The sequence below is a fragment of the Roseixanthobacter psychrophilus genome, assembly GCF_043195195.1.
Classification (GTDB): Bacteria; Pseudomonadota; Alphaproteobacteria; order Rhizobiales; family Xanthobacteraceae; genus NCEH01.
Window position 1 is genome coordinate 1 of the sequence record NZ_JBAFWT010000011.1, and the last position, 54,560, is coordinate 54,560.

The window sequence follows — 54,560 nt, forward strand, 5'->3', positions numbered from 1 at the left end:
CTGTTCCGAGGGCGAAGGTGAATGCGCACACCAACGTCACGGGAATGCCCAGCGCCGTGGCGGTTTCCCGATCGTGACGGACCGCCCGGATCCACGTGCCGAGGGTGGTGCGGGACAGGAAGAGGAAGAACACCGCGATGGCCCCTGCCGCGAACAGCGCGGCGAACAGGCGATAGACATCATAATCGATGCCGAACATGTGCACCGTGCCGGGGATCGGCGGCGGCATGCGCCGGGCCTGCGGGCCGAACGTGGCGCGCACCACTTCCTGGAGGATCATCGACAGTCCGAAGGTGGTGACGATGGTCAGCGATGCCGAACTTATGGCCGGCCGGATCACGAGCCGCTCCACCACGAGCCCGAGCAGGAAGCCCAGGAGCGGCACCAGGATCAGGGCGACCCAAAACCCCGTAATGCCGGTGACGACGAGGCCGAGCACGGTCCCGACCATAAAAAAATCGCCGTGCGCGACATTGATGATGTCCAGCAACCCAAAGATGATCGAGAGGCCAAGGGCGATCAGGGCGACGATGAGCCCCCAGACTAGACCGTTGATTGTCAGGGCGATGATAAGATTCGACATAGCTCTCTGGTCGGGTTGGTTTTGAGGATGGTCATCGCTACACGCGTCCAGCGGTACCATGAAAAGATGCAATGGGCTTTGCGCAAAAGATATGCCTTAATGTGCGGCAATTGCTTAGGGAGAAGGCATTCAACCTCGGCGGAGGCCACGTGGCAGCGTGCGACAGTGGGTCTGCCGGCTCCGGTCTTATGCGCAATACGTGCCATCTCCACTTTTCTGGAAACATCTCGGGGCATGGCGGCGGTCGTTGCAAGGGTGCGTGCGGAAATTCACGGTTTGCGGCGCTGGCGCGTGCGCTCACAAATGCCCTTGAAACCGCCCCGCAGGGCGCAATGTCACTTCCGAAAAGTGTTCGTCATGACCATCCACTACCCCCGCTTCAAGGCCGCCGCCTGCCACGCCTCGTCGGTCTTCCTCGATTCGCAGAAAACGGCGGAGAAAGCCTGCGACCTCATCGCTGAAGCGGCGCGGGCCGGAGCGGCCCTGGTGGCGTTTCCCGAATCCTTCCTGCCCGGTTTTCCCGTATGGGCGGCCCTTCAGGCGCCGATCTATAACCATGGCTTCTTCCGAGCCCTGGTGGCGGAGGCGCAGAAGCTCTCCGATGGGGCGATCCGCATCGTCCGCACGGCCGCGCGGCGGCACGGTGTGTTCGTGTCCCTGGGCTTCACCGAGGGCACGGACGCCAGCGTCGGGTGCATCTGGAATTCCAACATTCTCATCGGCCCGGATGGGGCGATCCTCAACCACCATCGCAAGCTGGTGCCGACCTTCTATGAGAAGCTGGTCTGGGCCAGCGGCGATGCACGCGGCCTGCGCGTCACCAACACCGACATCGGCCGTATCGGCATGCTGATCTGCGGGGAGAACACCAATCCGCTCGCCCGCTATGCCCTGATGGCGGAAGGCGAGCAGGTGCATATCTCATCCTATCCGCCGATCTGGCCGACCCGTCCGCCGCAGGAAGACGGGGCCTATGACCTGCGCCGCGCCATCGAGATCCGCGCCGGGGCGCATGCCTTCGAGGCCAAGGTGTTCAACATCGTCGCTTCCGGCTTCGTCGATGCCGCGATGCGCGAGGCGATCGGCAGCATGAACAAGGCCAGCCTGGAGATCGTCGACAATTCGCCGCGCGGCGTTTCCATGATCCTCGATCCCGCCTCCGACGTGATCGGTGACGTGCTCAGCGAGCACGAGGGCATTCTCTATGCCGATATCGATGTCGCCAAATGCGTGGAGCCCAAGCAGTTTCATGACGTGGTGGGCTATTACAACCGCTTCGACATTTTCCAGCTGAACGTGGATCGCACGCCCCGCGAGCCAGCGCATTTTTCTGCCCATGTCGCTGCCGAGACGACGGAGCCTTTCCTGGGGCCGAAGGCCGATTTGAACCAGAGCGAAGAGTCGATGTTCATGCGGGTCACCGGAGCCATATGAGCGTATAAGCGCGACCTGAGCCACCCCGGCGGAGGAACGGTATCGTTTCTCGCAGCCGGCGGGGCCCTGTTGCCCTGGCGATTATTGGCCAAGACCCCATTCTGGTGCGTGGCGCCCTTGGATAGGCCGGCAATGCCCGATCTAATGCGCAGGGTACGGGCAATCAGGATGACAAAATCATGCGCTTTCATGTCGTGACACTCGCACTTGTGTCGACCATCGTGTTTGCCAGCGCGGCATCGGCCCAGCAAAGCGACCTCGCCACCTATTGCAAGGCCGATATCCAGCGCCTCTGCAAGGGCGTGCCGCCCGGTGAAGGTCGCCTCATGACCTGCCTGAAGGCACATTCAAAGGAGATGAGCGTGGGCTGCGCCCAGGCGCTTCAGAAGATGAAGAAGAGCATGTAGTCGGCCTTCATTTCCGCAAACTCCCGCAGCCATGTCCCACCAGATCGCGTCGCAATCTGGTGGGACATGGCGCTCGGCGCAGCAGTTGACATTTGGCTGCGGCAGGCGAGGCTCAAAGGCGGGCATGTGCGGAGTGCGCGATGGTCGATAATGAGGCGGGCGCGGAAGCCGCGTCCACGGCAAACCGACTGATGATGTGGGACGAAGTCGAGCGCGCCGCGAAGGAACTGGGCGCGGACAAGTTCCGGGTTTTTGGCGCCCATGAAGGAGAGGCGGAGCCCACCATCTGGTTCGGCGCCACCTATCTCGACGAAAACGGAAAGTCGGCCGAAGTCATTTCTCCTCCGTTCGAGAATATCTCGACGCTCGCCTTCATAGAGGGCTTCGATGCCATGATCGCACGGGCATTCCTGGCGGAACTTGGCGAACGGGTGCGGCGCAGCGCTGCTGTTCGGGCGTTTCGCGTCCAGGACAGCGCTGAGCGTCCGCCCGAAGGCGCGCATTAGGAGGAAAAGATCGCCGCCTCGCCGCGGGCCGCCGCTCTTTCGTGCGGTCGCTTATTCATATCGATTTGCGTCGAATGGACAGCACCGGAGGGGGGCGCGAGTGATCAGCTCAACCGGAACCATTCCCCACGAACCGCGTTACGCTAACCGAACGGCGCCTTAGGGGGACCCGGGCATTGACGGCCATGATGGAGCACCTGCCGCAACCGGATGAGGCTCCCCGCACAATTCTTGTCGTCGAGGACGAGCCGCTGGTTCGCTTGGTGATCGCTGAGGCTCTGCGGGACCAAAGCTTTTGCGTCGTCGAGGCCGCATCCGCCGAGGAAGCCTTGATGGTACTCGCCGCTGGGCTGGTGGTTGATCTTGTCTTTACCGATGTCCGCATGCCCGGCCGCCTCGATGGGCTTGCTTTCGCACGCCGACTGAAGCGCGAGCGCCCGGACCTTCCGGTCTTGATCACGTCGGGCCATCTGGATCGGCTGGAAGGCGGGGACGCGCCTCCCTTCATCGCGAAGCCCTACATCTTGAGTGACGCTGTCGCTCGTATATCTGCAATATTAGAGCGTGCGGAGGACGAATGAACGAGGCTGGGCAAGTATTCGAAGAACGCCCCCGTGTCCTGGTTCTGGATGCGGATATCCTGGTCCGCCACGTGCTTGCGGAATATCTTCGGACTTGCGGATATCAGGTGGCGGAGGCGGCGAGCGCGGACGAGGCGCTGGATCTGCTGGCCAATGCGGAACAGCCTTTCGATATCCTGCTCGCTGACGTGGTGGCACCCGGGCGGCTCGCGGGCTTCGCGCTCGCCGCGTTCGTGAGGGAACATCACGCCGCCGTCGATGTGATCCTCGCGGGGACCCCGACGCGGGCGGCCAACGAAGCGGCGGAACTCTGCGAAGAAGGGCCGCATCTTGCGCGACCCTATCAGCCGGAATCGGTCGTGGACCGCATCAAGCGGCTGATGGCGGCCCGTGCCCGCAGCCGCTGAGGCTACGGCGCGTCAGTTCAGGGCGTAGCGCACGCCGATACGGAACTGGTGGGTGTTCAGATCCTGAAGCGCAATTATGCCCGCCGAAGCGGACGTACTCGGCATATCGATGGCAATATAGCGATAGCCGAAATCCAGGTTGAGGCTCGGGGCCAGCGCCCAGCTTACGCCGGCTGCCAGTTCCCACGCGAATTGCCAGCTCTGGGTGCTGATTCCGCCCACAGAGAGGAAGGGATCGCGCTCCAGCGCCACGATGCCGAATCCCAGTCCGCCACCGACATAAGGGGTGAGGCCGTTCCAGGTGGCGATGTCCCAATAGGCGCTTGCAAGGGCCGTTGTGACGGTGACGCGCGCATCGCCGCCGGTGGCTGCGGCATTGAACGGGGCCAGATAATCCATCGCCACGTCCGTCCGCAGCCAGGGCGTGAAGCGATAGCCGAGGCCGCCGCCGATCGTCCACGTGCCGTCTTGGGAACTGACCGGAAACGACAGGGCGCCGGTCTGCGCCGCGATATTGGTCGCGGCATACCCCGCGTCGGCGCGGAAGTACCAGCCGGAGGGGGAATCCTCTTCCACCTCCGGCGCATTCAGCGTGAAATCTCCCGCCTTTCCAAGGAAACCCGGGGGCAGGTCCGCGGCAAGACTCGCGGCCGCCAACAACGGGCTTGCCAGCAGCGCGATGGCGATCTGTGTGGCGAGGCGGGGGAGGAGCAAGGGCATCATGCGGGATCCGAGGGGGTGCGAGGCGTTTCCGCTTCGCGCTCACCCACACTCTCAGCAGATGCTTAAATGGCCGTTAACCCTAACAAATCTCTTCCAAACCTTGGGCCTGGCATTGGTGTGGGTCAGGCGAGCCCGGCGGAGCGCCGCCCTTTCAGGCGGCGACGCGCTTCAGGGCGTCGATCACATCGTCGACCACGGTCTCCAGCAGCTCCCGGTCGTCGCCTTCTCCCATGACGCGGATCACCGGCTCGGTGCCGGAGGGGCGAATCAGCAACCGCCCGCGATTGGCGAGCCGCCGCTCGGCATTGGCGATGGCCACTTGCACCTTCTCGTTCTCCAGCGGCGCGCCGGATTGATAGCGCACGTTCTTGAGAATCTGGGGGAGGGCCTCGAATCGATGGCAGATCTCCGATGCCGGCCGGTCCTTGCCGGCGACGACGGCAAGCACCTGCAAGGCCGCCACGAGGCCGTCGCCGGTGGTGGAATAATCCGACAGGATGATGTGGCCGGACTGCTCTCCGCCGACATTATAGCCGTCCGACAGCATGCGCTCGAGCACGTACCGATCGCCCACCGAGGTGCGGGCGAGCGTGAGGCCGATATCGGCGAGATGGCGCTCGAGCCCGAGGTTGGACATCACCGTGGCCACGATGCCGTTGCGCGAGAGCCGGCCGTCCGCCTTGAAGCTCTCCGCCACGACGGCCATGATCTGGTCGCCGTCGATGATATGGCCCTTCTCATCAACCATCAGAACGCGGTCCGCGTCGCCGTCGAGGGCGATTCCGATGTCCGCCCGCACTTCGCGCACCTTGGCCGAGAGGGCTGCGGGCGAAGTGGACCCGACGTCGCGGTTGATGTTCATGCCATCGGGTTCAGCGCCAATGGCGATCACGTCGGCGCCCAGTTCCCACAGCGCCTCGGGCGCGACGCGATAGGCCGCGCCATGGGCACAATCCACCACCACGCGCAGCCCCTCGAACGATTGTCCGCGCGGCAAGGTGCGCTTGGCATATTCGATGTAGCGCGCGTGCACGCCTTCCAGCCGTTTGGCGCGGCCGATTTCCGTGGGCTTGGCGAGCTTGCGGCTGAGGTCCTGATCGACCAGTTCCTCGATATCCATCTCGATGGCGTCGGACAGCTTGAATCCATCGGGGCCGAACAGCTTGATGCCGTTGTCGTCGAACAGATTGTGCGACGCCGAGATCATCACGCCGAGATCGGCGCGCATGGAACGGGTCAGCATGCCGACCGCGGGCGTCGGCATGGGACCAAGGAGCAGGACATCGAGGCCGACGGAGGTGAACCCCGCCACCAGAGCATTCTCGATCATGTATCCCGACAGGCGCGTATCTTTGCCGATCACCACCCGGTGACGATGCTCGCCGCGCCGGAAGATGATTCCGGCGGCCATGCCGACACGCAGGGCGAGATCCGCCGTGAGCGTCGCGTTGGCGCGGCCGCGGACGCCATCAGTGCCGAAATATTTGCGTGTCATCTGATGGGTCCCCGCACCCCTGGTTGTCGAGGCCTGGTCTCCTGGTGCCGAGACGAGCTGCAGAGGATCCGCGCTCCGCCCGTTCCTGAAAGGTGCCAAACCCAATTCGCACAGCGTTCACCGCCATGTAGCATGGCGAAACGTCAAGGCGGGTCAATTTTTATGAGCGTAGGTGACAATTCCTACCTGAAACGCCCAAAACGTGACCGATGGCGCGAAACACATGACTTGAGATTGCCCGATCCGGCGGCTGGGTGCTACCGCTGGGCGCAACAGGCTTTTCCAGGAGTGTCTTTCCCGTGCCATCCCCGACCCTCGATGTGCTCACCATCGGCAACGCGATTGTCGATGTCATCGCCCGCGCAGAGGAGGACTTCCTCCTGTCCCAGGCCATGCCCAAGGGCTCCATGACGTTGATCGATGAAGGGAGGGCAGAATCCCTTTATGGCGCGATGGGTCCGGGCGTTGAAATCTCCGGCGGCTCGGCGGCCAATACGGCGGCGGGCATCGCTTCCTTTGGTGCGCGTGCCGGCTTCGTGGGTCTGGTGCGGCAGGATGGCCTCGGCACGGTGTTCGCCCATGACATCCGCGCCGCCGGCGTCGCCTATGCGACCCCCGCAGCCCCCGAGGGGCCGGCCACGGCCCGATGCCTGATTCTGGTGACGCCGGACGGTGAGCGTACCATGAATACTTATCTGGGCGCCGCGCAGAACCTCACCCCGGCACAGATTGATGCAGCCGTTGTGGAGAGTGCCGGCATCACCTATCTCGAAGGCTATCTGTGGGATCCGCCGCCGGCCAAGCAGGCGTTCCTCAAGGCCGCGGAGATCGCCCATGCGGCCGGTCGTCAGGTGGCGCTGAGCCTGTCCGATGCCTTTTGTGTGGATCGCTATCGCGCCGAATTCCTCGACCTGCTGCGCACCGGCGTCGTCGATCTCGTGTTCTGCAACGAAGCCGAGGTGAAGTCGCTCTACCAGACGGCCGACATCGACACCGCCCTGGTGCAGGTGCGCCGCGACGCCCGCCAGGCGGTGGTCACCCGCAGCGAGAAGGGTGCGGTTTTTCTCACCGCCGATGCAACGGTCTCGGTGCCGGCGCATCCGGTCTTGGAGGTGGTGGACACCACCGGCGCCGGCGACCTGTTCGCGGCCGGCTTCCTGTTCGGCCACGCGACCGGGCGCGATCCCGCGACAGCGCTGCGCCTCGGGGCGTTGGCGGCGAGCGAGGTCATCTCCCATCTCGGCGCACGGCCCCAGAAGGACCTGATCGTCCTGGCGCAAGAGGGCGGCCTTCTGAAGTGAACGAGCTTGTCGCGCAGGAAGACGGCGCCACGCGCGCGCTCCGCCAGATCGACGGCGGGGCGCGCACCTTGCTGGTGCTCGGCGGCGCCGGCACCGGCAAGACCACCTTCCTGCACGAATTGCGCAAGATGCCGCGCGGACGTCAGGTGTTCCTGGCGCCCACCGGCGTTGCCGCCCTCCAATTGGGCGGGCAGACCATCCATTCCTTCTTCGGCATTCCCCCGCGCATCCTCAATCCCGACGAGGTGAAGCCGCGGGTGCAGGTGCGGCGCCTGCTGAAGAAGCTGGACCGCGTCATCATCGACGAAATCTCGATGGTGCGTGCCGATCTGCTCGACACGGTGGACCGCGCGCTGCGCATTTCGCGCGACAATTCCGAGCCCTTCGGCGGCGTGCAGATGGTGCTCGTGGGCGATTTCCTGCAATTGCCGCCGGTGGTGCCGCTGGCCGAGCAGGACATGCTCTCCCGCATGGGCTACGAGGGGCCCTTCGCCTTTCACGCGAAGGCGCTGGCGGAACAGGAACTGGCCCGCGCCCCGTTCCTTACCGTGCATCGCCAGAGCGACCGCGCCTTTATTGCCCATCTCGCCAATCTGCGCCGGGGCGAGCGCATGCGCGAGACGCTGGAAGCGATCAATGCCGCCTGCGTGCGGCCGCACCGGCCGGGCGTGCAGCCGGTGCTTCTCACCCCCACCAATGCGCGGGCGGATGCCTATAACCAGCGCGGCCTCGCCAATCTGGCGGGGGAGGCGCGCGAATTCGGCGGCGTGCTGAAGGGCGAGTTCGGCCTGGAGGGCGACCGCCTGCCGGTGCCGGAACGCCTCGTGCTCAAGCCTGGGGCACGCGTTATGACGTTGCGCAATGATCCGGCCCGGCGCTGGGTCAATGGATCGGTGGGCACGGTGGTGGGCATCGGCGCCCATAGCGCCGTGGTCCGGCTCGACAGCGGCGCGACGGTGGAGATCGAGAGTTTTACCTGGGAGCGCATCCGCTACGGCTGGGACGAGCCGTCCGGGCGCATCGACGTGCAGGTGGTGGGTGCCTATACCCAGCTTCCGCTTGTGCCCGCCTGGGCCATGACCATGCACAAGGCCCAGGGCCTGACCTTGGAAGACGTGCGAATCGATTTCGACAATGGCGCCTTCGCCGCCGGGCAAGCCTATGTGGCGTTGTCGCGCGCCCGGTCGCTGGAGGGCATGTCGCTGGTGCGCGAGATCCGTCCTTCCGACATTCGCGTGGACCGGCGCGTTGCCGCCTTCATGGCCGCTTTTGAATCGGGCGAAATGTAGCCGCGCGGCCGCGCGTGCTGGGGGGATGCAGGTCCGGCGCGGGCTTCACACGTCCGGCGCAGGCTTCAAGGGCAAGACAAGGCGACCCCGGTCGCCTTGTCTCAAGTCCGGTCGGGTCGCGTTCAGGACAGGCGCTCGACCGCCATGGCGGTGGCTTCGCCGCCGCCGATGCACAGCGAGGCGATGCCGCGCTTGAGGTCGTATTTTTCCAGCGCCGCCAGCAAAGTCACCAGCACCCGCGCGCCTGACGCGCCGATGGGATGGCCGAGCGCGCAGGCGCCGCCGTGCACGTTCACCTTCTCATGGGGCAGGCCAAGGTCGTGCATGGCCGCCATCGCCACCACCGCGAACGCCTCGTTCACCTCGAACAGGTCCACATCCTCCAGATCCCAGCCGGTGCGGGCGCTCAAGGCCCGGATCGCGCCGATGGGGGCGGTGGGGAACAGGTTCGGCGCCTGGGCATGGGTCGCGTGGCCGCGCACCGCCGCGAGCGGGGTAAGGCCACGCTTCTCCGCCTCCGACAGGCGCATCATCACGAGTGCGGCGGCACCATCCGAGATGGAGGAGGAGTTCGCCGCCGTCACCGTGCCGCCCTCGCGGAAGGCCGGCTTCAGGGTCGGGATCTTGTCCATCTTGGCTTTGGGCGGCTGCTCGTCCTCGCGCACCACCCGCTCGGCCTTGCCCGACTTGACGGTGACGGGAACGATTTCCTTCACGAAGCTGCCGTTTGAGATCGCCTTCTGGGCGCGCTCCAGGGAGGCGATGGCGAAATCGTCCTGCGCCTTGCGGGTGAATTGGAACGCCTCGGCGCAATCCTCCGCGAAGGTGCCCATGAGGCGGCCCTTGTCATAGGCATCCTCGAGCCCGTCGAAGAACATGTGGTCCAGCACCTTGCCGTGGCCCATGCGATAGCCGGAACGGGCGCGATCCAGCAGATAGGGCGCGTTGGTCATGCTCTCCATGCCGCCCGCTACGGCGACCTCGGCGCTGCCGGCGAACAGCAAATCATGCGCGAACATGGCGGCCTTCATGCCGGAGCCGCACATCTTGTTGACCGTGGTGGCTCCGGCCGAGAGCGGCAGGCCGGCGCCGATGGCGGCTTGCCGCGCCGGGGCCTGGCCCTGGCCGGCCGGCAGAACGCAGCCGAACACCACTTCCTGCACCGCCTCGGGCGGGAGCCCGGCGCGCTCCAGGGCGGCGGCGATAGCGGCGGCGCCGAGCTGCGGGGCGGTCATGTCCTTCAACTCGCCCTGGAAGCCGCCCATGGGGGTGCGGGCAGCGGAAACGATGACGATGGGGTCGGCTTGGGAGTCTTGCTGGCTCATGATGTGAAACTCCTTCAGCGCGGAGGCATCCGCAGGGCGCCGTCGAGGCGAATGACTTCGCCGTTCAGCATGGTGTTTTCGCAAATGTGCTGGACCAGGGCGGCGTATTCGCCGGGATGGCCGAGGCGGGACGGGAAGGGTACGCTCTTGCCGAGCGCGTCCTGGATCTCCCGCGACATGCCGGCCATCATCGGGGTTTCGAAGATGCCCGGAGCGATGGTGACAACCCTGATGCCGAGGCGCGCCAGCTCGCGGGCGATCGGCAAGGTCAGTCCGACCACGCCGGCCTTTGAGGCCGCATAGGCGGCTTGGCCGATCTGCCCATCATAGGCGGCGATGGAGGCGGTGTTGATGATCACGCCGCGCTCGCCGTCCGCTCCGGGCTGCTCCTTCGCGATGGCGTCGGCGGCAAGGCGGATCATGTTGAACGTGCCGATGAGATTGATGTTCACCGCGCGCGCGAAGCTCTCCAGCCGGTGCGGGCCCTCGCGGCCCACGACCTTCTCGCCGGGCGCGATGCCGGCGCAGTTCACCAGGCCATGGAGATGACCGAAGCTCTCCAGCGCCAGGCGGACCGCCGTTTGCCCGTCGGCTTCCTGAGTCACGTCGGTGGGGGAGAAGCGAGCGCTTGCACCCAACTCCTGCGCCACCGCCTCGCCTGCCGTCGCGTTGATGTCGGCAACGACGACCTTCGCTCCCCCGCTGACCAGATGGCGCGCCACCGCCGCGCCGAGCCCGGAGCCGGCGCCCGTCACGAGAAAGACTTTGTCCTTGATCTGCATGGATTTTCGTCCTCCCGACGCCGCGTCCTTGATGGTCCGCACGGCGTTTCGATGGTGCGACTTAACGCCGGGATGATATGGCAATCCATGCCCACCTGATCATAAAATGATGATCGCTTTTGCAATGAGGTGATCCGTGCCGGGGCAGGGTTTCGAGAATGATGCCGGCCGGCGCATGATCTCCCCCGGCTTCGTGGAGGATATGCTGACCTGCGTCCGGGCGCGGGGGCTCGATCCCGTGCCGCTGCTTCTGGCGGCGGGCTTGCCGCCCAAAGTGGGCGAGCAGGTTTCCGCTGAGCAATATGGCCTGCTGTGGCGGGAGATCGCGCGGGCGCTGGACGACGAGTTCCTTGCCCTCGGCCTGCGGCCCCTGCGGCCGGGCGGTTTTGCCTTGCTGTGCCAATGTGTTTTGCACACCGCCACGCTGGAGCAGGCACTACGGCGCACCTTGCGGTTCCTCAATGTGATGCTGGAGGAGCCGGCGGGCGAATTGGTGGTGGCCGACGGGCTGGCGCAGATCCTCCTCCGGGAGGCCGGGCCGGCGCGGTCCGCCTTCGCCTACCGCACCTATTGGATCATCCTGCACGGCATTGCTTGCTGGCTGGTGGGGCGGCGCATCTCCTTGCGATTGGTGGATTTTCGCTGCCCCGAGCCGGAGCGGGGCGCGGAATATCGCCAATTCTTCGGCGCGCCCGTCGGGTTCGGGCAGGGCCTCAGCCGGCTGGCCTTCGATGCCGAGTTCCTGCGCCTGCCAGTGATCCGCAACGAGAAGGCCCTGAAGGAGTTTCTCCAGCGCGCACCCGCCAATATCCTGGTGCGCTACCGCCATGATGCGGGCCTCACCGCCGGGGTGCGGCGGCGTCTGCGGGAGGCGTCTCCGGCCGCTTGGCCGCGGTTTGAGGAGCTGGCGCGCCAGATGCGGTTGCCGGCCTCCACCTTGCGGCGCCGGCTGCGGGAGGAGGGGCAGAGTTACCAGGCGATCAAGGATGAGATTCGCCGCGACCGGGCCATGGCCCTGCTGGCGGACGGGGCGCGGCCGGTGGCGGAAATCGCGGAAGTGCTTGGTTTTGCTGAGCCGAGCGCCTTTCACCGGGCGTTCCGCAAATGGGCCGCCATGAGCCCTGCCGCCTTCCGCAGGAGCCGGAACCACGGTCAAGCTGCCGGTTGAGACCGATTTGCGGCGATCGCTGCGGGATCGGCGCCGGGCGGGAAGAACGCCGCGGAAAAGAGCAGGTTCGGCGTTCTTTCGGGGAATTCTGCCGAGGAAATCGCAAGTTCCGCAGAATTCTTCGCGAGGCGTGCGTGGATCATAATGCGAACTAAATCTGTAAAATTTGAATCAATCCAGTCTTGTTGCGTGATAGGCGGTTCCAGCATATCTGTGTCGCGAGGCCGGCGCCAATTTCCTATGGTGAAGGCGCCGCCCGTGCCGCCCGTGCATGCGGCTTCGGGCACGATGGGTCGAACGCAGCGGGAAGACGTCCTTCATGTCTAAGGTGACAGGCGCAGGCGCCTTCTTCGAATGGCTGGATGGCGCGGCCGATGGCCTCGACACCGCAACCGCGCAGGCGGCGGACCTGCTGCCGGCGCTCGCCGGCTCCGGGCTTGTGGCGGCCGGCGTGCCGCAGGCGTTGGGGGGCAGTGGCGGGACGGTGGCGGACGGGGTGCGGGCGATCGCGCAGGCTTCGGCCCGCTCGCTTGCCGCCGGCTTTGTCCTGTGGGGCCATCGCACCTATATCGAATATCTGCTCCAGAGCCCGAATGAGGATCTGCGCGGCCGGCATCTTCCCCCGCTGCTTGAGGGCTCTCTGGCCGGCGCCACCGGCCTGTCCAATGCCATGAAGTTTCTGGCCGGCCTGGAAGGTCTTCAGGTCAGCGCGCGGCCGGGGGAGGGGGGCTATCGGCTCGACGGCAAGTTGCCGTGGGTTACGAACCTGCGGCCGCAGGGCTTTCATGTCGCCGCTGCCGTCGCAAATGGGGAGGGCACCGCCTTCGTCGCGTCCCTGGCCTCGGACGCGCCGGGCCTGGAGCGGTCGACGGACCTCGACCTGATCGCCATGCGCGGCACCCATACGGCGGCGGTGACGATCCGCGACCTTGCCTTGTCGCCGGCCGATATTCTCCACCCGGTCGCGGCGGAATGGCTGCCGCGCGTGCGCCCGGCGTTTCTCGGCTTGCAGATCGGCATGTCCATCGGCCTCGCGCGGCGGGCGCTGGAGGAGGCGCGCGGCCATATCGCCGATGCCGGCCGCCATGTCTTGAGCGCGCCCATCGCCGAGGCCGCCCGCGCGGTGGACGTGCAGGAGAATGCCTTGTTCGAGGGGCTTGCGAGCGGGGCCTTCGCCGCCGCCGCCGCGCCCTTGTTCAAGATCCGCATTGCCCTTGCGGAGATCGCCAGCACGGCCGTGGGGCTGGAATTGCAGGCGTCCGGCGGGCGAGCCTATCTCGCCACGCCGGGACGCGATTTTGCGCGCCGCTGGCGCGAATCCGCCTTCCTTCCGGTGATTACGCCGAACCTGGTTCAGCTCAAGGCGGCCCTGGCCGAGCATGCGGCGAAGGCCGCGCCGGGAAGTGGCCACGCAGCATGAGCCTGCCTGTTTCCTCCGACCGTGAGGCGGGGTCCGGCCCCGCCCTTGAGGCGCGGGGCATTGCCCTGCGCTATCCTGGCGCGGCACAAGATGTGCTCTCCGGCTTCGATCTCATCCTTGCACCGGGCGAGGTGGTGACCATCCTCGGGCCGAGCGGGGTGGGCAAATCCAGCTTGCTGCGGGTTCTCGGCGGGCTCCAGGCACCCACCTCCGGCACGGTGCTGATGGACGATGCGCCCCTGCGCGGCGTGCATCCGCGCGTTGCCGTGGCGTTCCAGGACCCGAGCCTTCTGCCCTGGCTGACGCTGGAAAAGAATGTCGCCTTCGGCCTCGATTTCAAGCACCAGCCCGCCTTGTCGCGGGCCGAGCGGGAGGCGCGGGTGAGCGCGGCCATTGCCGAAGTGGGGCTCTCCCATGCTCGTCGCCAGCATCCCTCAGCTTTGTCCGGCGGCATGGCCCAGCGCACGGCGCTCGCCCGGTGCCTGGCCCGCAAGCCCAGGGTGCTGCTGCTGGATGAACCATTCGGCGCACTGGATGAAGTGACCCGCGCCGAAATGCAGGTGCTCCTGCGCAAGGTGGTGGCGGATACCGGCACCGCCGCGATCCTGATTACCCACGACATCGACGAGGCGCTTCTTCTCTCCGACCGCATCGTTCTGCTCGGCGGCGCGCCGGCCCGGCAGATCGGCCAATGGACGATTGCCCTGCCGTTCCCCCGCGAGGATGCGGTGGAGGAATTGGGCACCTTGCGCATCGAAATCCTCTCGACCCTCCGCAATGCGGTTCGCCGCCAGCACACGGATGTCAGCCATGCCCACGCATGAGTATTTCTCCCGTCGCGACATCATGAAGCTTTCCGCCCTGCTCACCGCTGCCGGTGCGCTGCCGCTGCTGAATGCCTATCAGGCCCGCGCCCAGGAGCCCGACGCCCCGGTGCGCATCGGCTATCTCCCGATCACCGATGCCACGCCCCTCCTGGTGGCGCACGCGAACGGCTATTTCGAAGCCGAGGGCATCAAGGCGGAAAAGCCGGTGCTGCTGCGCTCCTGGGCGCAGATCGTGGAGGCCTTCATCTCGGGCCAGGTGAATGTGGTGCACCTGCTTTCGCCCATCACCGTATGGGCGCGCTTCGGCTCCAAGGCGCCGGCCAAGGTGGTGGCGTGGAACCATATGGCCGGCTCGGGCCTCACCGTGCTGCCGGAGATCAATTCGGTGAAGGATCTCGGCGGCAAGACCGTGGCGATCCCGTTCTGGTATTCGATCCACAATGTGGTGCTGCAGGCCCTGCTGAAGGAAAACGGCCTCACCCCGGTCAGCAAGCGCACCGGCACGCCCGCCGCCGACGAGGTGAACCTCGTCATCATGGCCCCCTCCGACATGGTGCCCGCGCTCGCCACCAAGCAGGTGGCCGGCTACATCGTCGCCGAGCCGTTCAATGCGGCGGCGGAGCTGCAGGGCATCGGCAAGGTGCTGCGCTTCACCGGCGACGTGTGGAAGGACCATGCGTGCTGTGTCGTGTTCATGCACGAGCGCGACCTGAACGAGCGGCCCGAATGGTCGCAGAAGGTGGTCAATGCCATGGTCAAGGCGCAGGTGTGGACCCGCTCCCACCGGGCCGAGACCGCCCTTCTGCTCTCCAAGGACGGGCCGAACAAATATACCCCCCACACTCCGGCGGTGCTCACCAAGGTGCTGGCGCCGGCGCCTGCGGACGAGGCGGCCTATGTGGCCTCCGGCGCCATCCGCCATCCCGAATGGCGCGAGCAGCGCATCGATTTCCAGCCTTATCCCTATGCCAGCTACACCGAGGAATTGGTGCGTCGCCTGAAGGGCACGCTGATCGAGGGCGACCATGCCTTTCTCGACCAGTTGGACCCGGCGTTCGCGGCGCGCGATCTGGTGGACGACCGCTTTGTGAAGAAGGCGGTTCTTGCGGCCGGCGGCCTCAGCGCCTTCGGCGCGCCGGACGGGTTCGAGCGGCAGGAAGTCATTGTGGTGTAAGGCGCGGTCTTGGGGCGTCTTGCCGCTCTCTTTCCGGTTTGCTCCCTCTATTGTCGGACGCAACCCCCTCTCCCCGCCGGGGAGAGGGCCGGGGTGAGGGGGCCGAGAGCGGATTTCGAGGGCGCGAACCCCCTCACCCGCCCGCTGCGCGGTCGACCTCTCCCCCTCGGGGAGAGGTGAAGGCTCAGGATTCCGCTCTCCCGGTGGGGGAGAGGTGGGGGTGTCAGGATTCCCCCCCTCTCCCCGCCGGCGAAAGGGTTGGGGTGAGGGGGCCGAGAGCGGATTTTGAGGGCGCGACCCCCCTCACCCGCCCGCTGCGCGGTCGACCTCTCCCCGTGGGGGAGAGGTGGGTACGGAGAGGGTGGGTAGGGGAGAGGTGGGGTGGAGAGGCGGGAAACCATCGCGCCGCCCCGACGCGGTTTCCCACCAATGCGTTTTTTCATAGATTGAAGCCGCACATGACGCACCAGCCGGACATATCGACCGCCCCCCTTCCGCCCGCTGCGGCCAGGTCCGCGCCGGCCCGGACCACGGGCGGGCCGACCGCGTTTGCCGCGCGGCTGGCGCTCGGGCTGGGCGGGCTCGCGGTGGTGTTCGCTCTGTGGTGGCTGGGAACCGACGTGCTGGCGCAGAAGGGCTCGTTCCTCGCCCGATTCTCGCCGCTGACCGCCGTGCCGGCCCTGTTCGATCTGCTGCTCCATTCCGATCTGCCGCTGCATGTCATGATGAGCCTGAAGCGGATCGGCGTCGGACTCGGCTTCGCGCTGCTGATCGGCGTGCCGCTGGGCCTCGCGGTGGGCAGTTTCCAGATGGTGGAGGCGGCCACCAGTCCGGCATTCCAATTCCTGCGCATGATCTCGCCGCTGTCCTGGATGCCGATCGCGGTGATGGTGTTCGGGGTCGGCGACAGTCCGATCTATTTCCTGCTCACCTTCGCCGCCGTCTGGCCGATCCTGCTCAACACCGCCGCCGGCGTGCGGGCGCTCGACCCGCGCTGGCTCCAGCTTTCGCGCAGCCTGGCCGCAACGCCGCTGGAGACCCTGTGGCGGGTGGTGGTGCCCGGCGTGCTCGGCCATGTGCTGACCGGCGTGCGGCTGGCCATCGGCATTTTGTGGATCGTGCTGGTGCCGTGCGAAATGCTGGGGGTGTCCGCCGGGCTCGGCTATTTCATCCTCGATACCCGCGACCGGCTCGCCTATTCGGAGCTGATGGCCACGGTACTGCTGATCGGTATCCTGGGCTTCGCCCTGGACAGCCTCGCGCGGGCGCTCTACCGCATGTGGGCGCCGGGAGGCTGAGGCCCGACGCGGCGGACCTCAGCGAGCGCCCTCTTCAGACCACGTCCTTGCGGCCGATGATGGCGAAGCGCAGGCGCGAGGAGATGAAGTCGATCACCGCCACCATGATCAGCATCATGAGGACGAGGAAGCTCACCTTCTGCCATTCCAGCACGCGGATCTGCTCCACCAGATGCAGGCCGAGGCCGCCCGCGCCGACGATGCCGACGATGGTGGACTGGCGCGAATTGCTCTCGAAGATGTAGAGCACCTGGCTGGTGAGCACCGGCATGACCTGCGGCAGCAGGCCGAAGCGCACCGCATCCAGCGCCGTGCCGCCGGTGGAGAGAATGCCCTCCACCGCCTTGCGGTCGGTGGCCTCGATGGCCTCGGAAAACAGCTTCGCCAGGATGCCCACGCTGGCGGTGGCGATGGCCAATATGCCGGCGAACGGCCCGAGGCCCACCACGGTGACGAAGATCAGCGCCCAGATCAGCCGGTCGATGCCGCGCAGCACGTCGAGGATCCGCCGCACCAGCATGTGCAGGACCAGATTCGGCACCACGTTGCGGGCGGCCAGGAACCCCATCGGCACGGCGATGACCGCGCCGACGAAGGTGCCGAGGAAGGCGATCGACAGGGTTTCCCCGAGCGCGTGGATATAGAGGTGCAACTGGGTGCCGGGGTCGGGCGGCACCATCAGGGTGATGAACAGCCAGAGCTGGCGGATGCCGCTGCCGATGCGCGCGAAGCTGAATTCCAGCTGCCACATGGCATAGAGCGCGAGCAGCACCAGCACCACGATAGAGCCCAAGGTCCAGACGCGCTGGGCGAGGGAGGGATTGAAGATCTGCGGATGCAGGGCCGCGAGGCGGGCGCGGCCGGCGGCATCGGGGGTGAGGCGGGCGCGGTTCATGCGCGGCGCTCCGTGCCCAGCAGCGAATGGCGCACCCGCTCGGTGACGAGGTCGATGATCACCACCGTGCCGATGATCAGCAGCAGGATGGCCGAGACATCGGAATAATAGAATTTGCGGATCGCCTCCACCAGGTCCTGGCCGATGCCGCCGGCGCCGACGAACCCCATGATGGCGGCCTCGCGCACATTCTCCTCAAAGCGCAGCAGGCCGTAGGAGGCGAAATTGGAGAGCACCTGGGGCAGCACCGCGAAGCGCACGGTCTGCACCCAGTCGGCGCCCGAGGCGGTCGCCCCGTCCACCGGCTTCATGTCGATGTTCTCCACCACCTCGGCGAACAATTTGCCGAGCGAACCCATGGTGTGGATCGACAGCGCCAGCACGCCGGGCATGGGGCCGAGGCCGAACGCCACCACGAACAGCAGGGCGAACACGATCTCCGGCACGGTGCGGCAGAATTCCAGGAAGCGGCGCACGCCCATCCTGATCCAGGGTGACCGCACGAGGTTCGCGCTGGCGAGAAAGCACAGGCAGAACGCCCCGATGCCGCCGAACACCGTGCCGAGATAGGCAATGAGAATGGTATCCCACAGCAGCCTCAGCCAATGGTCCAGGTTCCAGAACCATTCGCCGAGGTCGGCGCCGAGATTGGCCAGGGTGAGGGCCGGGGTGATGTCGTAGAAATAATTCCCGAGCCGCCCCGCATTTTCCAGGAACACGCCCGGCTTGACCTCGCCCATCCAGGAGGAGAGGGCGATGCAGACCACGATCGCGGCGAGGCCGATATAGACATGGCGCCGGCGCGAGGCCATGGCCGCCGCATAATGGCGCGCCAGTGGCGCAAGCTGCTCGGCTGGCAGGGTCGCGAAGGCATGGGGCAGGGGAAAGGGCATGGTCTCTTTGCTCTGGTCCGTCGGGCAAAAAAAAGAGCGGCCCGGCGGGGTGCCGGGCCGCTCCTTCGGCGTCAGGACGCCTTCTTCTTGCGTAGTTCGTCGACGAACTTGATCAGATCGACCACCGGCTTGTAGGCGGCGTTGTCGACCGCCTGCCAGGGCTGGGCCTTGCCTTCATAGATCTTGTCGAAGGCGGCCTTGTCGTTCTTCTGGATCGAGAAGAAGGCATCGCGGATCTTCGCCTTCAGATCGTCCGGCAGGTCCGACAGATAGGCATAGGGCGAGTTCACGATGAGGTCGGACTTATAGACGATGCGGTAATCCGCGTATTTCGCCATCCCCTTGCGATCCATGCGCATGAGGTTGGATTCGTTCTCGTCGTTCCACCAGTTGAAGGCGGCGTCGCAGGTGCCCTGCTGAACGGCGATCACGGCGTTTTCGTGCGAGCCGGCATAGACCACCTTGCCGAAATAGGCGTCGGGGGTGATGCCCATCTTGCTGAGGGCGAAGCGCGGCACGTTGTTGCCGGAGGTGGAGTTGGGATCGACCAGGCAGAGGTTCTTGCCCTTCAGGTCCTCGATCGACTTGTAGGGGCTGTCGGCCTTCACATAGAGCACCGAATGATAGCCCTTGGTGCCGTCCTGGTTCACTTCGATCGCGAAGGCTTCGGTCTTCACGCCGGTGAGCAGCGCGCGGGCGAAGGAGGCCGGGCCGTAGGCGGCGATCTGGACGTTGCCGGCGCGCTGGCCTTCGATGACCGCCGCATAATCGTTGGCGACGCGCAGGGTCACCTTCACGCCGAGCTCCTTGGAGAGATAGTCCATGAGCGGCTGGTAGCGATCCGTGACGCCCGAGGCGTTCTCGGCCGGGATGACCGCGAACACCAGCTCGGGATACTTGGCCTTCCAATCCTGGGCGGCGGCGGCGCCGGCGAAGCCGGCCGAGAGCACCGCGGCGGTCGCCACGGTCATGAGGGTACGACGGGTCAGCATGTCTCGCTCCTTGAGGATGCGGGGTATGGAAAAACGCGGGGTATGGAAACGCTTGAAGTCACGCGTACGTCTTGGGAACCGCGCGCGGCGGGCCGCGCGAAGAGGATCGGGTCTCTGCACCACGCACGGGCGTGCCGGCAGGTGGCGGGCGGCTGCACGCGACACACTGGCGGCACGACCACATGGCGTGCACGTACGCGGGGGGCGCGCGCGGCACGCACCCCTTTCGAGCCCGGCGCGGAGGTCCCGCGGCCGGAGCGGCGCCGCCTCACACGGTGGCGGTTCCCGGCGCCAGGGCGCCTTCGAATTCGGGTTCGGCCGGGGCGCCTTCGAGGTCCATGACCTCGCCGGCCTCCAGCCCATAGAGTTCGCGCGCCACCCCTTCGGTGAGGGCTTCGGGCGCGCCGTCGAACACCACGCGGCCGCCCGCCATGCCCACCAGGCGGTCGCAATAGGTGCGCGCGAGATCGAGCGAGTGCAGGTTGCACATCACGGTGATGCCGAAATGCTTGTTGATGCGCAGCAGCGCGTCCATCACCACCTTGGTGTTGCGCGGGTCGAGCGAGGCGATGGGCTCGTCGGCCAGGATCAGCCCCGGCTCCTGCACCAGGGCGCGGGCGATGGCCACCCGCTGCTGCTGCCCGCCGGAGAGGCTGTCGGCGCGCTGGGCGGCGAGCTGGGCGATGTCGAATTGGTCGAGCGCGGTCAGGGCAATGGCCTTGTCCTGCTCGCTCCACACTTTGCTGAGGGCGCGCCAGCGGGGCATGGTGGACAGGCGGCCCATGAGCACGTTGGTGAGCACGTCGAGCCGGCCCACCAGGTTGAATTGCTGGAAGATCATGGCGGCCTGGGCGCGCCACAGCCTGAGGTCCCGGCCCTTGAGGGCGGTGACGTCGACGCCGTCGTAACGGATGGCGCCGCTGCTGGAATTCTGGAGGCGATTAATCATGCGCAGCAAGGTGGACTTGCCTGCGCCCGAACGGCCGATCACGCCGATAAAGGCGCCCTGACCGATCTCTAGGTTGACGTTCGACACGGCGACCTTATCGCCAAATCGGCAGGTCAGCCCTTCGATCACCATCATCGGTTTTGCTCCGGTGCTTACCGGGCAGATCCTTAGGGGTGCGCCGCAACAGTCTTATGACACTGGGGTGATCGGACGCCGCCGCAGCCTTGCAAATCCTTCAAGGCGAAGCTTCATAAATCTGTCACTGATGGCGCGAGGCTGCGTCACAGCTCAATTGTCGCAACAAAAAGACATTTAGGGTCAAAGACCTAGCGGACCGTCCGTCCGGCGCGGTGGCGGATCCTTCCCGAGGGGAAGATGGTGCGAACGCGATGGATAAAAAAATGCGCACCGCGGCAAGGGGGGCAGGACATGCGCGCGGATGGCGGAGGAGGCACGCGGCGCCGGAGAGTTCGTCTCCAGCGCCGCGCTGATCGACCTTGCCCTTCGTGATTTTTGGTCTTCTGCGAAGGCGGCTTGGGCGTGTGGCCAAACTCAGAACATGCCCAGGAGCACCGCGCCGATCACGGCAAAAGCGCTGCTCACTTTCAACACGTCGAGTATCGAGCCCAGGTCCACTTCCCAAGTCCTTTTTTGGTCGATCTCCGCGCGAAGCTTAACAAAGAAGAAAAAATGGAAAAGCAAATAACGCTGCCGCAGCGCGGTTGAATATTCTGCGCTGCAGCGCGCCTTTCAGAGAATTGAGCGATCCCGCACGCTTAGCAGTTTCGCACTGCACTTTGATGGATGCTGATATATTGTATTTCAGTTTTGGATCGCGCGTTCCACCAGCGCGGCGACGGTGAGGGCCGTGCGATCCCGCCCAAAACGCCCCACGACCTGCACCCCCATGGGCATGCCATTGGCGCCGGAAAGGCCGGTCACGTTCACCGTCGGGGTGCCCATCAGCGTCCACAGTCGGTTGAAGATGGCGGAACCGGTGGTGCCATAGCCTTCCGGCGCGGTGCCGGGGGCGGAGAAGGTGAGGATGGCGTCGTAATCGGCGAAGAAGTCGCCGAGCCGCTGGCGCGCCCGCTTGGCGGTGCGCCTTGCGCTATCATAGGCGTCCGGCTCGATCAGCGCCGCCTGCTCCAGATGGCGCGCCAGCAGCGGCGAGAGCATGTGGCGCAGCCGGTCGTATTCGTCCGCGAACGAAATGGCGGCCTCGAAATCCTGGATCGTCGTATGGATCGTATCGGCGGCTTCCAGTTCCGGCGGCAGGTCGATCTCGGTGACGCTCGCTCCGGCGGCGGCGACCGCGCGGGCGGCCGCGTCGAGCGCGGCATGGGCGTCGGCGTCGGCCTGGTCGGCGCGCGGCGTGCGGATCACGGCGATGCGCGGCGCCTGCGCCACCTCATTGCCGATATCGAGGTCGCGTCCGGTCATGCCGGCGACGGCGAAGGCCACGTCCTGCACCCGGGCGCCGAACAGGCCGATGGTGTCGAGATGCCAGGAAAAGGTCTTCATGCCCAAGGTCGGCAAGGTGCGGAAGGTGGGCTTGTAGCCGGTGACGCCGCAATAGGACGCCGGCCGCACCACCGAACCACCGGTCTGGGTGCCGATGGCGAACGGCACCATGCCGGCCGCGACCGCCGCCGCCGAGCCGGCGGAGGAGCCGCCCGGCGTATGGCTGAGGCGGTGCGGATTGCGCGTGCCGCTGGGCTGCAGGAAGGCGAATTCCGTGGTCACCGTCTTGCCCAGCAGCACCGCGCCGCCGCGCTTCGCCTGGGTCACCACCGGCGCGTCGGCCGCCGGCCGATGTCCCGCATAGGCGGGGGAATTATATTCGGTGGGCAGTTCGCGGGTGTCGAGGATGTCCTTCACCGCGAACGGCACGCCGGCCAGCGGGCGGTCGGCCCGGCCCGGCACCTGCGCGGCGGCGCGGGCCGCGTCGAGGTCGAGGGCCGCGAAGGCGCGCACGTCTTCCTCATGCTCGGCAATCGCCTGCGCGCACAAGTTCACAAGGTCGAGGGGCGTGAGGCGGCCGGATCGCACATCGTGGGCAAGGTCGCGGGCGAAAAGCATGGGAAGGTCTTTCTTTTTTGGTTCGCAGGCCTGGATAAGGTGAAGCGGCTTCAGGGCCGTGAGAGAATATGGCGACCGGTCCGGGCGGCTTCGTCATACACCCGGGTATCGCCCGGCCGCTCGGAATAGCAGGTCGACGCGACCACCGGCTTTCCCGCCGCGATCAGGTCCGACACGGTGACGAATCCATAGCCTTTCGCCCGCAGCGCCGGAATCAATTGCCGGAGAGCCTCGGCGGTGTGCTTGCCGCGCCCGTTGGCGTGCATCAGCACGATGGAGCCGGGGCGGATCGCACGCAGCATATTCTGCGCCATCAAAGTGGCACCGAGGAAGGCGGGATCGGCGGAATCCACGTCCCACTGGATCGCGAGATGGCCGGTCTCGTTCACATAGTTCATCGATTCGGCGCTGCACGAGCCGTAGGGAAAGCGGAACAAAGCGGGGCGCGCCGGCACCTTCGCCAGCATGCAGCCCGCCGTCGAGGCATCGGCGCGGGTGAGGGCGAAGGCGGTGTCGGCATCGTCCACCTGCCGGGTCATGGCCTCGCCGGTCTTCACCGCGAGATTGGCGTGGGACCAGGTGTGGTTGCCCATCTCGAATCCGGCGTCCCCCATGATCTGGGACGCCCGCTCGGGATGGCTGATCATCCATTTGCCGCCGCCGAAGAAGGTGGCGGGCACATGCTCGGCGCGCAGATAATCCACCAGGGCGCCGTCATAGCCGGAGACCTCGCCGGAGGCCTCGCACAGATCGAAGGTGAGGGCCACGAGCTTCACGCCCGGCGGCAGGTCGACGCGGCGGATCGAGCCGGACAGCGCGGCCGGGACCGGGCGCGCGGCGGGCAGGCGCACATCGGGCAGGGCGACCGGCGCGCCGGCCCGGCGCACCATCTCCTCGCCCGGCCGTGCACGCAGGGCATCGGGGGCATAGCAGACCGGGGCGGCGAGCGCCGGGGTCGCCGCCAGCAGAGCCAGCAGCGCACCGGTCAGGGTGCGGCCGGCGCGCGGGCGCCTTCGCCGGACGGCGCCGAGCGCCGAGCGCGATGGGGTGAAGGGCGGAAGGGTCTGGGAAGGGCGCGTCGGCAGAGGCATGGTGGCGCAGGAAGTGGCATGCTCCGTGCGGCCCCGCAAGACGCCTGCGCGCAAAGCTAGGGGCGTGGCCTTGCAGCCGGCGCGGCTTGCGGCGCGGGCCCGCTGCCCGTCGTACCTTGCGCCAGCCGGGGCGTCGGCTGAAGATCGCCCTCCGCTGGCGGATAGGAAGCAAAAGCGATGGCCCGCGATCCCGAGACGTCCCCGACCCGCGCCGGCGAGGCGCGCCTCGCCTTGGTCACCGGCGGCAATGGCGGGATCGGCCTGGAGTTCGCCCGCCTTCTGGCGCGCGACGGCTTCGCCCTGATCCTGGTCGCCCGCGACGCCGTGCGTCTCGAGGCAGCGGCGGCCGAGCTGCGGGCGGGCGGGGCGGGCGCGGTTTCCATTCGCGCCGCCGATCTTGCCGATCCCGCCGCGGTGGCGCAGCTCTGCCGCGAGGTGGAGCGCCTGGAACTCGACGTGCTGGTGAACAATGCCGGCTTCGGCGCCTACGGCCCGTTCGTCGATGCGGACGAAGCCCTGGCGCTCGCCATGATCGCCACCAATATCGCCGCCTTGACCGCGCTCACCCGCGCCGCGCTGCCGGGCATGGTGGCGCGCGGGCAGGGGCGGATCGTTCAGGTGGCCTCAACCGCCGCCTTCGCGCCGGGCCCGTTCGCCGCCGTCTATGCCGCCAGCAAGGCCTATGTGCTCTCTTTCTCCGAGGCGCTGAGCGAGGAATTGAGCGAGACCCGGATCGCCGTGACCGCGCTGTGCCCCGGCCCGACCCATACCGGCTTCGCCGCCCGTGCCGGCATGGGAGCGACGCGGGTGTTCCGCGCGCAGGTGGCCGATGCCGCCGCGGTGGCGCAGGCGGGCTATCGCGCCATGCTGGCGGGCAAAAGGGTGGAGGTGGTGGGCCCCGCGAACCGGCTGATGACGTTCGCGGTGCGCCTTCTGCCGCGCGGCCTGATCGCCCGCGTCAGCCGACGCGCCTATTCTACCACGCCGGAAATCTGAAGCCGGGCGCAGTCGGCTTCATGCGGCTTCTTCTGACGCGACCTTGGGGCAGGGGGGCGCGCCGGGCAGGGCCATCACCGGCGCTTGTCGCGCGCATCAGCAAAATCCATTTGTGCTGCAGGCCGATGCGCGCTAACGCCGCCGCATCCTCCCGAGCGGATGCGGCCATGAATCTCCTCTCCATCCAGTCCCATGTCGCCTACGGACACGTGGGGAACGCCTCCGCCGTATTCCCGCTGCAGCGCCTCGGGGTGGAGGTGTGGCCGATCCATACCGTGCAATTCTCCAATCACACCGGCTATGGCGCCTGGCGCGGGCAGGTGTTCGAGGCCGAGCTGGTGCTGGAATTGGTGGAGGGCATCGCCGAGCGCGGCCAACTCGCCGCCTGCGACGGGGTTCTTTCCGGCTATATGGGCTCGGCGGATCTCGGCGCGGCGATCCTCTCCAGCGTCGCCCGGGTGCGCGCCGAGAACCCGCGCGCCACCTATTGCTGCGATCCGGTCATCGGCGACGTGGGGCGCGGCATTTTCGTGCGGCCCGGCATTCCCGAATTCATGCGCGACGTGGCGGTGCCGGCGGCCGATGTCATCACCCCCAACCAGTTCGAGCTGGAATGGCTGACGGGACATCCGCTCGCGACGCGGGCCGAAGCGATCGCCGCCTGCACGCGGTTGCGCGACAGCGGGCCGAAGGTGGTGCTCGTGACCAGCCTGCACACCGCCGAAACCCCCGCCCAATCCATCGACCTCATGGCCTGCGGCCCCGAGGGCACATTCCTGGTGCGCACGCCGCGCCTCGACGTTTCCCTCAACGGGGCGGGCGATGCCATCGCGGCCCTGTTCTATTTCCACTGGATGCGCAGCGGCAGCGTGGCGGTGGCGCTGGGGGCGGCCGCCTCCTCGATCTATGGCGTGTTGCAGGCGACCCATAAGGCCGGGGCGCGCGAATTGTTGTTGGTGGCGGCGCAAGACGAGTTCGTGCGACCAAGCCACGTCTTCACGCCCGAGTTAGTTTAAGGCAAAACTGTGGCCAGTGCAGTGCGAGCCGTCGTCTCGCACCTGCCTCACCGGGTGATCCGCCATGCCGCGCCGTTATGTGACGCTCGATGTCTTCACCTCGCGCCCGTTCGGCGGCAACCCGCTGGCGATCGTACTGGATTCGGCGGGGCTGGACGACGCCGCCATGCAGCAGATCACCCGCGAGTTCAACGTTTCCGAAACGGTGTTCGTGCTGCCGCCGAAGGACCCCGCCCACCGCGCGCGGGTGCGCATCTTCACCACCGCCCATGAAATGCCGTTCGCCGGGCATCCCACCGTTGGCGCGGCGGTGCTGCTGGCGCTGGAAGACAAGCTCGCCAAGGGGGCGATGCGGCTGGAGGAGCAGATCGGCACCTTGATCTGCGACGTGACGAGCGATGCCTCCGGCGCCCGCAAGGGCAGTGCCACCTTCATCGTGCCCCGCCGCAGCACGCTGGAGGACGTGGACATCTCCCGCAAGGCCTGCGCGGACGCGCTCAATCTGAGCGTCAGCGACATCGGCTTCGATGCCCATCGCCCGGTGGTGGCCACGGCGGGCGTGCCGTTCCTGTTCGTGCCGATGGCCGACCTCACGGCGCTCGCCCGCGCCCGGCCGGACGAAGCGGCCTTCATCCGCAACCTCGGGTCCTATGGCGAGGCGCTCTATCTCTATACGCCGGACGAGGAGGGCGACGCGGATTTCCGTGCGCGCATGTTCTCGCCCGGCCTTGGAACGGAGGAGGATGCCGCCACCGGCGCCGCCGCCGCCGCCTTTCCGGCCGTGCTGCTGGACGCGGAGGCGCGGGTGGAGGGGAACCACAAGGTGCGCATCGACCAGGGCTTCGAGATGGGACGGCCGAGCCGCATCAATCTCGGCTTCACAGTCAAGGGCGGGCAGGTGACGGAAGCGACCATCGGCGGCAATGCGGTGGTGGTGGCGGAGGGCGTACTGCATCTTTGATGTCACGGCCCTGGGATACATGGCGAAAACCTGTACGCCCCACTTGGTTGGCGCCGGTGCGTAACTATGTGTGTTGCAACGCACTATTGCCGGCCGCAGGCCGCAAAGCAGGAGCCCCCCATGAGCGACGCGAAAGCCACGCTGTTCGACCCCTATCGCCTTGGTGACATGAGCCTTCCCAACCGCATCGTGATGGCGCCGCTGACGCGCAACCGCGCGCTGCCCGGCTTCGTGCCCGGCCCCCTGGCCGTGGAATACTACGCCCAGCGCGCGTCCGCCGGGCTGATCGTCACGGAAGCCACGCAGATTTCCCAGCAGGGGCAGGGCTATCAGGACACGCCGGGCATCTATAGCGCCGAGCAGGTGGCCGGCTGGAAGAAAGTGACGGACGCCGTCCATGCCAAGGGCGGCCATATCGTGGTCCAGCTCTGGCATGTGGGACGCGTCTCCCACGTTTCCCTCCAGCTCAACGGCGCCGCCCCGGTGGCGCCTTCGGCCATCATCGCCAAGACCAAGACCTTCGTGAACAACGGCTTTGTCGAGACCTCCGCACCCCGCGCCCTGGACCTCGCCGAAATTCCCGGCATCATCGCCGATTACCGCCGCGCCGCCGCCAATGCCATCGCCGCCGGTTTCGATGGGGTCGAGATCCACGCCGCCAACGGCTATCTGTTGGACCAGTTCCTCCGCGACGGCGCCAACAAGCGCACCGATGCCTATGGCGGCTCGATCGAAAACCGCGCCCGCCTGCTGCTGGAGGTGACGGCGGCGGTCATTGAGGAGATCGGCGCCAAGCGCACCGGTCTGCGCATGTCCCCGGTCACCCCGGCGAACGATTTGACCGACAGCAATCCCCAGCCGCTGTTCAACTATGCGGTGGAGGAGCTGGAGAAGTTGAAGCCGGTCTATATCCATGTGGTGGAGGGCGCCACCGGCGGCCCGCGCGATGTCGACCCGAGCTTCGATTTCGAGCAATTGCGCGCCCGCTATTCCGGCACCTGGATCACCAATAACGGCTATGACCTCGCGCTCGCGGAAAAGGTGCTGGCGGAAGGCAAGGCGGACCTGATCGCCTTCGGCCGCCCGTTCATCGCCAATCCGGACCTGGTGGCGCGCCTGCGCACCGGCGCGCCCCTGGCCGAAATGAAGCGCGAGACGCTCTATGGCGGCGGCGCCGAGGGCTATACCGACTATCCGGTGTTGGAACACGCATGACGCAGGCGGGGCGCAGATGGACACTTTGACCGTCCGCGCCCCGGCGCGTGTGGTGCCGGTCCGCCAGCTCGACATCCGCGTCGAGCCCGGCGTGTGGCATGAGGCGGAAGCCCACAGGCCGGAGATCGATGCCCATTTCGCCGCCCGCGTCGCGGCCAATCCCTTCTTGTGGAACGGCCGCGTCCTGGTGCTGCGGCGCTACACCCTCGAAGACGGCGTGCTCTGCGGCGCGTGCATCGAGATCGATTACGCGTCGTTCACCTGGTGGCGCGACCGGGACTGGCCCGATCTCGGCGTCTGGAACATCTTCGCCTTGCCGGCGCTGGAGGGGAGCGACGGCGTGTTCGTGATGGGGGAGATGGGTGCGCACACGGTGAATGCGGGGCGCGTGTTCTTTCCCGGCGGAACGCCCGACCTCAGCGACATCACCCCCTCCGGTGCGGTCGATCTCTACGGCTCGGTGCTGCGCGAGCTGGAGGAGGAGACCGGCCTTTCAGATGTCGGCGCCCGGCTGGGCGAGGGGTGGGAGGCCGTGTTCGACGGCGCCTATATCTGCCTCATGCGGCGCATGGTGTTCCCGCAAAGCGCCGCCGCGCTCGCCGAGAGGATCGACGCCTTCATCGCTGGCGAGAAGAAGCCCGAGCTCGCCCGCACGATCCTCGCAGCGGGCCCGCAAGATCTCGGGCCGCCCGTCGCCTCGTTCGCCGCCGATTATCTCCGGTGGCGCTGGGCGAGGGATTGAGCCCTGCCTGAAGCCGGCGGCCGCTGTCGGCAAAAGCTCTAACGCAAGGGCGGCTGGCCCCTCAGGGATAGCCGTAGCGCGCGCGGATGGCGGCGAGTTGGCTGCGCGATTCGCCATCCTTGCCGGCGGCGCAAGTGGCCTTGGGCGTGGCGAGGTCTGCCGAGATCCTGCGGAAGACACTCTGGTTGAGATTGCCGCTCGCGGCGTCCGCGTCCACCACCGTCTGGAAATTGGCGAGCGCCGAGGTGCAGCTTGCCGCACCGCCGGTGGAATCCGCCACGCCGCCGGTCGCGCTGGGCGCACGGGCGAGCGGCGGCGGGGAGGATGTGGTGGTGCAGGCGGATAGCAGCAATCCGGCAAGGGTGCAGGTGAGCAAGCGAGCCTTCATGGCGGTCTCCCGATGATCCCAGCGGAAGGGTGGCGCCTCGCGCGCCATGCCGCAAGGGCGTTCGCGGTGGCGGACACGTATCCGGGCCGAGCCTTGTGCGGGCGATGCAATTGGGTTATCAGGACCGTCCGAGAGCCATTGAGCGAGCCGCGAAACCGTGTCGTCCCCTTCGACGAACTGCGCAGGTCCCTCCTCCCGCACCCCATGGGTGGCGGGAAACGCTCTTATTCTGCGCGCGCTCCTTCTCCTTAGCCGCCCCTGAGGGCCGGCCGGGCGCTGCGCGCCTGGGCACTCAGGGGATCGGATCTGAACGAGACATCAGCGCAATTGCGGCCCCTTCTCCCTTAAGACGCCAGATGCGCGCGGGAGACCGGCCGAGACCCGAGAAGGACCGAGCCAATGACCGCTCATCATGAGACCTCGCATTCCGAAACGCCTGCGGCTTCCGATAAGGATCGCGTGGTCATCTTCGACACCACCTTGCGCGACGGCGAGCAATGCCCCGGCGCCTCCATGACCCTGGAAGAGAAGCTCCAGGTGGCGGAATTGCTGGACGAAATGGGCGTCGATGTGATTGAGGCGGGCTTCCCGATCGCCTCCATCGGCGATTTCGAATCGGTGGCCGAGATCGCCCGCCGCTCCAAGCGCGCCGTGATCGCCGGCCTCGCCCGCGCCATTCCCGGCGACATCGCCCGCGCCGGCGAAGCGGTGCGCCATGCCCGGCGCGGCCGCATCCATACCTTCGTCTCCACCTCGCCGATCCATCTGGAACACCAGATGCGCAAGACGCAGGAAGAGGTGCTGGAAATCATCACCGCCACCGTCACCCAGGCCCGCAACCTGGTGGAAGACGTGGAATGGTCGGCCATGGACGCCACCCGCACGCCGCTGGATTATCTCGCCCGCTGCGTGGACGCCGCCATCAAGGCCGGCGCCACCACCATCAACCTGCCCGACACGGTCGGCTATGCGACGCCGGACGAATATCGCACCATGTTCCGCACCATGCGCGAGACGGTGGCGAATGCCGACAAGGCGATCTTCTCCGTGCATTGCCACAATGATTTGGGCCTGGCGGTGGCGAATTCCCTCGCCGGCCTGGAAGGCGGGGCGCGGCAGATCGAATGCACCATCAACGGCATCGGCGAGCGCGCCGGCAATGCCGCCCTGGAAGAAGTGGTGATGGCGCTGACCGTGCGTCGGGACGTGCTGCCCTACACCACCGGTGTGCAGTCGCAGATGCTGACCCGCGCCTCCAAGCTGGTATCGGGCGTCACCTCGTTCCCGGTGCAGTACAACAAGGCCATCGTCGGGCGGAACGCCTTCTCCCACGAGAGCGGCATCCACCAGGACGGCATGCTGAAGCACAACCAGACCTATGAGATCATGACCCCCGAGAGCGTGGGCGTCACCAAGACCTCGCTGGTCATGGGCAAACATTCCGGCCGCGCCGCTTTCCGCGACAAGCTGAAGACCCTGGGCTACGAATTGGGCGAGAATGCCCTGAACGATGCCTTCACCCGCTTCAAGGACCTCGCCGACCGCAAGAAGGTGGTCTATGACGAGGACATCGAGGCGCTGGTGGATCGCGGCATCGCCGCCGCCTACGACCGCACCAAGCTGATTTCGCTCTCCGTCATCGCCGGCACCCACGGCCCGCAGCGCGCCACCATGAAGCTGGAGGTGGACGGCAAGGTGATGACCGAGGAGGCCGAGGGCAACGGCCCGGTGGATGCCACCTTCAACGCCATCAAGGCCCTGGTGCCCCATCACGCCAAGCTGGAACTCTATCAGGTCCATGCCGTCACCGAGGGCACGGACGCGCAGGCGGAAGTCTCCGTGCGCCTGGAGGAAGACGGCAAGGTGGTGACCGCCCGCGCCGCCGATCCCGATACTTTGGTCGCCTCGGCGCAGGCCTACATCACCGCCTTGAACAAGCTGGCGGTGAAGCGCAACAGCGTGAACGCGCAGGCCGCGGTGGGCTGATTTAAGCCCGCTTGGCATCGGCCAGCGGAACGACAGGCTAGAAACGAGAAGGGCCGGGCAATTTGCCCGGCCCTTTTCGTTATTTGCCGTCCTTGTCGGGAGCCCCACCGGGGCCATCTGGAGGTGCGCCGGGACCCCCGGGCGCTGGCTTGCCCTGCGGCGGGCGGGCCGCTGCTGGAGGTTGAGCGGCGGGGCGCTCCGGCGCCCGGTCCGCCTGGGGCGGACGCGGGGCCGCCGCTGCGGGTGGCGCAGCCGGTGCGGCCTGAGGAGGAGCGACGGCGGGGCGCTGGGGCGCCGGACGCTCCGGCGGGCGCTCGGCCTGGGGCGGCCGTTCCGGCGCGGCGGGACGTTCCGGGGTCGCTTCGCGCTCCCTCTGCGGCGGTCGCTGGGCCGGCTCGCTGCGCTCCGGGGCCGGTGGGGTCACCCGCTCCGGCGGCGCGCCGCGTTCGGCCGGCGGGGTTCGATCCGGCATGCGCTCGGGGCGATCCACCTGCGGCGGCTTCTGGGGCGCGGGTTGAGCGGCTGCGGGAGGCGGCGGTGTCGGGCGATCGGGCCGTTCCGCCTGGGGCGGACGTGGGGCATCAGGACGTGGGGCATCAGGACGTGGGGCGTCGGGACGTGGTGCACCGGGACGGGGTGCGCCGGCAGCCGGTGGGGTTTCCGGCCGCGCTGCTGCCGGAGGCGGTGGCGTCGGGCGATCGGGCCGCTCGGCCTGGGGCGGACGCGGGGCATCGGGACGCGGGGCGTCAGGACGCGGCGCATCGGGACGGGGTGCGCCGGGAGGCGGCGGGGTTTCCGGCCGCGCGGCAGCCGGAGGTGGCGGCGTCGGGCGATCGGGCCGCTCGGCACCCGGAGGTGACTGTGCGGGTCGGTTCGCCGGTCCACCCGGGGACGGCGGAGGAACCGCCTGGGGCACGGCCGCGGGGCCAGCCGGCGGGCGCGGATTGGGGGCCTCGGGCTTGGGCGCCTCCGGGCCCGGCGACTGGGCCGGGGTGGCAGCCGGCGTGCCGGCAGGCACGGTCGCGGGGAGGGCATCGGGGCGTTCGCGCTGCAGGCGCTGAATCACCTCGTCGGCGCGCTGCTGGCGCTGCTGGAAGACGTTGCGCTGGCTCTGCTCGCGCTGACGTATGGCCTGGCTGCGCTGCTGCTCGAACGCGCGGGCATCGCGCTCGGATTGCGACCAGCGCTGCTCCAGCGCGCCGCGCTCATCCTGCCGGAAGCGCTCGACGTCGCGTTGATAGGCCTGCGGGTCGCCACCCCAGCGCGTCTCGCGCAATTGCACGCGCTGCTGCACGCCGAGCACCGCCAGCAAGGCGGCCGAGGGGGCGGAAAGCCCCGATCCCTCGGTGCGCACATATTGGTTGATGACGATGCGCCGGTCGGGCGCGATCTCCCGGGAATAGCGCGGCGGCGCCACCACCGGCCCGCGTCGCACCAGCGGCCGGTAGACGCCGATATAGGTGCCGTTCGGGGCCACGAATTCCTCGCTGTAGCGATCCACATAGACCACCTGCCGCGTCACCACCGGCGTCGCCGAGACCCGGGCGATCTCCTGCTCGTCCACGAACCGCGTCATCACCGCGCCGTCGCGATAGACCGGATCATATTCGCGCGGGTCGCTCTCCAGCCACGCGCCGATCCCGGAGATCGGCTCGACGCGCAGCGCGAGGTCGGGGGCGGTGAGATAGCGGTCCTCCACGAACACCCAGCTTTCCGCCACCGGAACCTCGTAGCGCTTTGGCGCGCCATAGGCGAAGCCGGGCGCATCGGGGGCGATCGGCGCCCAGCCGGTACGTTCATCGCCGCGCCGCCATTTCACCCAGGCCGGCGCCCAGGTGTCGCCCGGCACCCAGAACCAGCCGTATTCGGGCTCATAGCTCCAGCGGCCGTAATGATAGGTGGCCCAGGCGAACGGCTCGCCCGATTCCCAATACCAGCCCGCCTCGGTCCAGATCCACCGGCCCTCCTGATAGGGCCGCCAGGAGGCGTCCAGGCCGGAGGGAATCCAGACATACTGATATTCGGGATGGGCGACCCAGGTGCCGTGCTCGGCGAGCGGGGCATAGAACACGTCGATGCTCACCCGCTCCTGCGGCCCGCCGCCTTGCTGCGCGGATGCCGCGCCCTGCGCCCATGCTGCGGTGGCCGGACCTTGGAGGAGAAAGCTCACCGCAAGGCCCGCGATCAAAAGCGGGCGAGAAATCTCGGTCATGCACATGCACTCCTATGCCTGTGTCGAAAACCACCCCCGTCCAAGCTAGTTCCCTCTGAAAAAATAGAAAAATGAGGCAAATCATAGACTTATTGATGGCGGTCCGTCGTTCGCCTGTTGTTTCCAGCACTTCTGAGGTTGTGTTGCAGTGCAACCTAAAATCTCCTCTGGGGAAGCTTCCGGGAAATAAGAGTAAAGTCGCGCTTGACTGGAACCCCGCCGACCTACTTCAACGTAAGCAGGGGAATGTTCTCGCCAATCAAAAACGCCCCGCCGCTTTCATGGAGGACCCTATGCGAATGAAACACGCACTTGTGGCCGCCGCCGCGATCCTCGGGCTGGCCGCAGGGCCGGCTGTCGCGCAGCAGGCCTATCCCACCCGCCCCATCACCATGGTCGTGCCGTTCGCGGCTGGCGGCCCCACCGACACGGTGGCGCGCCTGGTCGCCGAATCCATGTCGAAGACCCTCGGCCAGCAGGTGATCGTGGAGAATGTCGGCGGCGCGGGCGGCACCCGTGGCGCGGGACAGGTGGCGAAGGCCAATCCCGACGGCTACACCGTGCTGCTGCATCATATCGGACAGGCGACCTCGGCCTCGCTCTATCGCAAGCTGCCGTACAATGTGATCACCGATTTCGAGGATGTCGGCCTCGTAACCGCCGTGCCCATGACGCTGATCGCCAAGCCCGGCTTCGAGCCGAAGACCATCGCCGACGTGATCGAGTACGTGAAGAAGAACAAGGACAAGGTCACCTACGGCAATGCCGGCGTCGGCGCCGCCTCGCACCTGTGCGGCATGCTCTTCATGTCGGCCGTCGGCACCCAGATGACCACCGTTCCCTACCAGGGCACGGGCCCGGCCATGAACGATCTGGTCGGCGGCCAGATCGACCTGCTGTGCGACCAGACCACCAACACCACCGGCCAGATCAAGGGCGGCAAGGTGAAGGCCTATGCGGTCACCACCAAGGACCGCGTGAAGTCTCTGCCCGACCTGCCCACCATGCAGGAAAGCGGCTTGAAGGACTTCGAAGTCGCGGTGTGGCACGGCCTCTACGCGCCGAAGGGCACGCCCAAGGAGATCGTCGACAAGCTCAACGCGGCGCTGAACACGGCGCTGGAAGACCCCAAGGTGGTCGCCCGCTTCGCCGACCTCGGCACCGAGCCGGAGCCGAAGGATCGCCGCAGCCCGGCCTTCCACAAGCAGTTCCTGGCGGCGGAAGTCGCCAAGTGGAAGCCGGTGATCGAAGCCGCCGGCGTCTACGCGGACTGAGGATCGCCACAGGGTCGCACGGTCGACCCGTGTAACACGCGTCCGGCGGGCAAAGGCCTGCCGGACGTCTTTAAGTCCAGCGCATGCACAAATCCTCGCCACAGGCACGCTGACGTACGCCGCGCGGCTCCGGCCATGCCGTCGCAATCAAAACCAGGGAATGGGGTCGATGGGGTTCATCCGCAGTCCTAAGGACGTCTTGTCCGGCCTGTTGTTCATCGCGCTGGCGGTGATCTTCGGCCTGCAGACTCAGCAATTGGCCATGGGCACCGCGGTGCGGATGGGGCCGGGCTATTTCCCGCTCCTGCTCTCCGTGCTGATGGGAATTCTCGGCCTGATCGTGCTGATCAACGGCCTGCGGTTCGAGGGTGATCGCACCATATCGATCGCCTGGCGCGGCTTGATCCTGCTGACGGCGTGCACGGTGTTCTTCGGTGCCGCCATCCGCCCGCTCGGTTTTCTGCCGACGCTCGCCATAACGGTGTTCGTCTCCGCGCTCGCCAGCCGCAAGTTCCGCCCCCTCACCGCGCTCGCCATCACCGCTGTGATGGTGGTGTTCTGCTGGGCGGTGTTCATCGTCGGCCTCGGCCTGCCCCTGTCCCTGCTCGGCCCCTGGCTGGGCGGTTATTGAGGAGCGCGTCGTGGAACTCATCGACAATCTCAGCCTCGGCTTTTCCGTCGCGCTCTCGTTTCAGAACCTGTTCTACTGCTTCATCGGCGTGCTGCTGGGCACGCTGATCGGCGTGCTGCCGGGGCTCGGCCCCATCGCCACCATCGCCATGCTGCTACCGATCACCTTCGGCCTGCCGCCGGTGTCGGCGCTGATCATGTTGGCGGGCATCTATTACGGCGCCCAATATGGCGGCTCCACGACGGCGATCCTGATCAACCTGCCGGGCGAATCCTCCTCCGTGGTGACGGCCATCGACGGTCACCAGATGGCGCGCCAGGGACGGGCGGGGGCGGCGCTCGCCACCGCCGCGCTCGGCTCGTTCTTCGCCGGCACGGTCGCGACCTTCCTGCTGGCGGTGTTCGCCCCGCCGCTCGCCGACCTCGCGCTGCAATTCGGCCCGCCGGAATATTTCTCGCTGATGGTGCTCGGCCTCGTCGCCTCGGTGACGCTGGCCTCCGGCTCCATCGTGAAGGCGCTGGCGATGATCGTGCTCGGCCTGCTGCTGGGCCTTGCGGGTCAAGACATCTACACCGGCGTGCCGCGGTTCGATTTCGGCGTTCCCGATCTCGCCGACGGGTTCGATTTCGTGGCGCTGGCCATGGGCATGTTCGGCCTCGGCGAGATCATCCGCAATCTGGAGGACGAATCCCAGCGCAGCCTCGTCGCCGCCAAGGTGAAGAGCCTGATGCTGACCAAGGACGAGTTCAAGGCGATCATCGCGCCGGTGATCCGGGGCACGGTTCTCGGCTCGTTCCTGGGTATCCTGCCCGGCGGCGGCGCCATGCTCTCCTCCTTCGCGGCCTATTCCATCGAGAAGAAGATCTCCAAGACGCCCGGACGCTTCGGCAAGGGCGCGATCGAGGGCGTGGCGGGACCTGAGAGCGCCAACAATGCCGGCGCGCAGACCTCCTTCATCCCGATGCTGACCCTTGGCATCCCCTCCAACCCGGTGATGGCGCTGATGATCGGCGCGCTGATCATCCAGGGCATCACGCCCGGGCCGAACGTGGTGACGGAAAAGCCCGACCTGTTCTGGGGCGTCATCGCCTCCATGTGGATCGGCAATTTCATGCTGGTGCTGCTGAACCTGCCGTTGATCGGCATCTGGGTTCGGCTGCTCACCGTACCGTACCACATCCTGTTTCCGGCCATCGTCGCGTTCTGCTGCATCGGCGTCTACAGCGTGAACAACAACACGTTCGACGTATACACCATGGCCCTGTTCGGGGTGCTGGGCTACGTGCTGGTGAAGCTGGAGTGCGAGCCGGCGCCGCTGCTGCTGGGCTTCGTCATCGGCCCGATGCTGGAGGAATATCTGCGCCGGGCGATGCTGATCTCGCGCGGCGATCCCACCGTGTTCGTCACGCGCCCGATCTCGGCGGTGCTGCTGTTCCTGGCGGCGGCAGCCCTGGTGGTGGTGGTGCTGCCCTCGGTGCAGAAGACCCGCGAAGAGGCCTTCAAGGAATGAGAAAACGCCGCCCCGCAAAAGGGCGGCGTTTTCCACAGGCAGCGCTGGACAGGGCAAAACAGCTCTGCTACACGACCACCTCCCGACGAGGACATGTCCTCGCGACGGGCGCATAGCTCAGTTGGTAGAGCAGCTGACTCTTAATCAGCGGGTCCTAGGTTCGAGCCCTAGTGCGCCCACCACTCCCCAAAACGTCGTGCGGGTGTTGGTGCTTCCCAGGCCAGGGATTGAGATCACTTGATATCTGCGGCACCGTAAACGCGGGACCTTGAACGCTTCCTAGCACCCCTCATGCTTCCTCAGCGCGCACCGCCACGCATGGGCGAAGCCGCATCCCTCGGCGGCAGGTTTGCCGGCAGGTCCAGATCGCCTCCTGCGTCGCCCCATGTTGCGGGAGTTCCGGCGCCGGCCGCCTCGCATGCCCACGTGGCATTGCGTCCGGCCGAAAGGTTCGAGGCACATGCGTTTGTGAGGTAGGTTGGGGAGGGGATGACGGCCGAGGAGGCGCCGCTGCGAAACGTGGATTTCAGCTCCTGGGAGAGCTTGCTCGTGACGCTGATCGGCTTGGCTTTGGTCACGCTGATCGGCGTCGGCATTCGGCTGGTGATCATGTTCACCGTTCAGCAGCGCCGCGAGCGCATGAACCGCCAGATCAATGAGCGCCTGCGCACGCTGATTGCGGCCTACAAGACGCTCGGGGGATCCTTCACCGGGGATCTCACGGTCGACCCGACCCACCTGCGTGAGCTGCGCCGGCGCGATGACCCTGTTGCCGAGAGCGACGCCTTGGGCATCCTCGATACCCCCGTGGGTTCGGACCGGGCGCGGCGTGTCCGGGACGCGGTGGAAGCCGCCTTGTCCGACGTCATCCTGCTCGGCACCGACGAGCAGGTTCGCTTGGCGGCGCGGGCGGTGCGGGAACTCGTCGCCGGCCGCCCCGTGCAGACGCATGAACTGGTGATCTCGCTGCGCGACTTCGTCCGCGCGGCCCTCGATCTCGCTCCGGTTCCCGGCGACCTCGATCTTCCGATGCAAGGCCCGACGCGCCCATCCGGCAGCGGCGCGAAGGGAAAATCCGAGCGCGGAGCCGACGAGGCCCGGCGCGGCGGCGGCGACAAGGGATCGGGCGGCGGAATGGCAGGGGGCGGAATGGCCGGCGGCGGTGGCGTGGGCATCGGCATCGGGATTGGAGGCCAGGGAGGTTCCCTCGCGCGGCCTGAAAATCGCTTGCCGCCGGACGATGACGAGAATTAGCCGCAACGCCGGTGCCGCATGCCCGCAAGGCGCCATGGCCGAGCCAAATTCATCGGCCCGGCCACGATACGGCTAGCGCGTGGCGTTCAGGATGCTGGAAATAATCCCGCTGGTGATGCCGGCGAGGATGTAATTGTTCCCGTCGCGAACCCAGTGATAGCCGCGCGGGGGTTGGCGCAGTCCGTGCTTACGATAATCGTTGACGGCATAGCCGCGGCCATGCGGCATCCGCCCGCCCTTCTTGCGCCAAGCATAGGGATTGGCCTTCGGCGGCGCCCGGTGATAGCCCGGATTTCCTTGCGGGCCCGGATTTCCATGCGCTCCGGGAGGCGGGCCTGGCTGGCGATAGCCGGGTTGTCCATAAGGGGTCTGCGCCTGGGCGCTCGAGATCGTGGCGAGGGGGGCTGCAACCACCATGATCGCAGCGAAAATTGCTATTGGATTCCGCATCTAGAACCTTCCGATGAGGGAGTCGCGCCGACGCACAGAAGCCGGCGCAGAAACACAACTGTCCCGCCTCTGGAGAGGTTCCTGTTTTCGTTAGGTTAGGCGTGAGCCGGACCACGTCGCGGAGCCGAGGTGCGAACACCGGAAGAGAGGGGCCGTGCCAAGGGCGAGGACTTCGGCGGCTCTTGCGGCACAGGACGCGAGGACCGTGTCAAGTCGCCCGCCGGGCGGCACTCAAGGCCGCCAGACCATCCTTTGATGGATCTCGTCGCCGCCTTCTGCCAGCCGAAACCCCAGCCGGTGGTAAAGCCTGGCCGCCGGATTGCCCAGGGCCACGCTGAGGCTCACGCTTTGGCCACGGGCGGCGGCCGCCGTGCACACCGCGCGCAGCAGCGCGGTTCCGAGACCGGAATTGCGGCAGGCCGGCACGAGCGCAATATCCACCACACGTACCTCATTCTCGCGCGTGAACAGGTGCAACAGGCCGACCGGCGCGCCGGCTTGCTCGACGATGTCCCGCATGCCACCGGCATAATGAACCGCATAATGGCGCTGCTGGAAGCGGTACTGGTCCGCCAGGAAGGGGCGCAACTGCGCCTCAGGCCAGCCGGCGGGCGCCATGACTTCACGGCGAACACTGATGAACAGCCCTTCGAGGAAGGCCTCGTCGCCCGCCCGCGCGGCGCGGCGCTGCACGCCGGGCGGGAGGGTCAGAGGGGGCCGGCTTATGCTTTGCATCCGCTCAATCCGGAACCGGATACTCGCCCAAAATGCAGATGCAGAAGTTGAGGCCGAGCACCGGCTGCGCATTGCCATGGGGTTGGCCGCCGCCCTGCGGCATGATGCTCGAAGCGTTGAGCGTGGTGTTGGGGGCGGCGGGGGTCTGCGTGGTTGCCCAGTTGGTCCCGGTCGTCGGGGTCGTAAGAAAGGTCACCGCAGCGGGATAGCTGGTGCTGCTCGGACCGCTGCTCTTGTTGGAATGATCGCCCGGGATATTTACCCGATGCGTGACGTGGTTGTGGCTCGGCATCTGCGCCGGTTGGAGCGTCACCTCGGGAACGCCCAGGCGGGTGCCGCGCTGGTAGAGCTGCCCGCCCTGGAGGGCTTGGCCGGTGCAGACAGCGGCGGTGCCGCGCAGGTCCGGCAGGGTGAACGTTGTCGTCCCATTGCCACCAAAATTGGTGCCGATCACGGAATATAGTGCCTGCTGGGCCGCGATCGGCAAAGTTTGCCCGTGGCAAAGCATCCAGCTTTCTGTCGGATAATCAAATCCAAATAAACGGACTTCACCGATGTAGCCATCCATTTTCGACTCCCAGTGTTTGCTTGTGGGATTATCCTGCGTTCAACTGAAGCTCGGGAATATTCCCTGCAAGGCGATGATGTAATTGATGCCAAGCACGGGCATGATATTGCTGTGCGGGGCGTTGCCACCGGCGTCCGAAATAGCGACCGCGGCGAAGTCGTCGTCGGTGGTCGTGCCGGAGGACGGCGGGTTGGTGTAGGGCTTGAAACTGCTGGGCATGGTGGCGAACATCCGGGTCGGATCCGGCGTCCGGCTGGTGCCCATGTCGGTGCTGGCTTGCAATACATGGGTGTGCGCGGGCATCTCATTGAGCGCGAGCGTGACCTGTTCCACGCCGAACGAGGCGGCAAGGGCGCGCGGCGTTAGGGAGGGGCCTTGTCCCACACCCATGGGGACGCGGCCGTTCAGCTGCGGCAGCTTGAAGTTCTGAATGCCATCCCCGCCATAGGTCGCGCCGATGAGGCTAAATAGTGCCTCGTGGCCTGCGATCGGGAGCAAGGGGCCGTTGCAGAATGCCCAATTGCGAGGCGGGTTGATGCCTGCAAACATCCGGATCTCGCCGACATAATATTCAGACATCCTGTTTCCTTTCTTTGATGTGGGCAATATTTGTCGGGTCAGATGCGCCCTGGATAAATGCCTTGAAGGGCGATGCAGAAGTTCAGCACCAGGGAGGGCTGAACATTCGCATGGGGGGCACTACCACCCCGGGAGCGCAGCGTGTCTGCCTTCAGCGCAGTCAGCGCGGTTGTGGGTCCGTAGAGATTGGCCTGGGCCTGGGCGGAATCGACCTGCTTGACGGTCGCGAAGACCGCGTTGGTCGGCGCCGTTGCCGTCGCTTCCGCCGTTGCCGCGCGATACGCGTGCGTGTGCACGGGCATTTGGCTCTGGGAGAGCGTCACCGTCTCCGAGCCCGCTGCGGTGCCCATGTTGATGGTCAGGCGATTGGCGATGGTTTCAGTATTGAAGCCCACCGGCACGCGCCCGCGAAGGTCCGGCAGGGCGAAGTTCGTGCTGTTGCCGCCGAAGCGGGTTCCCAATAGCGAATAAAGCGCCTGATTTTGATTGACGGGCAGAAGCGCCCCGTCGCAGGCGTGCCAGCCGTCGGGGATTCTCGCAAAGGGGAAGAGGCGGATCTCACCGATATAAAATTCGCTCATTTGCACCTCCTTCGAAACGTGTCCGTTTGAATGAATGCAACCTTAGATCGCATGAGATTGAAAAATCAATCCCAGATTACAAATCATTTTATGATACAACCTTTGCGGGCATTGGTGTTGTCGCCCGTGTGTGCCGCACAGGTCGTCGCCGGCACGCGTCCCTTTCATTGCCGGCAGGCTACCCCCTGAACCGCGGTAGCCATGGGGTTCGAACCCGTGCAGGGGTCCCTCGGACCGCTATTGTGCGGGCCCCGCGACGGGGATAAAACAACCCGTCAGCACACCGCAGGTTCTCCCTTCATGATGCAGTATAGGGCCGATATCGATGGCATAAGGGCGCTTGCGGTTTCGCTTGTCCTTGTTTTTCATGCTGGATTTTCGTTCTTTCCCGGCGGATTTATTGGTGTTGACGTCTTTTTCGTCATTTCCGGATATCTGATTACGGACAATCTTCTTCAGTCTATGAAGAGTGGCACGTTTTCAATCCTGAATTTTTACGATCGTCGGGTGCGGCGTATTCTGCCGGCCTTTCTGGTCTTGATTGCCGCGACCCTCGTTGCGGGATTTCTGATCCTCACGCCGGGGGCCTATGCGGTGCTCGGGCGCAGCGCGGCGTTTGCGGCACTCGGCCTCTCCAATTTCTTCTTCTTCCGCAACACCGGCTATTTCGATGGCGCGGCCGAGGCCATGCCCCTGCTTCATACCTGGTCGTTGGCGGTGGAAGAGCAATTCTATCTGGCCTGGCCGCTGGTCCTTTACGCCGCCTATCGCGGATCGCGACGCTGGCCGCGCCTACTCGTGGTTGTAATCGCCCTCGCGGTCGGGTTGAGTTTCGCGCTGGCGGTGCAGAAAGTCGCGGAAGGCGCAAAGAGCGCCTTCTATCTGCCGTTGGGGCGGGCCTGGGAACTCGCTATCGGCGGGGCGCTGGTGCTGGCGCGCGACCGCCTTTCGGCAATCCCCGGGGCGCTGGCGCAAGCGTTGAAGCTCGCCGGCCTTGCCCTCATCCTCGTGCCGGCCCTGCTGCTCGGCCCGACCAGTTCCTTTCCCGGCCTCAACGCGCTGGCCCCGGTTTTGGGCGCGGCGCTGCTCATCCTGCCCACGCGCGCACCGACATTTGGCGCGCGGCTGCTGGCGCTGGCCCCACTGCCGTTCATCGGCCGCATCTCTTATTCGCTCTATCTCTGGCACTGGCCGATCATCGTCTTCGCCCGCCAATATAAGAACGGCGATCCCCTGACCACGGGAGAGGCGGTGGCGGCGCTCGCGGCCTCGGTTCTGGCCGCGTGGCTCTCGTGGCGGTTCGTGGAACAGCCGTTCCGTGCGCGTCGCTTCAAGGAGCGCACGGTGGTGCTGGCGGGAAGCGCCGCCTGCCTGCTGGTCGCGGCCCTGAGCTTCGGCATCTATCGCGCCGACGGCATTTCCGGCCGCGTCTCCGCGCAATTGGAGGATCTCGGCTCGCTCACCCGCATGTGGGGCTGGGAGTGCCCGCAGCATGTCTCGCTGGATGGCGGCCCGAGGCTATGTGTGGCGGGCGCGGACTGGGCGAGCGCCAAGACGCGCGGCATCATCTGGGGCGACAGCCATGCCGAGCATCTGATGCATCTGCTCGATGTCGCGGGCCGTAAGACCGACACGGCGGTGGCGCTGCTGCGCATCTGCCCCGCGATCTTTTCCACCGACGGCCTGCGCCGAAAGCCGGTGGGCCTGCCGCCGGAATGCGAGCGCACCTATCGCGCCACCCTCGCCATGCTGGCCGCGAACCCGCAAATCAATCTCGTCATCCTCGCCTCCGCCTGGGGGTTCATGCCGGATGCGGTCTATCGCCGGGAGGGCGACCCGACGAGCCTCGATACCGGGCTCAAGCTGATGCGCGACACCTTCCTGGACCTCGCGCCGCGTCTCGCGGCGCCGGGGCGCCGGATCGTGCTGTTCGCCGATATCCCCCATTGGGCCAGCGACCCGCTGCCGTGCGTCGCGGCCAATGACGGCTCGCTCCTGCGGGCACCTTGCCGACGCGACGTCGCCCGCCTGTCGCCGGCCGAATTCGGCGCAGACCAGCGCGCGGTAAACGCCATGTTCCGTTCCTTGCGCGGCGTGCGCAAAGATATGGAGGTTGCCATCCCGGCCGATCGCCTGTGCGACGAGACGGGATGCATGGCCCGCTTTGACGGCGAGTTCCTGTATTTCGACCGCGATCATTTCCGCCGCAACATTCCGATGGCGACACGCGCGCGTTTCGCCGACCTGCTGGGGCTGCCTGGGTTAATCGACGTGGCCGGCGCGCCCGCCGAAGCGGCGGGAGGGATCGGCCACTGAGGAACCTCCGGGCCGACGGATCGCTATCTTTCCCGGCAGTTTTGGGGGGCGGCATCCTCGCCCTTGCGCAGGTCGTAGAGCGCGGCCGTCTGTCCCTTGATCCACCAGATGAAGGGGCCGGAGGCATAGCGCGCGCCCGACGCCGACAGCACATTGGCGAAGATCAGAGACTTGCCCTCCACCGGCAGGATCGCCAGCGAGACATCGCCGGCATCCACATATTCCGCGCTGAGGGTACCGAGCCCAGGGCATTCATAGGTTGTGGTCAGCCGCTGCGCGGGCGCGTCACCCGGCAGCGTCAACGTGAGTTCGACCGCCTGGGCGGCCGAGCCCGAGCTCATGGCAATGGCGAGGGTAACGGCGAGGATCGGGGCGGCTTTCATCGAAACTCCTCTGGCGACCGACCACGGTTCCACGGAGAATGCATGGCCGGCCGGCGAAAACGAGGCAGCGTCACGCCTTGGTCATCGACGCACGGGAAGGTTGAGCTTGCTTTCCTGGCTGAAACGTAAGCCGAAGCGGGGCCGGTTCGAACCAATCCGCAGCGGGGGCGTTCTCTCTACGGAATACGCAGGAGGAACAGATGAGCATTTTTGGAAAGATCATGTCCGCCATTTTTGGCAAAAGCGCCCAGGCCGAGACCGCGGCGCCCGCGCCCGGCGGAACTTCCGGGGGCGCCACGCCCCCCGTTCCCGGCGCTGTTCCCGCGGCCCAAGCCGGGTCGGTGGATGTTGAGGCCATTCTTTCGGGGCTGGCGGAGAAGAATCGGGAAAAGCTGGATTGGCGCCATTCCATTGTCGATCTGATGAAGCTGCTCGACCTCGATTCGTCCCTCGCCGCGCGCAAGGAGCTTGCGCAGGAACTGAAATATTCTGGCGATACCAACGATTCCGCCAGCATGAACATCTGGCTGCATAAGCAGGTGATGGCGAAGCTGGCGGAGAACGGCGGCAAGGTTCCCGCGGACCTCAAGGACTGATCTGCGCGTCCGCAGAGCCCTTGGCCGAGCTTCCGCCCCTCTTGAGGGGCGGAGCTTGGTTTTTCGGACGTGGATATGTGTTCGGCTTGAATGTTCAATCGTATTCGCGCTGGCATTCCATATTACGTCACCGATGCGCGACGCAAATCGCAAGCTTTCGTGCGCGGCGAAGACTCTTGCCATCGCAACCGGAAAGGCCTATCCACCGCGGCGGGACACCTCTCCCCAACGAGAGGCGCCCATCTGAAAGGATGGCTCATATGACGACGACTGACGCTCCGGCGACCCGCCCGGAGAACCCTAATTTTTCGTCCGGCCCTTGCGCCAAGCGTCCCGGCTGGACGCTGGATGCCTTGCGCGACGCGCCGCTCGGTCGCTCGCACCGGGCGAAGGTCGGCAAGACCAAGCTCAAGCAGGCCATCGACCTCACGCGCGATGTGCTGGAAGTGCCCGCCGATTATCGCATCGGCATCGTGCCCGCTTCCGACACCGGCGCGGTCGAGATGGTGCTGTGGTCCATGCTGGGCGCGCGCCCGGTGGACATGCTCGCCTGGGAAAGCTTTGGCGAAGGCTGGGTGACGGACGTCGCCAAGCAGCTCAAGCTCGCCGACGCGCGCATTATGACCGCGCCCTATGGCGAACTGCCGGACCTCAAGGCGGTGGATTTCACCCATGACGTGGTGTTCACCTGGAACGGCACCACCTCCGGCGTCATGGTGCCGGATGCGGACTGGATCCCGGCTGATCGCGAAGGCCTGACCATCTGCGACGCCACCTCGGCGGCGTTCGCCCAGTCGCTGGATTTCTCCAAGCTCGATGTGGTCACCTTCTCCTGGCAGAAAGTGCTGGGTGGGGAAGCCGCCCACGGCATGCTGATCCTCTCCCCGCGCGCGGTGGAGCGGCTCGAAACCTACAAGCCTTCTTGGCCGCTGCCGAAGATCTTCCGCATGACCAAGGGCGGCAAGCTGATCGAGGGCATCTTCGAGGGCGAGACCATCAACACCCCCTCCATGCTGTGCGTGGAAGACTATATCGACGCGCTGGAATGGGCGAAGTCGGTGGGTGGCCTGCCCGGCCTGAAGGAGCGGTCCAACCGCAATTTCGAAGCCGTCGCCCAGTGGGTGCACCGCACCGATTGGGTGGACTTCCTGGCCAAGGATCCCGTCACCCGCTCCAACACCAGCGTATGCCTGAAAGTGGTGGACCCGGACGTGACGGCGCTGCCCGCCGACGCGCAGGCGGCCTTCGCCAAGGCGCTCTCCGCCGGCCTGGAAAAGGGCGGCATCGCCTATGACATCGGCGCCTACCGCGATGCCCCTCCGGGCCTTCGTATCTGGTGCGGCGCCACGGTCCAGGCCACGGATGTGGAAGCCCTGACCCATTGGCTCGACTGGGCGTTCAACGTCGCCAAGGGCTCGCTCGCCAAGGCGGCGTGAGCAGACGCGCGAACGCTGACAATCCCCCTCTCCCGCTTGCGGGGGAGGGTCGGGGAGGGGGGATAGTGCCCCCTCCGGCCACACCGGCTCAATCCGCGCTGCGCCTTTCCCCTTCCAACCCTCCCCCGCAAGCGGGAGAGGGCTCTCATGGTCGCTCTGCGCCCCCTGCGCGCTGCGGAACGACCTTTGGCATCCTCATTTCGGAGCCCGCACCATGGCCCCTCGCGTTCTCATTTCGGACAAGCTGTCCGCCGCCGCCGTGCAGATCTTCAAGGATCGCGGCATTGATGTTGATTTCCAGCCCGACCTCGGCAAGGACAAGGACAAGCTGGCCGAGATCATCGGCAATTATGACGGCCTCGCCATTCGGTCCGCCACCAAGGTGACGCCCAAGATCCTGGAGAAGGCGACCCGCCTCAAGGTGATCGGCCGCGCCGGCATCGGCGTGGACAATGTCGATATCCCGGCCGCGACCGCCAAGGGCGTGATCGTGATGAATACGCCGTTTGGCAATTCCATCACCACAGCCGAGCACGCCATCGCCATGATGTTCGCGCTCGCCCGCGAAATCCCCGCCGCCGATGCCTCCACCCAGGCCGGAAAATGGGAGAAGAACCGCTTCATGGGCGTCGAGCTGACGGCCAAGACCCTCGGCATCATCGGCTGCGGCAATATCGGCTCGATCGTCGCCGAGCGCGGCGTCGGCCTGAAGATGAAGGTGATCGCCTATGATCCCTTCCTCTCCACCGAGCGCGCCAAGGACCTCGGCGTCGAGAAGGTGGAGCTGGACGACCTGCTCGCCCGCGCCGACGTCATCACCCTGCACACGCCGCTGACCGACAAGACCAAGAACATCCTCTCGGCGGAAAATCTCGCCAAGACCAAGAAAGGCGTGCGCATCATCAATTGTGCCCGCGGCGGCCTGGTGGACGAAGTGGCGCTGCGCGCCGCGCTCGACAGCAAGCATGTGGCCGGCGCCGCCTTCGACGTATTCACCGTCGAGCCCGCCGAGACCAACCCGCTGTTCGGCCATCCCAATGTGATCTGCACCCCGCACCTCGGCGCCGCCACCACCGAAGCGCAGGAGAATGTGGCGCTCCAGGTGGCCGAGCAGATGAGCGACTATCTGCTCTCGGGCGCCATCTCCAACGCGGTGAATTTCCCCTCCATCACCGCCGAGGAAGCCCCCAAGCTGAAGCCCTTCATCGAGCTGGCCGAAAAGCTCGGCTCGTTCGCCGGCCAGTTGACCGACACCGACATCAAGACCGTGCGCATCACCTATGAGGGCGCGGTTGCGGACCTGAAGGTGAAGGCGCTCACCAGTGCGGCGGTCGCCGGCCTGCTGCGCCCGATGCTGGCCGACATCAATGTGGTCTCGGCCCCGAGCGTCGCCAAGGAGCGCGGCATCGTGATCGAAGAGACCACGCGCGCCGCGCAGAGCGATTACGACAGCCTGATCACCCTGACCATCGTGACCGACACGTTCGAGCGCTCGGTGGCCGGGACGGTGTTCGCCGATGGGCGCCCGCGCATCGTCGCCATCAAGGGCATCAAGGTGGACGCCGAATTCGCGCCCTCCATGTTGTACATCACCAATGAGGACAAGCCGGGCTTCATCGGCCGCTTCGCCAGCCTGCTGGGCGATGCGGGGGTGAACATCGCCACCTTCGCCCTGGGCCGCGATCGCCAGGGGGGCGATGCGATCGCGCTCGTGGAAGTGGACGGCGCGCTGCCGGTGGACGTGATCGCCAAGGTGGAAGCGCTCCCCCACGTGAAGCACGCCAAGGGCCTCGCCTTCTGAGATCCTGGAACGTCCGGGACGAACAGCAAAGCCGCCGGGGGTATTCGGCGGCTTTGTGCTGTCTGGTCGCGGGGGTCAGGCCGGCGGCGCCGCCGCCTTGGCGCGGGTGGCGGTGAGGATGCCCGTGATCACCAGCGCGTAGCCCACGCCGTGGAACCATTCGAACTGCTCGCCGAGCACCAGGATGGCCAGCGCCGAGCCGAACACGGGCATCAGGTGGAAGAAGGGCGCGGCGCGGTTCGCGCCCACCAGTTCCACGCCCCGGTTGAATGCCATGTAGGCGATGAGCGAGGGGCCGGTCATCACGAAAGCCAGCACGGATAGCGTCAGGCGGTTGAACTCGATCACATGTCCCTCGCTCGCCTCCCAAAGAGCGAACGGGACCAATTGCAGGGCGCCCAGTGCCATGATGACGGTGAGGAAAGACAGCGAGCGCACCGGCGGGCGCAACCGCAGGTTCGCGGCATAGAATGCGTAGATCACCAGTGCGGCGATGATCCAGATGTCGCCCACATTGGGCTTGAGATGCAACAGAACGTCGATATCGCCCCGGCTCACGATCACCACCACGCCCAGCAGCGAGATCACGATGCCGGCGGCCTGGCCGCGCGACAGCCGGTCTCGGAACAGCAGCAGGCTCCACAGGGCGATCAGCAGGGGCGAGGAGGACTGCACCAGCAGCCCGTTGAGGGCCTGCGTGTACTGCAGGCCATAATAGCTCATGGCATTGTAGCAGGCGATGCCGCAGGCGGACAAAGCCAGGAGCAGCGCCCAGTGGCGCCGAAGGACCGGCCAATCGCCGATCAACTGGCGATAGGAAAACGGCAGCAGGATGAGGGTCGCGCCCGCCCAGCGCAGGCAGGCAAGGGAGATCGGCGGGATATGGCCGGCCACGAACCGGCCCAGCACCATGTTGCACGCCCAGAGCAGGGCGGTGATGGAGAGCAGGAGGTAGGGTGCGTTGTTGATGCGGTGGCCGAGCTGGCTGAGCGGCGAACGGGACATGTGTCTTCCTGGCGTGCCGCCTTTTCAGGCATTTCACACGCCAGGAAAAGAGAATTTTCGTTCAACCACCCATCATGATCGTTGATGGATACCGCACAAGGCAGAGCCCACGCTTATTTTCCGAGCCATTGATCCAGCAATTGGTACGAGGTCGGATTATCGGCGCACATGCCGCCCCCGCATTCCAGGGTGGTCGAAATTCCGTTTGCGAGGGCCATGAACGTCGCGAGCCCGATGGAGATCAGGGCGAGGCGCGTGAGCCGGGTGGGCGCGGCATCCGCTTCGAACTGGCGGTCGAACAGCAGCAGGATCGCGCCGCCCAAGGCGATGACGCCGAACACGACCGCAGCCCAGGCGTAGAAATGGATGCCGAAGAAGGCATCACCGTAGGTTCCCTCGCCGGGAATGATGTGCAGCAGGGTCTGGCGCACCGACACGAGACCGCCGGCGAACGCCGAGAGGATCATGACGGCATAATGGCTCGGTCGCGGGCCGAACCTCACATTCAGGGCGAGGCCGACGCCGGCGCCCACGAAGCCGGCGCGCTGCAGCAGGCAGAGCGGGCAGGGCAGGTCGTGAAACACGATCTGATCGAAGAACGCCGCGGCCAACACGGCCGAGACGGCCAGCAGCCCGAGCGCGTTGAGAATGCGGGAGAAGGAAGCGGTCATCTCTTTCCCCTCACAGCACGAGATTGAGCGGATCGGTGGCGTGCATCTTGAAGAGCACCAGCATCGCCAGCAGCGACGCCGCCCACACGAGCATGGATGCGCGGCGCTGACCCGCAAGGACCAGGGCCAGCGCGAGGAAAAAGCCGTAAAACGGCACGGTCATCATGGATGTCGCCCCCCAAGGCCGGTTCCGCGCGTGCGCGCCGCGCGCCGATTCCGTAGCGGGAGTTTAGCGCTCTTGGGGCGTGTGCGGTGGCTTAATCCTCAGGGGCTCAATTTCGCCGCGTCGAAGCGGATCACGTCCGCGCCCACGAGCGAATCCGCGGTGACGATCTCGATCAGCTCGTCGCTCGTCCAGCCCAGGGTCTCCGGCGGCTGCATGGGAAGGACCATCCAGCGATAGTCCGCAGTGCTGTCCACCACGCGGATCTCGGTTTCCCGGGAAAAGCTCATTCCCCATTCTTCCAGCAGAGCGCGCGGGTTGCGGGCGGCGCGGGCGCGATAGGCAAAGGATTTGTACCAATGCGGGGGGTAGCCGAGCAGCCAGCGCGGATAGCAGGAGCACAGGGTGCAGACCACCAGATGATGAACGCCCGGCGTATTCTCGAGCACGCCGAGCGGCGGGCCGCCGGCGGGATAGAAGCCGAAGCTTTCGGCGGCCGCGGTCCCGTCCCGCAGCAGGAGATCCTTGAATTGCGGGTCGGTCCAGGCCTTGGCGACCAGGCGGGCTCCATTGCGCGGGGAGGCTGAAGCCGCAGCTTCCATCCGCTCGCGCAGCGCCGCTTCCGTCACGACGCCTGCAGCCTGCAGATGCGCGATGAGCCGATCCAGCATGATGACGCTGCGTGGATCCTGTTCAGTTTGGGCCATGGCGCGTTCCTAGACCTTGAGCCAGTGTTCGTACACTTCGACGAGAATGGAATCGCCCGCCTGCGCTTCCCCGGGCCAGAGCTCGTCGAGGGAAAAACGCACATGATAGAGCTTGCGGCGCGCGGTCGGCCGGCCGAATGCCAGATCGCCCGGGTCCTCATACGCGCCGAGGAATGCGACAATCCGCCCCCGCTTGCCCCTGAGATAGGACGGCGTCCGCACATGGCAGGGGCCGCGCTCCTCGGGCCAGTCGGACATCACCGTGACGTCACGGTTCAGGGGAAGGTCGAGCATGCAGGCCATTCCTTCTCGATGCCTCTATTCGATATTCAAAAACAAGTCTGGATCAATAATACCCTTCTCTTCCAAGATCAGGATGATGGATCTCAGCCATTTTTCATAATAAGTCAGCGTATTATAGTCTTCGGCGCTCAGGGATTCGATGCCGCGGCGCAGTTCGTCCACCGTCATGACCCCGCTGGCGCCGAGCACCAGGCGCAGCGCGTCGCAGCGCCGCTCAAAATCATTCAACTGAACCGGGCGCGGATCTTTCTCGACCGGCAGGCACATGAAGCGCGACTGGCCGCCGAGATCGTGAGTTGCCGCCCGCTCAAGATTATCCATGTCTCAAGGGCCCTTGGTTCGCATTCGGATCGTCCGCGCATCCTTAGGCTTGGTAGCTGAATCGAGATCTGGATGTAAACACGAGGCCGCCGGCGCCCCCATCACCATCTGCTGATTTTTCCAGCGCGGCCGAGCAACTGGATTGACGCGCCAGGCAAGGTGCCGGCGGCTTTGCCTCGCGCGCAGCCGAATCAGCTCCATTTGCCTATAATCGTGGCAAATAATGCCTGAAATAGAAGCAGCAGTTTTATAGCGAATGATTGAAAATAATATGCAGTGTGCTTACGATATTTCAGTCGGATAAGGGTAATCCTGTTTTTCAGCGTTCAGTGCGCTGAAATCGTAAGTTGTATTCCTGCACTTGCGGGCGCGTTTCGGTATTGCATTTTGGATTGCTTGCAGTCCGGCTTCGGTCTTCGCTTGAGGGCGGGGCGAATACGCCGCGACCTGAGCGGCGGCGGCAGGAATGCACATTCAGTCGGGATCAATGGCTGGCATGGCGGAATCATTGTCTCTTCCCCTGAGGGCTTGCGTCATGTGGTCGGGCTGGCACCGGTTGCGCAGATGGGCCGTCCGGCTGGCCGGTCTGGGCACGCTTGTCGTGGTCTGGCAGACGCTTTCCTCCTTCGGCTACATCAATACGCTTCTGTTTCCTCCGCCGAGCGCGGTCGCCGTGACGTTGATCGACCTGCTGCGTGATGGAAGTCTTCTGGAGAACAGCTGGGCGAGCATCCAGCGGGTGCTCGCCGGGTTCGCGATGGCGAGCATCGTGGGCATTGCCTTCGGCATTCTTTTGGGGTGGTCGGAACTTGCTTCCGAGCTGCTGAAGCCAATCATCGAAGTCATCCGGCCAATCCCGCCGATCGCATGGACCCCGCTCGCCATCCTTTGGTTCGGCGTCGGAAACGCCCCGAGCTATTTCCTGGTGTTCATCGGCGCGGTCTTCCCGGTGTTCGTGAATACATATGTCGCGGTGCGCGGCATCGAGAAGAGCCAGATCAACGCGGCGCTGTGCCTCGGGGCGCGTCCGATGCTCATCCTCACCGATGTCATCGTTCCCGCCGCGCTGCCGATGATCTTTCCCGGCCTTCGCATCGCGCTGGGGGTCGGCTGGATGTGCGTCGTGGCGGCCGAGCTGATCGCGGCGCAGTCCGGCCTCGGCTACATGATCCAGCAGAGCCGCATGATGCTCATGACCTCGAGCGTCCTTGCCGGAATGCTCACCATCGGCGCCATCGGCTATGCCGCGAACAGCCTGATGCTGATGCTGGAGCGTCGGGTGATGCGCTGGCGGTCCGAGGCGGTCTCGTGATGGCAAGCTCCGCAATTTCCATTCGCGGCGTCTCGAAGCGGTTTCCCGGCCGCGATGAAGCGAGCGGCACCCTGGCGCTGGCCCGGGTCGATCTTGAGGTGCGCAAAGGCGAGGTGCTGATGTTGCTTGGCCCCAGCGGCTGCGGCAAGTCGACATTGCTGAATATCGTCGCGGGTTTTCTTGCCCCCTCCGAGGGAGAGGTGCTGCAGGACGGTGCGCTCGTCAGCCGCCCCGATCCGCGCCGGACCGTGGTGTTTCAGGATTATGCGCTGTTTCCCTGGAAGAGCGTCCAGGAGAATGTCGAGTTCGGCCTGAAGGCTAAGGGCGTGCCGAAGGCCGATCGGCGCCGGCGCGCCCGCGAGGTGTTGCGGACCGTCCGGCTGAACGGGTTCGAGGAGCGTTATCCGCACGAGCTTTCGGGCGGCATGAAGCAGCGGGCCGCGATTGCCCGTGCCATCGCCGTGGATCCGGAAGTCCTGCTCATGGACGAGCCGTTCGGCGCGCTCGATGCGCAGACCCGTGTCCTGCTCCAGGAAGAGCTTGCGCGGATTTCCGCGGAAACCGGAATGACCATCATTTTCGTCACGCATTCCATCGACGAGGCGGTTTTCCTCGGCGACCGCATCGTCGTGATGAGCGCGCGTCCGGGGCGGATTCGCGAACTCCATGACGTCTCGCTGTCTCGCCCAAGACTGCCCGACATCCGGTCCGACCCCGAATTCCGACGGCTCGCCGACGGCTTGTGGGAGTCCCTCCGCAAGGATTGGCAGCTCGAGGCAAGCCAGGTCGCGGCGGCGGTTTGATCCGGTGCGATGACGGGCGGTCCGCGTGGGGCGCCTGCGTTCCCAGAAATTCATCCACGCACGCATTTCCGTGCCTGAAAAAGGGGGTCTGTCATGAAGCGCTGGGCATGGGGTTTTGTCTTGAGCGTGTTTGCGGTTGCTTGCGCGACCGTGAGTTACGCCGCGGATACCATACGGATCGGGTGGCAGCCGACGTCGACGGTGAGCAGCCAGATCGCAAATACATTGGCCCGGACGGACATTCTTGAGCGCAACGGTCTCAAGGGCGAGTTCATCATGTTCACCTACGGGCCGGCCGTGAACGAGGCGCTGGTTTCGGGTGCGATCGACGTCGGGTTCATCGGCGATCTGCCGTCCGTCGCTTTGGCCGCCGCCGGCGCGCCGACCACTGTGGTCGCCCGCCAATCCACGTTCCGGGGCGCGATCCTCGCAACCAGCAAGAGCGGCATCACCAGCGTGCAGGATCTCAAGGGCAAGAAGCTCTATGGGCCGGTCGGCAGTTCGATCCATCTTGCGGCGGTGGCCATGCTTGCCGATGCCGGGCTGAAGGCGGGAACGGACGTCGAGGTGGTCAACATGGGATTCGTCGACCTGTCGGACGCCATCGCGGCCGGGCGCGTCGATGCGGTCTTCATCTGGGATCCGTGGATCGAATTTTTCGTCAGCAAGGGCCTGGCGAAGGTCATCGCGTCCGACACCTCGCTGACCATGGTCGTGGCCGCCCGGAACGACTTCCGTACGAAGTCGCCGGACGTGATCCGCCGCTTCCTGGTGGCGCAAAAGGAAGCGCTGGCTTACGCCGCCGCCCATCATGACCAGGCGAATGCCTGGTTCCGGGATTCCGCCGCCGCCAAGTCGCTGCCGGCCGATGTGGTCGCCACGGCGACGGCCTATGATCCGCAATGGGCGGTCAAGGACGTGAACGCGCTGCGCGTCGCCATGACGCCGGCGGAGATGGATCGCTATCTTAATCTTGGCAAAGTGGCGGGGCAGCTGAAGGTTTTCCCCCGCGTGCCGGACTTGAAGACCACGACCGACATGAGCGTGGCTGAGACTGTCGACAGCACCAAGATCGATGCCGGCGCGGCGCCGGTCACCGTCAAGCCCTAGAGCCGGATCTGCCCATAGTGGATCGCCTTGGGCGGTTCACTATGGGCAGTGAATCCGCCTCTATTCAATAAGTTAGAGGGCGATTCACCTCCCATATGGAACCACCAAGTGGTTCCATATGGGAGGATCGCGCTCTAGAGCATTTTCGAGCGAAGTGGACACCGGTTCGCGTGAAGAAAATGCGATAACGCAATGAATTAGGGCATTTCATCGTTTCCGGGAAACGATGAAATGCCCTAGCCGGCGGCACCTTGCGGTCCCAGGCGGGCCGCATGGGGGACCCGTTGACGCAAGGCTGTCAGTCCGCGCCAAGGACGGACAGTCTTGCGCGGTTTCCTGCGGGATCTTCCAGCAGCACCGCGCCGGCCTCTTCCGCCAGCGTCGATCCCGCGGCGGCGAACCTCTGCCGGATGGCAGCGAGGTCCGTTGCGGGCAGCGCGATGTCGAACCGGTCCAGGCCGCCGGCATTGAGGGGAACGCGTGGCGCGCCCTGCGAGTGCCAGACGTTCAGGCCGAGATGGTGATGATATTTGCCCGCGCTGACGAACAAAGCGCCGGGATAGCGCGCCATCACCTCGAACCCGACCAGGTCCACCCAGAAGCGATGGGCGGCGGCAAGGTCGTTCACCTTCAGATGGACGTGGCCGACATCGGTGCCGGCAGGGGCCGGATTGAGCGCCGCGCTCTCTGCGGCAAGGCTGGCGAGGTCGAGCCGCAGGGTCGCCATCTGCAGCGTGCCGTCCGCCTTGAACCAATCGGCCTTGGGCCGGTCGCGATAGATCTCGATGCCATTGCCGTCGGGATCGTCGAAATAGAGCGCCTCGCTCACGAGATGGTCGGAAGCGGCGAAGGGGACGCCGGTGGCCCGCAGCACGTTCAGCCGCTCGGCGAGCGCGGCCCGGTCGGGAACCCG

Annotated in this window: 57 protein-coding genes and 1 tRNA gene (1 of these 58 running past the window's edge); 31 read left to right on the top strand and 27 right to left on the bottom strand. The window is 66.1% G+C overall.

The genetic code is table 11. From position 1 onward, the window contains the following. Nucleotides 1-583 (bottom strand): branched-chain amino acid ABC transporter permease (locus V5F77_RS12100; RefSeq protein ID WP_429005606.1); only part of this gene is annotated, 583 nt, incomplete at its 3' end. Nucleotides 584-940: 357 nt separating this feature from the next. Here V5F77_RS12100 and V5F77_RS12105 point away from each other — a divergent pair. The 5 genes from V5F77_RS12105 (at nt 941) to V5F77_RS12125 (ending at nt 3,918) form a co-directional block, all read left to right on the top strand. Then, entirely contained in the window at nt 941-2,017 is a 1,077-nt protein-coding gene (locus V5F77_RS12105) for a carbon-nitrogen hydrolase family protein (protein ID WP_429005607.1), read from the top strand. Nucleotides 2,018-2,196: 179 nt separating this feature from the next. After that, a complete protein-coding gene (locus tag V5F77_RS12110) occupies nt 2,197-2,424 on the top strand; it encodes a cysteine rich repeat-containing protein (protein ID WP_429005608.1) in 228 nt (75 codons plus the stop codon). Nucleotides 2,425-2,564: 140 nt separating this feature from the next. After that, nucleotides 2,565-2,930, top strand: a complete 366-nt coding sequence (locus tag V5F77_RS12115; RefSeq protein WP_429005609.1) for a hypothetical protein — start codon at nt 2,565-2,567, stop codon at nt 2,928-2,930. Between the two features lie 185 nt (nt 2,931-3,115). Continuing rightward, nucleotides 3,116-3,511 carry a response regulator gene (locus V5F77_RS12120; RefSeq protein ID WP_429005610.1) on the top strand — a complete coding sequence of 132 codons (396 nt, stop codon included), beginning with the start codon at nt 3,116-3,118 and terminating at the stop codon, nt 3,509-3,511. Continuing rightward, nucleotides 3,508-3,918, top strand: a complete 411-nt coding sequence (locus V5F77_RS12125) for a response regulator (RefSeq protein WP_429005611.1) — start codon at nt 3,508-3,510, stop codon at nt 3,916-3,918. Before V5F77_RS12120 ends, V5F77_RS12125 begins: the two co-directional genes overlap by 4 nt. A 12-nt stretch (nt 3,919-3,930) precedes the next feature. Here the strand turns inward: V5F77_RS12125 and V5F77_RS12130 are convergent, their stop codons facing one another. Continuing rightward, nucleotides 3,931-4,641, bottom strand: a complete 711-nt coding sequence (locus tag V5F77_RS12130) for an outer membrane protein (protein WP_429005612.1) — start codon at nt 4,639-4,641, stop codon at nt 3,931-3,933. Nucleotides 4,642-4,792: 151 nt separating this feature from the next. Next, nucleotides 4,793-6,136 carry a phosphoglucosamine mutase gene (glmM, locus tag V5F77_RS12135; RefSeq protein WP_429005613.1) on the bottom strand — a complete coding sequence of 448 codons (1,344 nt, stop codon included), beginning with the start codon at nt 6,134-6,136 and terminating at the stop codon, nt 4,793-4,795. A gap of 299 nt (nt 6,137-6,435) precedes the next feature. On the opposite strand from glmM, the gene V5F77_RS12140 reads away from it, so the two are divergent. Continuing rightward, entirely contained in the window at nt 6,436-7,437 is a 1,002-nt protein-coding gene (locus tag V5F77_RS12140) for an adenosine kinase (RefSeq protein ID WP_429005614.1), read from the top strand. Continuing rightward, complete coding sequence (locus tag V5F77_RS12145) at nt 7,434-8,726, top strand: ATP-dependent DNA helicase (protein WP_429005615.1); 1,293 nt, start codon at nt 7,434-7,436, stop codon at nt 8,724-8,726. Before V5F77_RS12140 ends, V5F77_RS12145 begins: the two co-directional genes overlap by 4 nt. 122 nt (nt 8,727-8,848) lie before the next feature. Here the strand turns inward: V5F77_RS12145 and V5F77_RS12150 are convergent, their stop codons facing one another. After that, the gene (locus tag V5F77_RS12150; RefSeq protein WP_429005616.1) at nt 8,849-10,051 is read right to left on the bottom strand and encodes an acetyl-CoA C-acetyltransferase; all 1,203 of its coding nucleotides are present in this window, start codon (nt 10,049-10,051) and stop codon (nt 8,849-8,851) included. A 14-nt stretch (nt 10,052-10,065) separates the two neighbouring features. Then, on the bottom strand, nt 10,066-10,833 hold the full coding sequence (locus V5F77_RS12155) for a 3-hydroxyacyl-CoA dehydrogenase (RefSeq protein ID WP_429005617.1): 768 nt from the start codon (nt 10,831-10,833) through the stop codon (nt 10,066-10,068). Nucleotides 10,834-11,008: 175 nt separating this feature from the next. On the opposite strand from V5F77_RS12155, the gene V5F77_RS12160 reads away from it, so the two are divergent. Further along, on the top strand, nt 11,009-12,001 hold the full coding sequence (locus V5F77_RS12160) for an AraC family transcriptional regulator (protein WP_429005726.1): 993 nt from the start codon (nt 11,009-11,011) through the stop codon (nt 11,999-12,001). Here the strand turns inward: V5F77_RS12160 and V5F77_RS12165 are convergent. Beyond that, entirely contained in the window at nt 11,986-12,210 is a 225-nt protein-coding gene (locus tag V5F77_RS12165; protein ID WP_429005618.1) for a hypothetical protein, read from the bottom strand. The genes V5F77_RS12160 and V5F77_RS12165 overlap by 16 nt on opposite strands. A 110-nt stretch (nt 12,211-12,320) precedes the next feature. On the opposite strand from V5F77_RS12165, the gene V5F77_RS12170 reads away from it, so the two are divergent. From V5F77_RS12170 to V5F77_RS12185, 4 genes are all read left to right on the top strand, one after another. After that, on the top strand, nt 12,321-13,421 hold the full coding sequence (locus tag V5F77_RS12170; RefSeq protein ID WP_429005619.1) for an acyl-CoA dehydrogenase family protein: 1,101 nt from the start codon (nt 12,321-12,323) through the stop codon (nt 13,419-13,421). Beyond that, on the top strand, nt 13,418-14,245 hold the full coding sequence (locus tag V5F77_RS12175) for an ABC transporter ATP-binding protein (RefSeq protein ID WP_429005620.1): 828 nt from the start codon (nt 13,418-13,420) through the stop codon (nt 14,243-14,245). Before V5F77_RS12170 ends, V5F77_RS12175 begins: the two co-directional genes overlap by 4 nt. After that, on the top strand, nt 14,232-15,422 hold the full coding sequence (locus V5F77_RS12180) for an ABC transporter substrate-binding protein (RefSeq protein ID WP_429005621.1): 1,191 nt from the start codon (nt 14,232-14,234) through the stop codon (nt 15,420-15,422). Before V5F77_RS12175 ends, V5F77_RS12180 begins: the two co-directional genes overlap by 14 nt. Before the next feature lie 458 nt (nt 15,423-15,880). Then, complete coding sequence (locus V5F77_RS12185; RefSeq protein ID WP_429005622.1) at nt 15,881-16,720, top strand: ABC transporter permease; 840 nt, start codon at nt 15,881-15,883, stop codon at nt 16,718-16,720. Nucleotides 16,721-16,754: 34 nt separating this feature from the next. On the opposite strand, the gene phnE (V5F77_RS12190) is transcribed toward V5F77_RS12185, so the two are convergent. The 4 genes from phnE (V5F77_RS12190) to phnC all read right to left on the bottom strand — a co-directional run bounded on the left by phnE (V5F77_RS12190) (nt 16,755) and on the right by phnC (nt 20,584). Then, complete coding sequence (gene phnE / locus V5F77_RS12190; protein WP_429005623.1) at nt 16,755-17,615, bottom strand: phosphonate ABC transporter, permease protein PhnE; 861 nt, start codon at nt 17,613-17,615, stop codon at nt 16,755-16,757. Next, the gene (gene phnE, locus V5F77_RS12195; RefSeq protein ID WP_429005624.1) at nt 17,612-18,508 is read right to left on the bottom strand and encodes a phosphonate ABC transporter, permease protein PhnE; all 897 of its coding nucleotides are present in this window, start codon (nt 18,506-18,508) and stop codon (nt 17,612-17,614) included. The genes phnE (V5F77_RS12190) and phnE (V5F77_RS12195) overlap by 4 nt, the downstream gene beginning before the upstream one ends. Nucleotides 18,509-18,579: 71 nt before the next feature. Next, nucleotides 18,580-19,500 (bottom strand): phosphonate ABC transporter substrate-binding protein, encoded by a 921-nt coding sequence (gene phnD / locus V5F77_RS12200; RefSeq protein WP_429005625.1) that lies wholly within the window; start codon nt 19,498-19,500, stop codon nt 18,580-18,582. 268 nt (nt 19,501-19,768) lie between these two features. Beyond that, complete coding sequence (gene phnC, locus V5F77_RS12205; RefSeq protein ID WP_429005626.1) at nt 19,769-20,584, bottom strand: phosphonate ABC transporter ATP-binding protein; 816 nt, start codon at nt 20,582-20,584, stop codon at nt 19,769-19,771. Nucleotides 20,585-20,888: 304 nt separating this feature from the next. On the opposite strand from phnC, the gene V5F77_RS12210 reads away from it, so the two are divergent. After that, complete coding sequence (locus tag V5F77_RS12210) at nt 20,889-21,155, top strand: hypothetical protein (RefSeq protein ID WP_429005627.1); 267 nt, start codon at nt 20,889-20,891, stop codon at nt 21,153-21,155. A 116-nt stretch (nt 21,156-21,271) separates the two neighbouring features. Here V5F77_RS12210 and V5F77_RS12215 read toward each other — a convergent pair whose 3' ends face one another. Further along, complete coding sequence (locus V5F77_RS12215; RefSeq protein WP_429005628.1) at nt 21,272-22,531, bottom strand: amidase; 1,260 nt, start codon at nt 22,529-22,531, stop codon at nt 21,272-21,274. A gap of 50 nt (nt 22,532-22,581) precedes the next feature. Beyond that, the gene (locus V5F77_RS12220) at nt 22,582-23,622 is read right to left on the bottom strand and encodes a polysaccharide deacetylase family protein (RefSeq protein WP_429005629.1); all 1,041 of its coding nucleotides are present in this window, start codon (nt 23,620-23,622) and stop codon (nt 22,582-22,584) included. A 177-nt stretch (nt 23,623-23,799) separates the two neighbouring features. On the opposite strand from V5F77_RS12220, the gene V5F77_RS12225 reads away from it, so the two are divergent. The 5 genes from V5F77_RS12225 to V5F77_RS12245 all read left to right on the top strand — a co-directional run bounded on the left by V5F77_RS12225 (nt 23,800) and on the right by V5F77_RS12245 (nt 28,552). Beyond that, the gene (locus V5F77_RS12225; protein ID WP_429005630.1) at nt 23,800-24,618 is read left to right on the top strand and encodes an SDR family NAD(P)-dependent oxidoreductase; all 819 of its coding nucleotides are present in this window, start codon (nt 23,800-23,802) and stop codon (nt 24,616-24,618) included. 167 nt (nt 24,619-24,785) lie between these two features. Continuing rightward, the gene (gene pdxY / locus V5F77_RS12230) at nt 24,786-25,634 is read left to right on the top strand and encodes a pyridoxal kinase PdxY (RefSeq protein WP_429005631.1); all 849 of its coding nucleotides are present in this window, start codon (nt 24,786-24,788) and stop codon (nt 25,632-25,634) included. 64 nt (nt 25,635-25,698) lie between these two features. After that, nucleotides 25,699-26,595 carry a PhzF family phenazine biosynthesis protein gene (locus V5F77_RS12235; protein WP_429005632.1) on the top strand — a complete coding sequence of 299 codons (897 nt, stop codon included), beginning with the start codon at nt 25,699-25,701 and terminating at the stop codon, nt 26,593-26,595. A gap of 120 nt (nt 26,596-26,715) precedes the next feature. Continuing rightward, nucleotides 26,716-27,810: an alkene reductase gene (locus V5F77_RS12240; protein WP_429005633.1), complete on the top strand. Its 1,095-nt coding sequence runs from the start codon at nt 26,716-26,718 to the stop codon at nt 27,808-27,810. Between the two features lie 16 nt (nt 27,811-27,826). Next, entirely contained in the window at nt 27,827-28,552 is a 726-nt protein-coding gene (locus V5F77_RS12245; RefSeq protein ID WP_429005634.1) for an NUDIX hydrolase, read from the top strand. 61 nt (nt 28,553-28,613) lie between these two features. Here V5F77_RS12245 and V5F77_RS12250 read toward each other — a convergent pair whose 3' ends face one another. Beyond that, the gene (locus tag V5F77_RS12250) at nt 28,614-28,940 is read right to left on the bottom strand and encodes a hypothetical protein (RefSeq protein WP_429005635.1); all 327 of its coding nucleotides are present in this window, start codon (nt 28,938-28,940) and stop codon (nt 28,614-28,616) included. Nucleotides 28,941-29,339: 399 nt separating this feature from the next. Here V5F77_RS12250 and V5F77_RS12255 point away from each other — a divergent pair, with 399 nt between their 5' ends. Next, nucleotides 29,340-30,926: a 2-isopropylmalate synthase gene (locus tag V5F77_RS12255; protein WP_429005636.1), complete on the top strand. Its 1,587-nt coding sequence runs from the start codon at nt 29,340-29,342 to the stop codon at nt 30,924-30,926. 79 nt (nt 30,927-31,005) lie between these two features. On the opposite strand, the gene V5F77_RS12260 is transcribed toward V5F77_RS12255, so the two are convergent. Then, entirely contained in the window at nt 31,006-33,138 is a 2,133-nt protein-coding gene (locus V5F77_RS12260) for a DUF6600 domain-containing protein (RefSeq protein WP_429005637.1), read from the bottom strand. Between the two features lie 293 nt (nt 33,139-33,431). Here V5F77_RS12260 and V5F77_RS12265 point away from each other — a divergent pair, with 293 nt between their 5' ends. The 5 genes from V5F77_RS12265 to V5F77_RS12285 all read left to right on the top strand — a co-directional run bounded on the left by V5F77_RS12265 (nt 33,432) and on the right by V5F77_RS12285 (nt 37,807). Then, entirely contained in the window at nt 33,432-34,412 is a 981-nt protein-coding gene (locus V5F77_RS12265) for a tripartite tricarboxylate transporter substrate binding protein BugD (protein WP_429005638.1), read from the top strand. Between the two features lie 169 nt (nt 34,413-34,581). Further along, on the top strand, nt 34,582-35,043 hold the full coding sequence (locus V5F77_RS12270) for a tripartite tricarboxylate transporter TctB family protein (protein ID WP_429005639.1): 462 nt from the start codon (nt 34,582-34,584) through the stop codon (nt 35,041-35,043). Nucleotides 35,044-35,053: 10 nt separating this feature from the next. Next, nucleotides 35,054-36,553, top strand: a complete 1,500-nt coding sequence (locus V5F77_RS12275) for a tripartite tricarboxylate transporter permease (RefSeq protein ID WP_429005640.1) — start codon at nt 35,054-35,056, stop codon at nt 36,551-36,553. Between the two features lie 106 nt (nt 36,554-36,659). After that, nucleotides 36,660-36,735, top strand: a tRNA-Lys gene (locus V5F77_RS12280). A gap of 307 nt (nt 36,736-37,042) precedes the next feature. Beyond that, nucleotides 37,043-37,807, top strand: coding sequence for a hypothetical protein (locus V5F77_RS12285; RefSeq protein ID WP_429005641.1), 765 nt, complete (start codon nt 37,043-37,045; stop codon nt 37,805-37,807). Between the two features lie 72 nt (nt 37,808-37,879). Here V5F77_RS12285 and V5F77_RS12290 read toward each other — a convergent pair whose 3' ends face one another. From V5F77_RS12290 to V5F77_RS12310, 5 genes are all read right to left on the bottom strand, one after another. Further along, a complete protein-coding gene (locus tag V5F77_RS12290; RefSeq protein WP_429005642.1) occupies nt 37,880-38,257 on the bottom strand; it encodes an RcnB family protein in 378 nt (125 codons plus the stop codon). Between the two features lie 231 nt (nt 38,258-38,488). Continuing rightward, nucleotides 38,489-38,950: a GNAT family N-acetyltransferase gene (locus V5F77_RS12295; protein ID WP_429005643.1), complete on the bottom strand. Its 462-nt coding sequence runs from the start codon at nt 38,948-38,950 to the stop codon at nt 38,489-38,491. A 46-nt stretch (nt 38,951-38,996) separates the two neighbouring features. Further along, nucleotides 38,997-39,560: a phage tail protein gene (locus tag V5F77_RS12300; protein ID WP_429005644.1), complete on the bottom strand. Its 564-nt coding sequence runs from the start codon at nt 39,558-39,560 to the stop codon at nt 38,997-38,999. 39 nt (nt 39,561-39,599) lie between these two features. After that, the gene (locus tag V5F77_RS12305; protein WP_429005645.1) at nt 39,600-40,139 is read right to left on the bottom strand and encodes a phage tail protein; all 540 of its coding nucleotides are present in this window, start codon (nt 40,137-40,139) and stop codon (nt 39,600-39,602) included. A gap of 38 nt (nt 40,140-40,177) precedes the next feature. Further along, nucleotides 40,178-40,720, bottom strand: coding sequence for a phage tail protein (locus tag V5F77_RS12310; protein ID WP_429005646.1), 543 nt, complete (start codon nt 40,718-40,720; stop codon nt 40,178-40,180). A gap of 303 nt (nt 40,721-41,023) precedes the next feature. Between V5F77_RS12310 and V5F77_RS12315 the strand changes: the two genes are divergently transcribed. Continuing rightward, nucleotides 41,024-43,036 (top strand): acyltransferase family protein, encoded by a 2,013-nt coding sequence (locus V5F77_RS12315; RefSeq protein ID WP_429005727.1) that lies wholly within the window; start codon nt 41,024-41,026, stop codon nt 43,034-43,036. A gap of 23 nt (nt 43,037-43,059) precedes the next feature. Here V5F77_RS12315 and V5F77_RS12320 read toward each other — a convergent pair whose 3' ends face one another. Continuing rightward, nucleotides 43,060-43,419, bottom strand: a complete 360-nt coding sequence (locus tag V5F77_RS12320) for an MliC family protein (RefSeq protein ID WP_429005647.1) — start codon at nt 43,417-43,419, stop codon at nt 43,060-43,062. A gap of 200 nt (nt 43,420-43,619) precedes the next feature. Here V5F77_RS12320 and V5F77_RS12325 point away from each other — a divergent pair, with 200 nt between their 5' ends. The 3 genes from V5F77_RS12325 to serA all read left to right on the top strand — a co-directional run bounded on the left by V5F77_RS12325 (nt 43,620) and on the right by serA (nt 47,252). Beyond that, nucleotides 43,620-44,015 (top strand): DUF3597 domain-containing protein, encoded by a 396-nt coding sequence (locus tag V5F77_RS12325; RefSeq protein ID WP_429005648.1) that lies wholly within the window; start codon nt 43,620-43,622, stop codon nt 44,013-44,015. A 260-nt stretch (nt 44,016-44,275) separates the two neighbouring features. After that, nucleotides 44,276-45,451 carry a phosphoserine transaminase gene (locus tag V5F77_RS12330; protein WP_429005649.1) on the top strand — a complete coding sequence of 392 codons (1,176 nt, stop codon included), beginning with the start codon at nt 44,276-44,278 and terminating at the stop codon, nt 45,449-45,451. A gap of 214 nt (nt 45,452-45,665) precedes the next feature. Then, nucleotides 45,666-47,252 (top strand): phosphoglycerate dehydrogenase, encoded by a 1,587-nt coding sequence (gene serA / locus V5F77_RS12335; protein ID WP_429005650.1) that lies wholly within the window; start codon nt 45,666-45,668, stop codon nt 47,250-47,252. A gap of 75 nt (nt 47,253-47,327) precedes the next feature. Here the strand turns inward: serA and V5F77_RS12340 are convergent, their stop codons facing one another. The 6 genes from V5F77_RS12340 to V5F77_RS12365 form a co-directional block, all read right to left on the bottom strand. Further along, nucleotides 47,328-48,257, bottom strand: coding sequence for a DMT family transporter (locus V5F77_RS12340; protein ID WP_429005651.1), 930 nt, complete (start codon nt 48,255-48,257; stop codon nt 47,328-47,330). Between the two features lie 113 nt (nt 48,258-48,370). Then, nucleotides 48,371-48,928, bottom strand: a complete 558-nt coding sequence (locus V5F77_RS12345) for a disulfide bond formation protein B (RefSeq protein ID WP_429005652.1) — start codon at nt 48,926-48,928, stop codon at nt 48,371-48,373. Nucleotides 48,929-48,938: 10 nt separating this feature from the next. Continuing rightward, the gene (locus V5F77_RS12350; protein ID WP_429005653.1) at nt 48,939-49,094 is read right to left on the bottom strand and encodes a DUF5993 family protein; all 156 of its coding nucleotides are present in this window, start codon (nt 49,092-49,094) and stop codon (nt 48,939-48,941) included. Between the two features lie 98 nt (nt 49,095-49,192). Then, nucleotides 49,193-49,798, bottom strand: a complete 606-nt coding sequence (locus V5F77_RS12355; protein WP_429005654.1) for a nitrile hydratase subunit alpha — start codon at nt 49,796-49,798, stop codon at nt 49,193-49,195. Between the two features lie 9 nt (nt 49,799-49,807). Beyond that, nucleotides 49,808-50,092: an SH3-like domain-containing protein gene (locus V5F77_RS12360; RefSeq protein ID WP_429005655.1), complete on the bottom strand. Its 285-nt coding sequence runs from the start codon at nt 50,090-50,092 to the stop codon at nt 49,808-49,810. A gap of 24 nt (nt 50,093-50,116) precedes the next feature. Beyond that, nucleotides 50,117-50,422 (bottom strand): nitrile hydratase, encoded by a 306-nt coding sequence (locus V5F77_RS12365; RefSeq protein ID WP_429005656.1) that lies wholly within the window; start codon nt 50,420-50,422, stop codon nt 50,117-50,119. 535 nt (nt 50,423-50,957) lie between these two features. Here V5F77_RS12365 and V5F77_RS12370 point away from each other — a divergent pair. From V5F77_RS12370 to V5F77_RS12380, 3 genes are all read left to right on the top strand, one after another. After that, nucleotides 50,958-51,734, top strand: a complete 777-nt coding sequence (locus V5F77_RS12370; protein ID WP_429005657.1) for an ABC transporter permease — start codon at nt 50,958-50,960, stop codon at nt 51,732-51,734. Then, on the top strand, nt 51,734-52,537 hold the full coding sequence (locus tag V5F77_RS12375; protein WP_429005658.1) for an ABC transporter ATP-binding protein: 804 nt from the start codon (nt 51,734-51,736) through the stop codon (nt 52,535-52,537). Before V5F77_RS12370 ends, V5F77_RS12375 begins: the two co-directional genes overlap by 1 nt. A gap of 93 nt (nt 52,538-52,630) precedes the next feature. Next, on the top strand, nt 52,631-53,647 hold the full coding sequence (locus V5F77_RS12380; protein ID WP_429005659.1) for an ABC transporter substrate-binding protein: 1,017 nt from the start codon (nt 52,631-52,633) through the stop codon (nt 53,645-53,647). A 298-nt stretch (nt 53,648-53,945) separates the two neighbouring features. Here the strand turns inward: V5F77_RS12380 and V5F77_RS12385 are convergent, their stop codons facing one another. After that, nucleotides 53,946-54,560 carry the 3' portion of a VOC family protein gene (locus tag V5F77_RS12385; RefSeq protein WP_429005660.1) on the bottom strand. Its footprint extends 270 nt past the window's final position, so the window shows 615 of its 885 coding nt (coding positions 271-885); the start codon falls outside the window, past its right edge; the stop codon is at nt 53,946-53,948.

Coding starts and splice junctions, on each gene's coding strand:
- V5F77_RS12105 (WP_429005607.1), top strand. CDS start 941: ATGACCATCCACTACCCCCGCTTCAAGGCCGCCGCCTGCCACGCCTCG.
- V5F77_RS12110 (WP_429005608.1), top strand. CDS start 2,197: ATGCGCTTTCATGTCGTGACACTCGCACTTGTGTCGACCATCGTGTTT.
- V5F77_RS12115 (WP_429005609.1), top strand. CDS start 2,565: ATGGTCGATAATGAGGCGGGCGCGGAAGCCGCGTCCACGGCAAACCGA.
- V5F77_RS12120 (WP_429005610.1), top strand. CDS start 3,116: ATGATGGAGCACCTGCCGCAACCGGATGAGGCTCCCCGCACAATTCTT.
- V5F77_RS12125 (WP_429005611.1), top strand. CDS start 3,508: ATGAACGAGGCTGGGCAAGTATTCGAAGAACGCCCCCGTGTCCTGGTT.
- V5F77_RS12130 (WP_429005612.1), bottom strand. CDS start 4,641: ATGATGCCCTTGCTCCTCCCCCGCCTCGCCACACAGATCGCCATCGCG.
- glmM (WP_429005613.1), bottom strand. CDS start 6,136: ATGACACGCAAATATTTCGGCACTGATGGCGTCCGCGGCCGCGCCAAC.
- V5F77_RS12150 (WP_429005616.1), bottom strand. CDS start 10,051: ATGAGCCAGCAAGACTCCCAAGCCGACCCCATCGTCATCGTTTCCGCT.
- V5F77_RS12155 (WP_429005617.1), bottom strand. CDS start 10,833: ATGCAGATCAAGGACAAAGTCTTTCTCGTGACGGGCGCCGGCTCCGGG.
- V5F77_RS12160 (WP_429005726.1), top strand. CDS start 11,009: ATGATCTCCCCCGGCTTCGTGGAGGATATGCTGACCTGCGTCCGGGCG.
- V5F77_RS12165 (WP_429005618.1), bottom strand. CDS start 12,210: ATGCTGGAACCGCCTATCACGCAACAAGACTGGATTGATTCAAATTTT.
- V5F77_RS12170 (WP_429005619.1), top strand. CDS start 12,321: ATGTCTAAGGTGACAGGCGCAGGCGCCTTCTTCGAATGGCTGGATGGC.
- V5F77_RS12175 (WP_429005620.1), top strand. CDS start 13,418: ATGAGCCTGCCTGTTTCCTCCGACCGTGAGGCGGGGTCCGGCCCCGCC.
- V5F77_RS12180 (WP_429005621.1), top strand. CDS start 14,232: ATGCCCACGCATGAGTATTTCTCCCGTCGCGACATCATGAAGCTTTCC.
- V5F77_RS12185 (WP_429005622.1), top strand. CDS start 15,881: ATGACGCACCAGCCGGACATATCGACCGCCCCCCTTCCGCCCGCTGCG.
- phnE (WP_429005623.1), bottom strand. CDS start 17,615: ATGAACCGCGCCCGCCTCACCCCCGATGCCGCCGGCCGCGCCCGCCTC.
- phnE (WP_429005624.1), bottom strand. CDS start 18,508: ATGCCCTTTCCCCTGCCCCATGCCTTCGCGACCCTGCCAGCCGAGCAG.
- phnD (WP_429005625.1), bottom strand. CDS start 19,500: ATGCTGACCCGTCGTACCCTCATGACCGTGGCGACCGCCGCGGTGCTC.
- phnC (WP_429005626.1), bottom strand. CDS start 20,584: ATGATGGTGATCGAAGGGCTGACCTGCCGATTTGGCGATAAGGTCGCC.
- V5F77_RS12210 (WP_429005627.1), top strand. CDS start 20,889: ATGGCGGAGGAGGCACGCGGCGCCGGAGAGTTCGTCTCCAGCGCCGCG.
- V5F77_RS12215 (WP_429005628.1), bottom strand. CDS start 22,531: ATGCTTTTCGCCCGCGACCTTGCCCACGATGTGCGATCCGGCCGCCTC.
- V5F77_RS12220 (WP_429005629.1), bottom strand. CDS start 23,622: ATGCCTCTGCCGACGCGCCCTTCCCAGACCCTTCCGCCCTTCACCCCA.
- V5F77_RS12225 (WP_429005630.1), top strand. CDS start 23,800: ATGGCCCGCGATCCCGAGACGTCCCCGACCCGCGCCGGCGAGGCGCGC.
- pdxY (WP_429005631.1), top strand. CDS start 24,786: ATGAATCTCCTCTCCATCCAGTCCCATGTCGCCTACGGACACGTGGGG.
- V5F77_RS12235 (WP_429005632.1), top strand. CDS start 25,699: ATGCCGCGCCGTTATGTGACGCTCGATGTCTTCACCTCGCGCCCGTTC.
- V5F77_RS12240 (WP_429005633.1), top strand. CDS start 26,716: ATGAGCGACGCGAAAGCCACGCTGTTCGACCCCTATCGCCTTGGTGAC.
- V5F77_RS12245 (WP_429005634.1), top strand. CDS start 27,827: ATGGACACTTTGACCGTCCGCGCCCCGGCGCGTGTGGTGCCGGTCCGC.
- V5F77_RS12250 (WP_429005635.1), bottom strand. CDS start 28,940: ATGAAGGCTCGCTTGCTCACCTGCACCCTTGCCGGATTGCTGCTATCC.
- V5F77_RS12255 (WP_429005636.1), top strand. CDS start 29,340: ATGACCGCTCATCATGAGACCTCGCATTCCGAAACGCCTGCGGCTTCC.
- V5F77_RS12260 (WP_429005637.1), bottom strand. CDS start 33,138: ATGACCGAGATTTCTCGCCCGCTTTTGATCGCGGGCCTTGCGGTGAGC.
- V5F77_RS12265 (WP_429005638.1), top strand. CDS start 33,432: ATGCGAATGAAACACGCACTTGTGGCCGCCGCCGCGATCCTCGGGCTG.
- V5F77_RS12270 (WP_429005639.1), top strand. CDS start 34,582: ATGGGGTTCATCCGCAGTCCTAAGGACGTCTTGTCCGGCCTGTTGTTC.
- V5F77_RS12285 (WP_429005641.1), top strand. CDS start 37,043: ATGACGGCCGAGGAGGCGCCGCTGCGAAACGTGGATTTCAGCTCCTGG.
- V5F77_RS12290 (WP_429005642.1), bottom strand. CDS start 38,257: ATGCGGAATCCAATAGCAATTTTCGCTGCGATCATGGTGGTTGCAGCC.
- V5F77_RS12300 (WP_429005644.1), bottom strand. CDS start 39,560: ATGGATGGCTACATCGGTGAAGTCCGTTTATTTGGATTTGATTATCCG.
- V5F77_RS12305 (WP_429005645.1), bottom strand. CDS start 40,139: ATGTCTGAATATTATGTCGGCGAGATCCGGATGTTTGCAGGCATCAAC.
- V5F77_RS12310 (WP_429005646.1), bottom strand. CDS start 40,720: ATGAGCGAATTTTATATCGGTGAGATCCGCCTCTTCCCCTTTGCGAGA.
- V5F77_RS12315 (WP_429005727.1), top strand. CDS start 41,024: ATGCAGTATAGGGCCGATATCGATGGCATAAGGGCGCTTGCGGTTTCG.
- V5F77_RS12320 (WP_429005647.1), bottom strand. CDS start 43,419: ATGAAAGCCGCCCCGATCCTCGCCGTTACCCTCGCCATTGCCATGAGC.
- V5F77_RS12325 (WP_429005648.1), top strand. CDS start 43,620: ATGAGCATTTTTGGAAAGATCATGTCCGCCATTTTTGGCAAAAGCGCC.
- V5F77_RS12330 (WP_429005649.1), top strand. CDS start 44,276: ATGACGACGACTGACGCTCCGGCGACCCGCCCGGAGAACCCTAATTTT.
- serA (WP_429005650.1), top strand. CDS start 45,666: ATGGCCCCTCGCGTTCTCATTTCGGACAAGCTGTCCGCCGCCGCCGTG.
- V5F77_RS12340 (WP_429005651.1), bottom strand. CDS start 48,257: ATGTCCCGTTCGCCGCTCAGCCAGCTCGGCCACCGCATCAACAACGCA.
- V5F77_RS12345 (WP_429005652.1), bottom strand. CDS start 48,928: ATGACCGCTTCCTTCTCCCGCATTCTCAACGCGCTCGGGCTGCTGGCC.
- V5F77_RS12350 (WP_429005653.1), bottom strand. CDS start 49,094: ATGATGACCGTGCCGTTTTACGGCTTTTTCCTCGCGCTGGCCCTGGTC.
- V5F77_RS12355 (WP_429005654.1), bottom strand. CDS start 49,798: ATGGCCCAAACTGAACAGGATCCACGCAGCGTCATCATGCTGGATCGG.
- V5F77_RS12360 (WP_429005655.1), bottom strand. CDS start 50,092: ATGCTCGACCTTCCCCTGAACCGTGACGTCACGGTGATGTCCGACTGG.
- V5F77_RS12365 (WP_429005656.1), bottom strand. CDS start 50,422: ATGGATAATCTTGAGCGGGCGGCAACTCACGATCTCGGCGGCCAGTCG.
- V5F77_RS12370 (WP_429005657.1), top strand. CDS start 50,958: ATGTGGTCGGGCTGGCACCGGTTGCGCAGATGGGCCGTCCGGCTGGCC.
- V5F77_RS12375 (WP_429005658.1), top strand. CDS start 51,734: ATGGCAAGCTCCGCAATTTCCATTCGCGGCGTCTCGAAGCGGTTTCCC.
- V5F77_RS12380 (WP_429005659.1), top strand. CDS start 52,631: ATGAAGCGCTGGGCATGGGGTTTTGTCTTGAGCGTGTTTGCGGTTGCT.